Annotated in this window: 51 protein-coding genes and 1 tRNA gene (2 of these 52 cut by a window edge); 24 read left to right on the forward strand and 28 right to left on the reverse strand. The window is 59.2% G+C overall.

Features of this window, described 5'->3' with window-relative positions; genetic code table 11:
- From BUB60_RS12120 to BUB60_RS20660, 3 genes are all read right to left on the reverse strand, one after another.
- Positions 1–1180: the 5' portion of an acyl-CoA reductase gene (locus tag BUB60_RS12120; RefSeq protein ID WP_073079377.1), read on the reverse strand. The gene continues 107 nt to the left of window position 1, outside the view; the window shows 1180 of its 1287 coding nt (coding positions 1–1180); the start codon lies at positions 1178–1180; its stop codon lies off the left edge, out of view.
- On the reverse strand, positions 1177–2310 hold the full coding sequence (locus BUB60_RS12125; RefSeq protein WP_073079380.1) for a LuxE/PaaK family acyltransferase: 1134 nt from the start codon (positions 2308–2310) through the stop codon (positions 1177–1179). Before BUB60_RS12125 ends, BUB60_RS12120 begins: the two co-directional genes overlap by 4 nt.
- Positions 2311–2718: 408 nt before the next feature.
- On the reverse strand, positions 2719–3189 hold the full coding sequence (locus tag BUB60_RS20660) for a hypothetical protein (protein WP_242941200.1): 471 nt from the start codon (positions 3187–3189) through the stop codon (positions 2719–2721).
- Between the two features lie 218 nt (positions 3190–3407).
- On the opposite strand from BUB60_RS20660, the gene BUB60_RS12135 reads away from it, so the two are divergent.
- Together BUB60_RS12135 and BUB60_RS12140 are read left to right on the forward strand one after the other, a co-directional pair.
- On the forward strand, positions 3408–4271 hold the full coding sequence (locus BUB60_RS12135; protein ID WP_073079384.1) for an SPFH domain-containing protein: 864 nt from the start codon (positions 3408–3410) through the stop codon (positions 4269–4271).
- A 121-nt stretch (positions 4272–4392) separates the two neighbouring features.
- Positions 4393–5268 (forward strand): SPFH domain-containing protein, encoded by an 876-nt coding sequence (locus BUB60_RS12140; protein WP_073079386.1) that lies wholly within the window; start codon positions 4393–4395, stop codon positions 5266–5268.
- A gap of 489 nt (positions 5269–5757) precedes the next feature.
- On the opposite strand, the gene BUB60_RS12150 is transcribed toward BUB60_RS12140, so the two are convergent.
- Both BUB60_RS12150 and BUB60_RS12155 read right to left on the reverse strand, forming a co-directional pair.
- Positions 5758–6549, reverse strand: coding sequence for a flavodoxin family protein (locus tag BUB60_RS12150; RefSeq protein ID WP_073079392.1), 792 nt, complete (start codon positions 6547–6549; stop codon positions 5758–5760).
- On the reverse strand, positions 6546–7199 hold the full coding sequence (locus BUB60_RS12155; RefSeq protein WP_073079394.1) for a helix-turn-helix domain-containing protein: 654 nt from the start codon (positions 7197–7199) through the stop codon (positions 6546–6548). Before BUB60_RS12155 ends, BUB60_RS12150 begins: the two co-directional genes overlap by 4 nt.
- A gap of 287 nt (positions 7200–7486) precedes the next feature.
- On the opposite strand from BUB60_RS12155, the gene BUB60_RS12160 reads away from it, so the two are divergent.
- Together BUB60_RS12160 and BUB60_RS12165 are read left to right on the forward strand one after the other, a co-directional pair.
- Positions 7487–8374: a DegV family protein gene (locus BUB60_RS12160; protein ID WP_073079397.1), complete on the forward strand. Its 888-nt coding sequence runs from the start codon at positions 7487–7489 to the stop codon at positions 8372–8374.
- A gap of 38 nt (positions 8375–8412) precedes the next feature.
- Positions 8413–9006: a hypothetical protein gene (locus tag BUB60_RS12165; protein WP_084726450.1), complete on the forward strand. Its 594-nt coding sequence runs from the start codon at positions 8413–8415 to the stop codon at positions 9004–9006.
- A gap of 490 nt (positions 9007–9496) precedes the next feature.
- Here the strand turns inward: BUB60_RS12165 and BUB60_RS12170 are convergent, their stop codons facing one another.
- Both BUB60_RS12170 and BUB60_RS12175 read right to left on the reverse strand, forming a co-directional pair.
- The gene (locus tag BUB60_RS12170; RefSeq protein ID WP_073079401.1) at positions 9497–10201 is read right to left on the reverse strand and encodes a hypothetical protein; all 705 of its coding nucleotides are present in this window, start codon (positions 10199–10201) and stop codon (positions 9497–9499) included.
- A 116-nt stretch (positions 10202–10317) separates the two neighbouring features.
- Positions 10318–10989, reverse strand: a complete 672-nt coding sequence (locus BUB60_RS12175; protein ID WP_073079405.1) for a CDGSH iron-sulfur domain-containing protein — start codon at positions 10987–10989, stop codon at positions 10318–10320.
- Positions 10990–11436: 447 nt separating this feature from the next.
- Between BUB60_RS12175 and BUB60_RS12180 the strand changes: the two genes are divergently transcribed.
- The 5 genes from BUB60_RS12180 (at position 11437) to BUB60_RS12200 (ending at position 18976) form a co-directional block, all read left to right on the forward strand.
- Positions 11437–11979 carry a UBA domain-containing protein gene (locus tag BUB60_RS12180; RefSeq protein WP_073079408.1) on the forward strand — a complete coding sequence of 181 codons (543 nt, stop codon included), beginning with the start codon at positions 11437–11439 and terminating at the stop codon, positions 11977–11979.
- 23 nt (positions 11980–12002) lie between these two features.
- Complete coding sequence (locus BUB60_RS12185; protein WP_073079608.1) at positions 12003–12680, forward strand: response regulator transcription factor; 678 nt, start codon at positions 12003–12005, stop codon at positions 12678–12680.
- Positions 12673–14175 (forward strand): sensor histidine kinase, encoded by a 1503-nt coding sequence (locus BUB60_RS12190; protein ID WP_073079412.1) that lies wholly within the window; start codon positions 12673–12675, stop codon positions 14173–14175. The genes BUB60_RS12185 and BUB60_RS12190 overlap by 8 nt, the downstream gene beginning before the upstream one ends.
- Positions 14176–14458: 283 nt before the next feature.
- Complete coding sequence (locus BUB60_RS12195; RefSeq protein WP_073079415.1) at positions 14459–16549, forward strand: glycosyltransferase family 39 protein; 2091 nt, start codon at positions 14459–14461, stop codon at positions 16547–16549.
- A gap of 525 nt (positions 16550–17074) precedes the next feature.
- Complete coding sequence (locus BUB60_RS12200; RefSeq protein WP_073079418.1) at positions 17075–18976, forward strand: glycosyltransferase family 39 protein; 1902 nt, start codon at positions 17075–17077, stop codon at positions 18974–18976.
- A 37-nt stretch (positions 18977–19013) separates the two neighbouring features.
- Here the strand turns inward: BUB60_RS12200 and BUB60_RS12205 are convergent, their stop codons facing one another.
- The 3 genes from BUB60_RS12205 to BUB60_RS12220 form a co-directional block, all read right to left on the reverse strand.
- A complete protein-coding gene (locus BUB60_RS12205; protein WP_143162340.1) occupies positions 19014–19757 on the reverse strand; it encodes a YwaF family protein in 744 nt (247 codons plus the stop codon).
- Positions 19758–19849: 92 nt separating this feature from the next.
- Entirely contained in the window at positions 19850–21451 is a 1602-nt protein-coding gene (locus BUB60_RS12210; RefSeq protein ID WP_073079424.1) for a trypsin-like peptidase domain-containing protein, read from the reverse strand.
- A gap of 735 nt (positions 21452–22186) precedes the next feature.
- Positions 22187–23335 carry a cysteine desulfurase family protein gene (locus BUB60_RS12220; protein ID WP_242941201.1) on the reverse strand — a complete coding sequence of 383 codons (1149 nt, stop codon included), beginning with the start codon at positions 23333–23335 and terminating at the stop codon, positions 22187–22189.
- A gap of 101 nt (positions 23336–23436) precedes the next feature.
- Between BUB60_RS12220 and mtaB the strand changes: the two genes are divergently transcribed.
- The 6 genes from mtaB (at position 23437) to ymfI (ending at position 29635) form a co-directional block, all read left to right on the forward strand.
- The gene (gene mtaB / locus BUB60_RS12225) at positions 23437–24723 is read left to right on the forward strand and encodes a tRNA (N(6)-L-threonylcarbamoyladenosine(37)-C(2))-methylthiotransferase MtaB (protein WP_073079431.1); all 1287 of its coding nucleotides are present in this window, start codon (positions 23437–23439) and stop codon (positions 24721–24723) included.
- 68 nt (positions 24724–24791) lie between these two features.
- Positions 24792–25880, forward strand: a complete 1089-nt coding sequence (gene serC, locus BUB60_RS12230; RefSeq protein WP_073079433.1) for a 3-phosphoserine/phosphohydroxythreonine transaminase — start codon at positions 24792–24794, stop codon at positions 25878–25880.
- A gap of 15 nt (positions 25881–25895) precedes the next feature.
- Positions 25896–27065: a 3-phosphoglycerate dehydrogenase family protein gene (locus BUB60_RS12235; RefSeq protein WP_073079437.1), complete on the forward strand. Its 1170-nt coding sequence runs from the start codon at positions 25896–25898 to the stop codon at positions 27063–27065.
- Positions 27066–27102: 37 nt separating this feature from the next.
- A complete protein-coding gene (locus BUB60_RS12240) occupies positions 27103–27981 on the forward strand; it encodes a diacylglycerol/lipid kinase family protein (protein WP_073079439.1) in 879 nt (292 codons plus the stop codon).
- A gap of 162 nt (positions 27982–28143) precedes the next feature.
- Entirely contained in the window at positions 28144–28920 is a 777-nt protein-coding gene (locus BUB60_RS12245) for a TIGR00282 family metallophosphoesterase (protein ID WP_073079441.1), read from the forward strand.
- Positions 28921–28933: 13 nt separating this feature from the next.
- Positions 28934–29635: an elongation factor P 5-aminopentanone reductase gene (gene ymfI / locus BUB60_RS12250; RefSeq protein WP_073079443.1), complete on the forward strand. Its 702-nt coding sequence runs from the start codon at positions 28934–28936 to the stop codon at positions 29633–29635.
- A 135-nt stretch (positions 29636–29770) separates the two neighbouring features.
- Here the strand turns inward: ymfI and glmS are convergent, their stop codons facing one another.
- The gene (glmS, locus tag BUB60_RS12255) at positions 29771–31600 is read right to left on the reverse strand and encodes a glutamine--fructose-6-phosphate transaminase (isomerizing) (protein WP_073079445.1); all 1830 of its coding nucleotides are present in this window, start codon (positions 31598–31600) and stop codon (positions 29771–29773) included.
- Between the two features lie 539 nt (positions 31601–32139).
- Here glmS and BUB60_RS12260 point away from each other — a divergent pair.
- On the forward strand, positions 32140–33426 hold the full coding sequence (locus tag BUB60_RS12260; protein WP_073079447.1) for a GDSL-type esterase/lipase family protein: 1287 nt from the start codon (positions 32140–32142) through the stop codon (positions 33424–33426).
- Between the two features lie 75 nt (positions 33427–33501).
- Here the strand turns inward: BUB60_RS12260 and BUB60_RS12265 are convergent, their stop codons facing one another.
- The 7 genes from BUB60_RS12265 to BUB60_RS12290 form a co-directional block, all read right to left on the reverse strand.
- The gene (locus BUB60_RS12265) at positions 33502–34806 is read right to left on the reverse strand and encodes a glycosyltransferase (RefSeq protein WP_073079450.1); all 1305 of its coding nucleotides are present in this window, start codon (positions 34804–34806) and stop codon (positions 33502–33504) included.
- Positions 34807–34923: 117 nt separating this feature from the next.
- Positions 34924–36267: an aspartate aminotransferase family protein gene (locus BUB60_RS12270; protein ID WP_073079452.1), complete on the reverse strand. Its 1344-nt coding sequence runs from the start codon at positions 36265–36267 to the stop codon at positions 34924–34926.
- Between the two features lie 18 nt (positions 36268–36285).
- Entirely contained in the window at positions 36286–37485 is a 1200-nt protein-coding gene (locus BUB60_RS12275) for a DUF819 family protein (RefSeq protein WP_073079455.1), read from the reverse strand.
- 161 nt (positions 37486–37646) lie between these two features.
- Entirely contained in the window at positions 37647–37814 is a 168-nt protein-coding gene (locus tag BUB60_RS12280; RefSeq protein ID WP_073079457.1) for a DUF1540 domain-containing protein, read from the reverse strand.
- 587 nt (positions 37815–38401) lie between these two features.
- Entirely contained in the window at positions 38402–38812 is a 411-nt protein-coding gene (locus BUB60_RS19810) for a hypothetical protein (protein ID WP_143162341.1), read from the reverse strand.
- 367 nt (positions 38813–39179) lie between these two features.
- Positions 39180–39368 (reverse strand): hypothetical protein, encoded by a 189-nt coding sequence (locus BUB60_RS20455; RefSeq protein WP_073079460.1) that lies wholly within the window; start codon positions 39366–39368, stop codon positions 39180–39182.
- A 197-nt stretch (positions 39369–39565) separates the two neighbouring features.
- Positions 39566–39639 (reverse strand) — tRNA-Gly (locus BUB60_RS12290).
- Between the two features lie 292 nt (positions 39640–39931).
- On the opposite strand from BUB60_RS12290, the gene BUB60_RS12295 reads away from it, so the two are divergent.
- The 4 genes from BUB60_RS12295 to BUB60_RS12310 all read left to right on the forward strand — a co-directional run bounded on the left by BUB60_RS12295 (position 39932) and on the right by BUB60_RS12310 (position 44229).
- On the forward strand, positions 39932–41161 hold the full coding sequence (locus BUB60_RS12295) for a D-alanyl-D-alanine carboxypeptidase family protein (RefSeq protein WP_073079464.1): 1230 nt from the start codon (positions 39932–39934) through the stop codon (positions 41159–41161).
- Positions 41162–41260: 99 nt separating this feature from the next.
- Positions 41261–42529 (forward strand): glucose-6-phosphate isomerase, encoded by a 1269-nt coding sequence (locus BUB60_RS12300; RefSeq protein WP_073079466.1) that lies wholly within the window; start codon positions 41261–41263, stop codon positions 42527–42529.
- Between the two features lie 95 nt (positions 42530–42624).
- Positions 42625–43035: a hypothetical protein gene (locus BUB60_RS12305; RefSeq protein WP_073079468.1), complete on the forward strand. Its 411-nt coding sequence runs from the start codon at positions 42625–42627 to the stop codon at positions 43033–43035.
- A 438-nt stretch (positions 43036–43473) separates the two neighbouring features.
- On the forward strand, positions 43474–44229 hold the full coding sequence (locus BUB60_RS12310; protein WP_073079470.1) for an EFR1 family ferrodoxin: 756 nt from the start codon (positions 43474–43476) through the stop codon (positions 44227–44229).
- Between the two features lie 2 nt (positions 44230–44231).
- Here BUB60_RS12310 and BUB60_RS12315 read toward each other — a convergent pair whose 3' ends face one another.
- Positions 44232–45188 carry an alpha/beta hydrolase gene (locus BUB60_RS12315; protein WP_073079472.1) on the reverse strand — a complete coding sequence of 319 codons (957 nt, stop codon included), beginning with the start codon at positions 45186–45188 and terminating at the stop codon, positions 44232–44234.
- Positions 45189–45295: 107 nt separating this feature from the next.
- On the opposite strand from BUB60_RS12315, the gene BUB60_RS12320 reads away from it, so the two are divergent.
- The 4 genes from BUB60_RS12320 to BUB60_RS12335 all read left to right on the forward strand — a co-directional run bounded on the left by BUB60_RS12320 (position 45296) and on the right by BUB60_RS12335 (position 49485).
- Positions 45296–45928 (forward strand): epoxyqueuosine reductase QueH, encoded by a 633-nt coding sequence (locus BUB60_RS12320; protein WP_073079474.1) that lies wholly within the window; start codon positions 45296–45298, stop codon positions 45926–45928.
- A 161-nt stretch (positions 45929–46089) separates the two neighbouring features.
- Positions 46090–46620, forward strand: coding sequence for a QueT transporter family protein (locus BUB60_RS12325; RefSeq protein ID WP_159435404.1), 531 nt, complete (start codon positions 46090–46092; stop codon positions 46618–46620).
- 21 nt (positions 46621–46641) lie between these two features.
- Positions 46642–47511, forward strand: coding sequence for a UTP--glucose-1-phosphate uridylyltransferase GalU (gene galU / locus BUB60_RS12330; RefSeq protein WP_073079476.1), 870 nt, complete (start codon positions 46642–46644; stop codon positions 47509–47511).
- A 705-nt stretch (positions 47512–48216) separates the two neighbouring features.
- Positions 48217–49485 carry an immunoglobulin-like domain-containing protein gene (locus tag BUB60_RS12335; protein WP_073079477.1) on the forward strand — a complete coding sequence of 423 codons (1269 nt, stop codon included), beginning with the start codon at positions 48217–48219 and terminating at the stop codon, positions 49483–49485.
- 51 nt (positions 49486–49536) lie between these two features.
- Here BUB60_RS12335 and BUB60_RS12340 read toward each other — a convergent pair whose 3' ends face one another.
- The 9 genes from BUB60_RS12340 to BUB60_RS12380 form a co-directional block, all read right to left on the reverse strand.
- Positions 49537–50817 carry a substrate-binding domain-containing protein gene (locus tag BUB60_RS12340; RefSeq protein WP_073079478.1) on the reverse strand — a complete coding sequence of 427 codons (1281 nt, stop codon included), beginning with the start codon at positions 50815–50817 and terminating at the stop codon, positions 49537–49539.
- Positions 50818–51020: 203 nt separating this feature from the next.
- Positions 51021–51542 carry a hypothetical protein gene (locus BUB60_RS12345; protein ID WP_073079479.1) on the reverse strand — a complete coding sequence of 174 codons (522 nt, stop codon included), beginning with the start codon at positions 51540–51542 and terminating at the stop codon, positions 51021–51023.
- Between the two features lie 112 nt (positions 51543–51654).
- Positions 51655–52299 (reverse strand): redox-sensing transcriptional repressor Rex, encoded by a 645-nt coding sequence (locus BUB60_RS12350; protein WP_073079480.1) that lies wholly within the window; start codon positions 52297–52299, stop codon positions 51655–51657.
- A 295-nt stretch (positions 52300–52594) separates the two neighbouring features.
- Entirely contained in the window at positions 52595–53362 is a 768-nt protein-coding gene (locus BUB60_RS12355) for an ABC transporter permease (RefSeq protein WP_073079481.1), read from the reverse strand.
- On the reverse strand, positions 53349–54311 hold the full coding sequence (locus BUB60_RS12360; protein ID WP_073079483.1) for an ATP-binding cassette domain-containing protein: 963 nt from the start codon (positions 54309–54311) through the stop codon (positions 53349–53351). The genes BUB60_RS12355 and BUB60_RS12360 overlap by 14 nt, the downstream gene beginning before the upstream one ends.
- A 9-nt stretch (positions 54312–54320) precedes the next feature.
- Complete coding sequence (locus BUB60_RS12365) at positions 54321–55040, reverse strand: pentapeptide repeat-containing protein (RefSeq protein ID WP_073079485.1); 720 nt, start codon at positions 55038–55040, stop codon at positions 54321–54323.
- A 16-nt stretch (positions 55041–55056) separates the two neighbouring features.
- Positions 55057–55386 carry a PadR family transcriptional regulator gene (locus BUB60_RS12370; RefSeq protein ID WP_073079486.1) on the reverse strand — a complete coding sequence of 110 codons (330 nt, stop codon included), beginning with the start codon at positions 55384–55386 and terminating at the stop codon, positions 55057–55059.
- A gap of 181 nt (positions 55387–55567) precedes the next feature.
- A complete protein-coding gene (locus BUB60_RS12375; protein ID WP_073079488.1) occupies positions 55568–56785 on the reverse strand; it encodes a Bcr/CflA family efflux MFS transporter in 1218 nt (405 codons plus the stop codon).
- A 5-nt stretch (positions 56786–56790) separates the two neighbouring features.
- Positions 56791–57671, reverse strand: the 3' portion of a protein-coding gene (locus BUB60_RS12380) for a Bcr/CflA family efflux MFS transporter (protein ID WP_073079491.1). The gene runs 337 nt beyond the window's last position; only the last 881 of its 1218 coding nucleotides appear in the window; the start codon falls outside the window, past its right edge — the gene reads right to left on this strand; the stop codon is at positions 56791–56793.

Consider the following 57671-nt stretch of genomic DNA (forward strand, 5'->3'; position numbering starts at 1 on the left):
CGCCGGCCTTGAACAGCAGCGCCGCCACCGCGTCCCGCTCCGAGTCCGCGCAGACAAGGCCGGCGGTCTGAAGAAAGCTTTTATACGGATGCAGGCGGCGGATGATCGAGCCCCGGGGCAGCCGCTTTACCCAGGCGTTGCCGAACTGTATGGCGGTCTCGAGGCCGTCGTCCTGACAGGCGGTGAGGCTGCAGCGCCCGCCCCGGTAGACCCGGCTGCCGCTGAAAACGCTTTCCAGCTCCGCGCTGTAAAGCTTCAGCGCGGCCTGGGGCTCGAGCCCGACGCCCGGGGCGCCGTGGGCCCGGCCCATGGCGTCCTCAAGCATGGGCAGGAACCTTTCGCAAAAATCGTACACCGCCGCCATGTCGTCCGTGTCGATGAAAATCCCCTGCACGGAGCTGCACAGCAGCTGCCCGGTCACAGCGATGTTTTCGGCCACGCCCTTCAGCGCATCCTCATGGAACCCCTGCACCGTCACATAGGCAAAGCTCACCTTGTGGCCCCACTCGATGAGCCGGACGTTCGGGGGGATCAGCCGGCGCAGCGCCGCCACAGCCTCGGCGCCGCCCCACACCACCACGGCGTCCGCCACGCCGATGAGCTTTTGGATATGAACGATGTCCTTGGACGAATAATCGAAAACGTAAATGTATTCGGCCAGCGTGGGCTCGATTTTGATGAGCTCCAGGAGGAGACGGACGGAGGCCCCGCCCTCTTCCGCCGGCAGCTTCAGAATGTTGATGTTGCCGGTCAGGAGCCCTTCCAGCACGCTGAAGGCCGGCAGGCCGTCGGCGTTGCCGGCGGCGATATGGACAAGGACCCCCAGGGGGTAAAGCCGCTCGGTCACAGCGCCTGTTCCGCCGGGCGGCACAAAGGTTCGGGGCCTGCCCCAGCCCTCGCCCAGCTCGGCGTTCAGCCGGTACCGGAGGCTCTCGGCGCAAAACATCTGCCGGGCCTCGGCAATATATTTTCTGCCCAGGGCCTCGTCGATCCCCAGAGCCTTCATGGCTTCCAGGTAAAACGCCTCGTCCAGATTGCGGACAAGCCTGTCGCAGGCGGAGACGACGCGCTCCGGCGCCAGCACCGGTTTTGCCAGCGTGTCCGCCACGCGGGCCTCGAGGCTTTCCAGAACGGCCTCGCATCCGGCCTCGTCCAGGATTTTGCCGTCAACAAGATTCATGCGCCGGCACCGGCTTTCCGCAGCACGTCCAAAAGCTCCGAGGCGCCGGCCGCGCACGTTTTGAGGTCGGCATATCCCACGCGCCCCAGGACTTCGAAATACGGGGATTTGATCCCGCAGGGGCACTCCGCTCCCCGGTGCAGCACCGCCAGATCGTCGGTGATAACGCTTGTAAAGGGCATGCTCGTGAGCATGGGGGTGATGAGGTTCAAAAGCCCCGGCGCGCCGAAGGGCAGCGGACGCAGCGCCGTATCCCGGATGACGACCCGCGAATAGACGGGGACATGAAAATGATGGTGCGGGCAGTCAAAGTACGGCACGGGGTGCTCCACGGCGCCGAAAAATTCCCGGATTCTGCGCTCTCCCAGACCGAGGACGTCCTCGGCCATGGCGTAAAGGGCGGGCTTGTCGACCCGCTCGGCAAAAAACTGCTTCCAGCCGCCGGCCAGCAGGACGAGGGATTTCGGGTGCAGCCGGAGCCTCAGCCCGGCGCCCGCGAGCTCTTTCAAAAGGAACATGAAATACGCCGGGAAGCCGATAAAACGGACGGGCAGCCCCTGCTTTTCATACCGGCGGAGCGCCCCCACGATGCCGGCGGTATTCAGCACATAGTCGCTGCCGGTGTCCTTCAAAGCGTAGACCCGGTGTACGGCGGGCGCGGAATACGTCACGGCGTAGGCCGTTTTGGCCGCGCCGATTTTGTTGCGTTTGGCGGGCTCGTAGCCGAGCACAACATAATTGGTGGGGCGGGGGGATACGAGACGGTTCGTAAAAAACGTCGCGGCGATCATCCCGGCGCCGCGCCACGCGGAGGACCGGTCAAAGCCGACCTGGCTGACCTTACCGCTGGTGCCGGACGTGGTGGACTTGAGCATCAGGCGCTCCGGGGGAACGGAATAGAGCGGATGGTTTTTTAAAAATAACGTGGGGAGCGGCGGTATTTTATAAATATCGCCGCTTGTTTGGACAGACTCCTCGGAAAAGCCCCGGCTTCTCAGCAGCGCGTCATAATCCCGGCAAAGGCCGCGGTGATGGCGGACGTTTTCCAGGACGGCGTTGAGGAATAAGGCGTCGGTCCTTTCAAGGTCGTATATCTTCCGGCTGAAAAACAGCCTTCCGCCGTAACTCATGCGTATCGCCTCCAAACGGATGAACGGGAAACGCTTCCCTTTGAACCCATAATATTACAGGGAGCGGGAAAGTACAAGAATTTTCGCCCCCCGGGATATTTCCTCCCGGCGGACACGCAAAAACGCGTGCGCTCATATAATGTGGTGAAGCTGTCGGCCTGCCGTGGCGCAGGAGGGCAGCCGATAAGGGCCCCGCCGGATTTCTGCGCGCCGCGGGGCCGAGAGCAAGCTTATCCATTTCATGCCGTCGCGCAGCGGCGGAACAGGTTTTGAGAATGTTTAGTTATACAGTACGGCCGGGAGACACGCTTTTCGGCATCGCCTCGGCCTTCGGTGTCCCGCTGACGGCGATCCTGGCGGTCAACCCGGGTTTGAACGCTTTCAATATCTTCCCTGGACGTGTGATACTCATTCCGGTTCCGAGTTTTCGTCCGCCGGTTTTTCCGATTTTCCCCAGGCCGCCAATTTTCCCCAGACCCCCGTTTTTCCCCGGTCCCGGTCCTCGTCCCGGTCCCGGTCCTCGCCCTGGCCCTGGCCCTGGCCCTGGTCCTGGTCCCGGTCCCGGTCCCGGCCCCGGTCCTGGTCCTGGTCCTGGTCCCGGTCCTGGTCCTGGTCCTCGCCCTGGCCCCGGTCCCGGCCCCGGCCCTGGCCCACGTCCTGGTCCCGGCTTCGGTCCCGGCCCTGGAATTGGTTCCGGAGCGCGGCCCGGTTCCGGCGGCGGTATGGGCGGCCCCGGAGGCGGCTTCGGCCCGCAAAGGTAGGGCCACCGGCTCCCGGCAGCGGACCGGGAGGACTGCCGGAGCTTGGCGCCGGCGATACATGCACATTTCGCGCCGCCCGGCATAGAATAGTCACGGGGATGAGGCCAGTCATTTTCATTCACATACACTGACCAACCTGAATAAGGTCAGCAAGCAGTCTGTTTATTCACGATTTCCCATCGACATGATTACCCTCCTCAGAAATACATTGAACCTCCTGCCGCGCGTCCCGGATGCGGCGGGAGGTCTTTTTGTCGGGCGGCGTAATTTTTCGCCGTCCGGGCATCTATTTCGGCCCGGACAAACATATATTTATCGACAGGAGGGGATTGCGATATGTATGCTGTTTTGGTCATCGGGGCCATCGTCGTCTGCGCCGTCTTTTTTGCGGGCGTCAGGATCATCCGCCCGTCCCGGCGGGGGCTTGTGGAAACCTTCGGGCGCAGCACGCGGTATCTTCAACCGGGGTTCCACTGGATCGTGCCGCTCGTTCAAAAGGCGGTCATCGCGGATTTGTCGGAGCGGATGCTGACACTGGGGCCGCTGCTTGTTATTACAAGCGACAATCTGAGCGCCAACGCCAGCGCCGCGGTCACCGTCCGGCTGAGGGACGGCGCGGAGAGCGTCCGGGCGGCGGTGTACAATGCGGGCAATTATCTGGACCAGACGGCCAGCATGGCGCGGACGGCGCTCCTGGACGTCGTGGGCGGGACGGACCTGAAAAGCCTGGGCTGCTGCCGGAAGTATGTCAGCGAGGAATTTTTTGAGGCGCTCCGCCGGAGCGCGGCGCCGCTGGGCGTGGAAATCGTGCGGGCCGAGGTGACGGAGATCGAGTTTACGGCGGATATCCGCGCCTCGCTGCACAGCACGGTCCTGGCGGCCAATGAAAAAACCGCGGCGGCCGATTTCGCGGCCGCGGCGAAAATGACGGCGGAGGGCATGAAGCGCGCCGACATCATCAAAGCCGAAGGGAAAAAACAGGCGCGGGTGCTGGCCGCGGAGGGCGAGGCCAAGGCCATCCGGCTCATCTGCGAGGCCTCCCGGCATTATGCCGCGGGCAGCGCGCAGCTTTTGAGGATCGTCGAGACGGCGCTGGGGAGCGGCGGGGGCGGCCTGCCGCCGATACCGGAGTACGACAGCGCCTCGGAGGAGCAAACGGACGCGGAACAGACCGCCCGCGCCGGCAATCGCGCCGTGTGAACGGTCTCCGGCGCCATGCCCGCCCTTATTTTCCGACATCTTCATTTGACTTTCGACATAACTGGTATATAGTAGAAGTGTACCCGACGGTATTTATTCTGCAGCGAAAGGATGCGATAAAATGGCATACATCATCATTGCGGTCGTCGTCGTATTGATCTTTCTTTCAGGCATACGCATCGTCCGACCGACCCACCGGGGACTTGTGGAAACGCTCGGCAAATATACGAGCTTTGCATCGCCCGGCTTCCACTGGATCGTGCCCGTTATCCAAAAGCTCTATCAGGTGAATATCACCGAGCAGATGGTCAACGCCGATCCCCAGGTCATCATCACCAACGACAATCTGAACGCCACGGTCGACGCGCAGGTCTACTTCAAGGTGCGGCAGGACGAGGAGAGCGTCAAGGCGTCCATGTACAACGCCGATAATTACTATTACCAGATCGTCAACCTGGCCCGGACGACGCTCCGAAACATCATCGGCACCATGTCGCTCCGTTCGGCCAACAGCGAGCGCGGCGTCATCAACACCGAGCTGCACAAGACGCTTGAGTCGGAGACGAGGAACTGGGGCATCCTGATCACCAGGACGGAGCTCAAGGAGATCGATCCCCCGAAGGACGTCCAGGAGACGATGAACAAGGTCGTCAAGGCCGAAAACGAAAAGATCGCGGCCATCGACTTCGCCACGGCCACCGAGACGGCGGCGGACGGCCAGAAACGGGCCGAGATCAAGAAGGCCGAGGGCGTCAAGCAGGCAAAGATTCTCGCCGCCGAAGGCGAGGCGCAGGCCATAAGACTCGTCAACGAAGCCGCGCAGCAGTACTTCGTCGGCAACGCGCAGCTGCTCCGCGAGCTGCAGGCCGTGGAGACGGCGCTGAAAAACAACGCCAAAATCGTCGTGCCCGCCGATTCCCAGCTTGTCAACCTCGTCGGCGAGCTGTCCGGCATCCTCCCCGTGGAGAAAAAAGCCCCGAGGGAGCCCGGCGCGTAAGGCGAGGAATAATCGGGCGCATGGTATAATATTTACGCTGTATTTGCCTCCGGGCATCTGTCGGCGGGGAAGTGGCGTGATGCTTTTGCAGAGTAGCGCCACTTCTTTTATTTTTTGTTGAGTTCGTCCCGCACCAAATATATCCCTTTTCGTACGACCTCTGAACGGGTGGTATGCAGCCTTTCGGTACAAGCATCCAATACTTCTTTTGCTTCCGCATCTACCCGTAAATAGATTCTCTCGGATAAAGGATTCTGAGATGGTGGACGGCCCATCTTTTTGCCCGACATTGACTCACCTCACTTTTTGTCGGCTCATAAGTATGATACAATTTAGCCGACAAAAAGTCAAGCTTAAATGCAAAAAATGTCTTATAGGACTGCTGCCCCGGAAACCGCATGAATATAAAATAAAACCAGAGACCGTCGAAAAATCGGCGGCCTTTGGCTTATAAGTTAAGTCAATAGATATCGGGTAGTCAATAAAATTTTATTTGAATAATTTTGCCAGCACGGCGCCGGCGGCGCGGGCGGCCGCCGTTTTGACGGGGTTTGCCCGGTGGGGTATGTAAAACGCGCGCTTTTTGTCAAGCCAGCCGTTTTGCTCCCATTGGGCGCGGTCGTAGGTGCCCTTGAATTGCGGTGCCGACCTGTAGATGGATTGCTGCACCCTGAAAATCATCAGCGAATAAAAAGACGGCGTCAGAGCCTTTTTATCGGCGATGGCGCGGGACAATTTCTCCGCCAGCCGGTCGGCGTCCCGGCCGAATTTGTCGGCCGCGTCGGCCTCTGCCATCAGGGCGCCCATCCGGAATTTTCTGTCCCCCGCGATGTGAAAGCCCCAGGACCCGAGCGCGAACTCCAGCGTCCTGGCGGCGCGGCCGGACGACTCGGCGCCGGAGGTCGTCACGATCAGCGCGGTCTTCCCGGCAAAGGCCGGGCGGTGGCAATTGAAGGCCATCCGGTCAATAAAATTTTTCATGCCCGCCGTCACGTCCTCCACGTAGACGGGGGAGGCGAAAATCGCGCCGTCCGCGTCCAGCAGCTTTTTGTACAGCCCGGGCAGGTCGTCCTTCAAGGGGCAGTGCGCCTCGCCCCTGTCGAAGCAGACGCGGCAGCCGCGGCACAGGCTAAGGTTCCTGTCGGCCAGCGCGACGTATTCAAATTCCAGCGGGAAGCCCTCCCGCCGTGACCGACGGCGCAGGCTCTCCTCTATAAGGCGCACGATGCGCTCCGTATTGCCGCCCTTCCGGGCGCTGGACTGCAGCGCGACGATCCTCACGCCCGGCGCCGCCCGTCGCTGCGGCTGAAAAGGTCTCTTCTCATTTTCTTCAGCTGCTTCATGAAAATGAACCAGAGGGCGACAAGCACCTGCAGCACAGCGCCGATGGCGAAGACCAGGTCCACGTTTGTCAGCGGGAAAAGCACATAAATGGTAGCGCAGACGGACCAGATCAGGGCGCTGACGGCCGCGAACCGGAATTTCAGCCCCCACCAGAGGGATGTGAACACCACGCTGATAATGAAGGTGACGGGGATGGCGATGATAAAGCTGTACCAGGCCCAGTCAAGGGTCGGGGCAAAAACCTGCAGCGCCGTATACGTCACGGTGGCCGCGAGCCACGCCAGCCCCACGGACATCAAAAGGATGATGACGCGGTTTTTGTTGAGGTTCACTTCCACGGGCGGCGGCAGCGGCGCGTTTTCGCTGATCAGGTCGTTGACGGAAACATTGAACAGGCCGGCCAGGACCGTCAGCACATAAATGTCGGGCACGCCCTCGGCCCGCTCCCATTTGGAGACGGACTTGTCGGAGTAGGAGATCTGCTCGGCCAACTCCGACTGGGTCATGTTGTGCAATTTTCGATAGTGCGCCATGTTCGCCGCGATGCGCTGCCGGAGAAGCATTTCGTCTGTTTCGAGTTTGCTCATTAGTTCACCTCGCGCCGCTCTACTGCCGGTAGAGCGGCATCTACTTTCCCGATACGTGGGTTATTTTGATAATAGAGTTCGAAATAAGAACAGTAGGTTGGTTTTTGCGCGGCTTTTGGGTATAATTCATTGCGTCATATACGGACGCGTCCCACGCACCCCGGCCACGTGAACCGGGGCGCGAATAATGAACGGTGAATACATAAGCTCGTCTGGCATCCGTGCCCGGTCTTAAGGTCTTATGCGCCTGTCATTTAAATCACTATCAGAAGGTTGGAGGACTTAAATTGACAAACTATAAGATAACGTGCAGCTCCACGGCGGATTTGCCGCGCTCCTATTTCGAGAGCAAAGACATCCCGTATGTCTGTTACCATTTTGAAATGGACGGCAAGCTCTACCCGGACGATCTGGGAAAAACGGTCCCGTTCAAAGAGTTCTATGACCGGATCGACGCCGGCGCGATGCCGGTGACGTCTCAGGTCAACGTGGAGGAGTTCAAGAAATTCTTCGAGCCTGTCCTGGCGGAAGGAATGGACCTGCTGCACATCGAAATGTCTTCGGGCATTTCGGGCACGTTCAACTGCGCCCGCATAGCGCGGGAAGAGCTCATGGAAAAATACCCCGACCGCAAATTTTACCTGGTGGATTCGCTGGGCGCCTCCTCGGGCTTCGGCCTGCTGGTGGACACGGCCTGGGATATGAAAAACAGCGGCCGACCCGCCGAGGAGGTCTACGGCTGGCTCGAGGAGAACAAGCTGAAGCTCCACCACTGGTTTTTCTCGACAGATTTGAAGCATTATAAACGCGGCGGCAGAATTTCCGCCACCTCGGCCGCGCTCGGTACGCTCCTCAATATCTGTCCGCTGATGAATATGAACGATAAGGGCGAGCTGATCCCCAGAGAAAAAATCAGGGGCAAGAAGCACGTGATCCGCGAAATCGTCGAGAAGATGAAGGCGCACGCCCAGAACGGCGCCGCGTATTCCGGCAAATGCTTTGTCTCAAACTCGGCCTGCCCCGAGGACGCGCAGGCCGTGGCGGCGCTGGTGGAGGCCGAATTCAGGCACTTGAGCGGCAAGGTCATGGTCAACGATATCGGCACCGTCGTCGGTTCCCACACGGGGCCGGGGACAGTGGCGCTGTTCTTCTGGGGTGACGAGCGGGTGGATTAGCCGCCTGACAGCGGCTTTGATTGAAACGGAGGATTCATTTGTTTAAGCAGCGTTTGGCAAAATTTATCAGAGTCATCACCGTCGCTCCGGTCATGGCGCTCATGCTTTTGGTCATCCTATATTTTACGAGGGACGGTTTTTTCGGCAACACGCTCAATCTCATACTGGCCATCGTATTTCTCGTCGTCCTGCCGATACTGGCATATCCGCTCCAGCCGCTTCTCCCGCATTTCAGGGACAAGGGCCGCGACGGGCAGCGGAGCCTTGCCATGTGGATGGCCAGCCTCGGCTACATCCTCGGCCTTGTGTCGGCGCTCTTTCTGCCGGTCTCCAATTACCTGCTCATCATCTACCTGACGTATCTGATTTCCGGCGTGTCGCTTGTCCTGCTCAACAAGGTGTTTAAAGTCAAGGCCAGCGGGCACGCCTGCGGCGTGGCCGGCCCGATTTTCTCGCTCATCTATTTCCTCGGCCCCTGGGTTCTGCTGGGCCTGCTGCTCCTGGCGGCGGTATTCTGGGCCAGTCTCAACATGAACAGGCACGACAAATCGGAGCTGCTCATCGGGTCGACGGTACCAACGTACGCGTTCCTGCTGGCGTTTCTGATCGTGCTGGGCTACCGCGGGCTCTGATACGGCGGCAGATTAGGAATATTTTATCACTCCCGGTCCGCCGTTGTCGAGCGTTTATTGTGTCCCAGTTATGAATAAAGAGTGAATTTTAAAGAGCTGCCCGCACCGGAAGAGCGTTGCGGGCAGCTTGAACTTAACACGACGTATGGCAGATTTAACATATTGTTAACAATAAAACTGTTGTATTTGCCGACAGACGAGCGTATACTAAGCGTAGTGAATAAGGAAAGGAGGCGTTATATTGTTGATAAACAATCATGAAGACATCGACGACATGATCTTCAAGGATGAAGAATACACCACAAGCGACAGATAAGCTGGATGGATCCCAGGGTGAAATTCCCTGGTATTTTTTTACCCTTTTTTATGATAACTGCCTCGCAATAGTCTGGGGGCAGTGAAAAGCGGAAGGCTGCCGCGGGAAGGTCGGGCGTTTATGGGCCCGTATCTTCAGCGGCAGCCTTCCGCTGCGCCCGGCGGTTATGTAAGGTTACGCAGCCGCGGACGTCTGCGGGGCCGCGTCTGTGCCCGCGCTATCCGGCTGGGGCGTGTCCAGGCCGCCGGTCTGATCGCCGGCCTGGCCATCCGGCCGCTGCCCGCCGCCGAAGTTTTCAACGACGATGGCTTCCGCCGCGTCGCCGTCCATGGTGACGCGCAGGATATCCCCGGCCTTGATGTCGGCAATGGTCCCGGCGGTGCCGCTGCCGCCGCTGCCGACGGTGATAGCCGTGTCGGACGACACGGTGATCGTCCTCGTCTCGCCAGTCGGCGTCAGGCCGAACCCGCCGCCCGGGCCGCCGGACTGGTCACGGTTCCCGCCGGCACTGCCGCCGGAAGGCCGCGCGGCGCCCGGATCGGCGGAGCCGCCGGGAACGCCGGACGGGGCGCCGGACACCGGAGCCGGCGTTTCCGCCGATCCGGGCGCCGAGGGTGTTCCGCCGCCGTTCGGGGCGGTGTCGCCGCCTTGCGGGGCATTTTGCTCCAGCAGCTCCAGGGTGATCGTGTCACTGCTCACCGCCGTGACCCTGCCCGTCAGCTCCGTGCCGGCGGCGCCCGCCGTATCCGCGGTGCCGGAGGGCGACGGAGAGGGCGGCGTACTCGACTCCGGTGCGGCGGTCGTTCCGCCGCCGGCACAGCCGGCCAGCGCCGCGAGCATCGCGCCGGAAAACACAAGTGCCGCAATCTTCTTGTACATAATGTATCCCCTTCCTGTATCCATAACTGGATAACGGGACCATTATTGAAAACAAATGTTGCGGTAACTTGAAAATTTTTTAAATAAACATTGAACAGACTGTAAACTTTAATCTGTCATTTTCTGTCTCTATACCCAATATCCACATGGGAGGCGTCGCAGAACGGCTTGTTCCGGGACGCGCCGCACCGGCAGAGGACGACCCTGTTCTGCGCCTCATACGCAAAGCCCTTGGCCGATTCGATGGGGATGCCGCCCTTGACGAAAAGGCCGCCGCTGACGTCCCGGTCGGGGTCCTGCAGCACGTCGATGGCCGGGTCATACGCCGGCTCGTAAGCCTTGCCCGACTTCGACACGGCCCGGAGGCGGCCGGCGGGGCACTCGCTGGCGGCGATCACCGCCTCGCGCCTGTTGGCGGGATTGCCGGATTTCTCCACGAGCTCCCAGGCGTCGCCCCTGTCCCTGTGGCAGAACCGCGCGAAAGCGCAGCGCCCGTCGTCGTACATATCGAGGTCCGGCCCCCGGAGCAGCTCCGCCCGGTCGGTAAACGGCGCGTTGTCCGCCGTCTCCTCACCGGTAAAGCCGGCGGCCGTATGCGCGCCGTCGCAGAAGGGCGGATTTTTTGACCTGCCGCAGCGGCACAGCGCGTACGTCTCTCCCTGTGAGAGGTCCCGGCCCTCCTTATAGACATACTTTTTGCCGTCCGGCTCGATGATCTTCTCCGACAGCGGCACCCCGCCTGTCACCAGATACGGCCCCTTGGGCACGATTTTGATTTTTACTTTCATAGAAGTATCCCTCTTTACAGTGGATTGACACTTCGATCATATAACATCGCCGCCCAAATGGCAATATCCCGTAACGCGGCTGGATTGATGCTTATACAACATACGTCGCGTCATATGACATATCCCTGACCCGTAGGGGCCGCCGCCCTCGGCGGCCCGCACGCGGTGCTTATCGGAGGGATGGGCCGCCGAGGACGGCGGCCCCTACGTATAGGAAATCACAAAATGACCGAACGCGTAGGGCGGGACGACCCGGCCCGCCGTCGTTCCGTGCCGCGCGCTTCCGCCGGCCTCGGCTCCGTGTTGACATGAATACAGGCGGGCTGTAGAATTAAAATAACGAAAGCGCATTTTAATCTGCTTTTAATTCTCCTCACATTGTACTTTAAGCGTTCTCTGTTACGATGGGACCATCCAAAGAGAACGACTGAAGGAGGAATAAATACCATGGCAACTTTGGAACAGGTGGAAAAACTCCGCGAAAAGGCAAACGTCAGCTTCGAAGAGGCGAAGGCCGCCCTTGAAGCCTGCAACGACGACCTGCTTGACGCGATCATCTATCTCGAGAAACAGGGCAGGGTGAATGCTCCGGTCAACGGCGGCTACTACAGCAGCTGCGGCACGGGGGAGGAACAGCATTACGAAGGCGGCGCCGGCGATTACAAGCCGGGCGGCGGCGGAACGTTCAAGAACGCGATGAGCAAGCTGGGGCGCTTTCTTTTAAAAGTGTTCCATATCGGCAACGCGAATTTCCTGGAGGCCAGCAGACACGGCGAGATACTCTTTGCCTGCCCGGTAACGGCGGTGGTGCTGCTGCTGATCTTCTTCTTCTGGGTTGTGGTGCCGCTGTTTATCCTGAGCCTGTTCTTCGGCTTCAGGTACCATTTCACCGGCGAGGAGCTGGGGCGGGAGTCCGTCAACAAGGTCATGGACGACGCGTCCAGCACGGTAGAGGACATCAAGAGGGATTTCTCCGGCGGGAACAAGTAACATGAGATAAAGCGGGGATGACGATGGGCGCACGGATACTGCTGATCGAGGACGAGGAAAAGCTGGCGCGCTTTGTGGAGCTGGAGCTCACCTACGAGGGCTACGCCGTCACAAAGGCCTTAAACGGGAGGGCGGGGAGCGAGCTGGCCCAGAGCGGGCGGTTCGACCTCATCCTCTTGGATATCATGCTGCCGGAAATGAGCGGCATGGAGGTCCTGCGCCGCCTCCGGCGCACCTCGTCCGTCCCCGTCATCATGCTGACGGCGCGGGACGGCGTCACCGACAAGGTGGCCGGGCTCGACCTGGGCGCCGACGACTATGTGACAAAGCCCTTTGCCATCGAGGAGCTGCTGGCGCGCATCCGCGCCGCCCTGCGCAAAAACGCCCCCGCCGCCGAAAGCGAGGTGCTGACGGCGCAGAACGTGACGCTGGACGTCAAGCGGCACACCGTCTCCGTAGAGGGTCAGGACGTGGACCTCACAAAGCGGGAATTCGACCTTTTGCACTATCTCCTGAAAAACAAGGGCATCGTCGTAACGCGCGAGGCGCTGATGGAAAACGTGTGGGACTTCGATTTCGACGGCGGGACAAACACCGTCGACGTCTATATCCGCTTTCTGCGCGGCAAGCTCGACGAGGCTTTCAACATCAAGCTCATCCACACCGTGCGCGGCGTGGGTTATGTGATTAAGGATGAATGATATCAACAACACGAAGACCACGCAGGAGCCGCCGGCAAAATTCCGCAATTCCATCGCGCGCAAGCTGAGCTCCAGAATGGTGCTCCGGCTGTTCGGCATTTTTATATCGCTGGACATCCTCCTGGGCCTCATCACCGGCGCGTGCCTTATCGCATACAGCGAGGAGAAGGCGGCCCGGGCGGCGTCGCTTTTGTCGGTGGCGGAAGCGCCCCCGCCGCCGTCGCCGGACTGGCTGAGCCTGTCGGGTGTCAGTATCGATGCCTCCGACGTCGTGACGCCGGGGAATAACGTCTCCATGCCGTTTTATTACCTCCTGCCGGATGCGACCCGGGACGCGAAAAGAAGTATCGAGACCCATGACGGGCGCGGCCTGCGGTTTCAGGATTCGATAGAGGACGTGGACTACGTCGTCTATTATAAGAGCGGTACGGCGGAGTACAGAATATCCGTCTCCCTCCGGTCGGTTCTGCACATCGTCTATATCGGCGCTGCCGTACTGCTCGGGTACGAGCTGCTGGTTCTTTTGGGGCGCATCCGCAAGGACCGGCGGATGGTGCGGGCGACGCTGGACCCCATCACGGAGCTCACCCGCGCGGCTCAGGACTTAAACGCTGTCTCCCGGCAGCTGGACCCGGCCATGATGGCGGCGCTGGCCGGCAAGCTGGAGGGCATCAACGCCGCCCGGCTGGACACGCGCATCCAGGTCGACGACACGCAGGCGGAGCTGAAAAGCCTCGCCCGCGCCATCAACGGCATGCTGGACAGGATCAATGAATCCTACAGGGCCCAGGTCCGCTTTGTCTCGGACGCCTCCCACGAGCTCCGCACGCCGATCTCCGTCATCCAGGGGTACGCCAATCTCCTGGACCGCTGGGGCAAAAACGACGAGAAAGCGCTGCAGGAGTCCATCACCGCCATCAAGGAAGAGGCCTCGGGCATGAAGGACCTGGTGGAGCAGCTTTTGTTCCTGGCCCGGGGCGACAACAACACCATCATGCTCCAGCCCGAGACGTTCAGTCTCAGGGAGCTGGCTGAGGAGGTCGCCGCCGAAACGAAAATGATCGACCCGGCGCACGATTACGCCACGGAGCTGAAGGACGCCGCCGTCACCGCCGATAGGTCGCTCATCAAGCAGGCGCTGCGTATTCTTGTGGACAACGCCATTAAGTACACCGACGCCGGCGAAAAAATCACCATCCTGACCGACGACGACGGCGCGACGGCAAAGCTCGGCGTGCGGGACAACGGCATCGGCATCAGCCCGGACAATGTCCCGCGCATTTTCGACCGGTTCTACAGGGCCGACGAGTCCCGGGCCAGGGCCACCGGCGGCGCCGGACTCGGCCTGTCGATCGCGAGCTGGATCACGTCCCGCCACGGCGGCTACCTGGAGGTTCTGAGCCGCGAGGGCCTCGGCACGAAAATCACGATCTCCCTGCCCAAAGGGGAACCCGCCGCCATGCCGCCGGCCGCCGGCCCGGAGAGCGACGGCTGAAGTTTCAGAATAAAATCCCTGAGACCATACCGGTTTCAGGGATTATTTTTTTCTTATTAAAAACACTTCGCAAGCTTTTACCTGAGATGTTTGTTAAATCTTGGAACAAAGGAGTTGATTCTTCAAATTTAAAGTTCCTTTAAGCTGCGGCTGCTATGATGGCGGGGATGACTGAAGTAATTTATACGATTTTGTCACAGTTTGTTCACCATGCGGCATCGCCGCGCGCTTATAATTCGACTGTGATAAAATGTCATCGATATTATATCGGGAGACTTTCGCCATGAACCGGCTCAGAAAACATTACGACAAGCTCATACTTTTCCTGATCCTTCTGCTGACGGCGTATCTGGCCGGGTATAAGATCTGGACCCTGGGAGACGCCAACGCGTATTATACGGCGGCTGTGACGAGCATGCTCAAAAGCTGGCACAACTTCTTTTTCGCGTCCCTGGACCCGGGCGGCTTCATCACGGTGGACAAGCCCGCCGCCGGCTTCTGGCTGCAGTGCCTGTCGGCGCGCATCTTCGGCGTGCACGGCTGGAGCGTGGTTTTGCCGGAGGTCGTCTGCTCCGTCGTGTCGGTGGCCGTTTTGTTCCATATCGTCAAAAGGAGCTTCGGCAAGGCGGCGGGGCTGCTGGCGGCGCTCTTTCTGGCGCTGACGCCGATTTTCATCGCGGCCACGCGGTCGAACAACGTGGACGCGTCCCTTGTCATGGTGTGCCTGCTCGCGCTGTGGGCGGTCGTCGCCGCCGCCGAACGGGGCAGCCTGAAGCACCTGCTTCTCGCCGTGTCGCTCATCGGGCTTGGGTTCAATATCAAGATGCTGCAGGCGTATTTTTACGCCCCGGCGCTCTATCTCGTCTACTTCTTTACGGCGAAGACCGGCATGAAAAAGCGCGTGGGCCACCTGCTTATCGCCACGGCTGTCCTGATCGCCGTGTCGCTGTCGTGGTGCGTGGCCGTCGACCTCACGCTGGCGTCGGCGCGGCCTTACGTGGGGAGCAGCACGACGAATTCGGCGCTGGAGCTGGCCATTGGCTACAACGGCATCGCGCGGGTTCTCGGGGCGAATATGTCGCTTGATGCCGGCGGCGCCGCGAGCGCGGTGCTCGGCGGGAATTCCGGCATTCCCAACGAGGGCGGCGCGGCGGGCGTTTTGCGGCTGTTCAACGGGGAGATGGCCGGCCAGATCAGCTGGCTGCTGATCCTCGCTGTTTTCGGCCTCGCCATGCTCGTTTTGCGGGCGCTGTCTAAAAAGGAGACGGATAAAAAAGCCGCCCTGCGGCAGCTCCTCCTGTGGCTGGGCCTGTTCGCGCCGATGTACGCGTTTTTCAGCATTTCGGGCCATTTTCACCGGTATTACCTCATCATGTTCGCGCCCTGCCTGGCCGCGCTGTCCGCCATCGCCGTGTGCGAGCTGGTCAAGCGCTTCCGGAGAGACGAGGAGACGGGGCGGCCCCGCTGGCAGAATCTCCTGCTCCCGGCAGCCATTGTGCTGACGGCCGGGTCTCAGGTGTATTATCTGACGAACCATTACCCGGCGTACTCAAAAACGCTGGTGGTTATCATCGCTATCGGCACGGCCCTTTTCCTCGCCGGGCTTGTCGCGGCGAAGCTTTTGAAAAGAGAGCGGGGGCTGCTTGTAAAGCTCGCCGTGGCCGCCGGCCTGCTCGGCCTGCTGGCGGCGCCGGCCTTCTGGGCTTACGGCCCGATCCTGTACGGCACAAGCGCGGCGATACCGTATGCCGGGCCGCTGGACGCTTATGGCACGGGCGCCGATATGCGCGGCGGCGGGGACGGCTTCGGCGCGCCGGGAGACGGTCAGGGCCAAAACCGGGGCGGCGATGACCGGTCCGGCGGCACTGACGGCGGCGCCGCTCCCGAGCGGCCGGAGGCCGCCCCGGACGATGCGCTGGATTTCCGCGATGAGGGCTCGGACGGCTCGGCAGACGGCGGGCAGGGGAGCCGCTTTGGCAGTATCCCGTCAAATGTGCTGAGCGCCATGAGCAGGGGCGGCTTTATGGGGGCCATACCGGACGACGCCGTCAGCTATATGCTGGCCCATGACAGCGGCGCGCGCTTCCTCGTCGCCGTGCCGAACGCGGGCGCGGCGGAGCCGCTCATCATCGACTACGGCGTCGGCGTCATGGCGCTAGGCGGCTTCCGGGGCTCGGACAACGCCATCAGCCTGGAGGATTTCATCGCCCTGGTGCACTGGGGTGAGCTCCAGTATTACTGGGCGGGCGGCAACGCTTACAGCGATATATCGCAGTGGGTCGAGCAAAACGGCGCCAAGGTCGATGCCTCCGCGTGGGGCGGCAGCGCCGGGAACGGCGTGCTCTATGACCTCTCGTCCCTGAAAACGGACTGAAGCGGCGGCAGCAACCCCACCCTGCGGCGATACCAAAGCAGTGCGATTACTGAAAAGTGTCACTACTGAAAAGTGTCATTACTAAATAGTGTCATTTCCGACTAAATAGTGTCATTCCCGCGCAGGCGGGAATCCACGTTCCCCTGTACGAGGGCCTGGATTCCCGCCTGCGCGGGAATGACATGGGAGAAAGCGGGAATGACATAGCGGGTATAGGCGGAATAGCATATAGTGTGTGCAGCGGAATAGCGTAGTGTGTGCAGGCAGCGCTCCGCCGCTCATACAAGAAAGGCGCGTCTGGGAAGCCGCGCCCCACGCAGCGCTGCAGCCGCAGTCGTAGCCGGGACGACCCGGCCCGCCGTCGATCCGGCCGCCGCCTTCGGCGGCCCTTTTGTATTATTCGACAAAAAGGCGCGGCATTTTTACGGCATATTATAAAAATCCGCCGCAGAAGAGCGAGAATGTTGTTTTATTTTGCAGGCTGCTGTAGTAATATGTCCCTAAAAATGTGGGGAGATGGCGCGATTGCCCGTTCAGCTCAAAGCGCACCGCGGAAAACTGCTTCTGCTTCTGATCCTGCTGCTCACGGCGTACCTGACACTGTATAAGGTGTGGACGGAGGGCCTCGGGAACGCGTACTACACAGCCGCCGTCAAAAGCATGCTGACGAGCTGGCACAACTTCTTTTTCGTCTCTTTTGACAAGGGCGGGTACATTTCTGTGGACAAGCCGCCGCTGGGGTTGTGGCTGCAGTGCCTGTTCGCGCTCATCTTCGGCGTCCATGGGTGGAGCGTGATTCTGCCGGAGGCGCTGTGCGCCATCGGCTCGGTGGCCGTTCTCTATTGTATCGTCAAAAGGAGCTGGGGCGAGACCTGCGCCCTTCTGGCGTCGTTCTTCATGGCCCTGACGCCGATTTTCATCGCGGTCAGCCGGACAAACAACCTGGACGCGCCGCTGGTGCTCGTCTGCCTGCTGGCGCTTTGGGCGCTGCTGAAGGCGGCGGAACGGGGGAGCCCGGGGCTTCTCGTCCTGTCAATGGCGCTCATTGGTCTCGGCTTTAATATCAAAATGCTGCAGGCTTACATGTTCCTGCCGGCCATCTATCTCGTCTATTTCTTCACGGCGGAAATAAAGTATTCACGGCGCGTTGCCCATCTCCTGATAGCCACGGCAGCCCTGCTGGCGGTCAGCCTGTCCTGGTGTGTTGCTGTGGACCTGACGCCGGCGGCGGGCCGGCCGTTTGTCGGCAGCAGCAGCACCAACTCGACGCTGGAGCTGGCCATCGGCTACAACGGCATCCTGCGGGCGCTGCCCGTCTCGAGGGAGACGATGGCCGGCATCTCCGGCGCCATCAGCCAGGTGCCCAACGAGGGCGGACCGGCCGGCCTCCTCAGGTTTTTCAACCGTGAAATGGCGGGCCAGGCCAGCTGGTGCCTGCCGCTTTCGGCTTTTGGCCTCCTGGCGCTTTTTATGAAGGTGTTCCAGAAGGACAAAACAGAGAGAAAGCGGAGCCTGCCTCAGCTGCTCCTCTGGGGCGGTATCTTTGTCCCGATGTATGTCTATTTCTCCATTTCCGGCCATATCCACCGGTATTATCTCATCATGCTCGTCCCGTGCCTGGCCGCGCTGTGCGCCATTGCCGTCACCGAGCTGGCGCGGCGCTTCAAAAGGGCTGCGGCGGGGAAAAACAGCTGGCAGAATATCCTGCTGCCGTTGGCGTTTGCCATCACGGCAGCCGTGCAGGTCTATATGCTGAAAACGTACGCAATACGGTTCTCCAAGGTCTTGGTGCCGGTCATCCTCGCCACCGCCGGCGCGGCTGTTCTCCTGCTTGTGACCGTTAAGCTTTTGAAAAAGGACAATCGGATTCTTGTTGGCGCGGGCCTTGCCCTCGGCGTTCTCGGCATCCTCGCCGCGCCGGCGTACTGGGCGTACACGCCCATCCAATACGGCACCAACGTGATCGCGCCCTTTGCCGGCCCGCCGGCCATTTCAAAGCCCGCGGAGGACCCGCAAAACGACATCAGCGCGTATTCCTGGGGCAGAAAATGGTTTGAGGGCGCGGACCTCTCCGGGGAGCTCATCTCAAAGGAGCTGGCCACCTACGTCAAGACGCACGACAACGGCGCCCGCTATCTCATCGCCGTGCCGAACATTATGTTCGCCGCGCCTCTGGTGCTGGACGACATGTCCGTGATGGCGCTGGGCGGCTTTATCGGCACGGATAAATCCATCAGCCTTGAAAGCTTCGGGAAGCTCGCCGAAAGCGGCGGCCTCCAATATTACCTCGTCATGCCGGCAGAGTCCGGCGACATCACCCGCTGGGTCATGGCACACGGCAGAAAGGTCGACCCCGCATCGTATTCGAAGACGCCGAAGATGGAGTTCTTGGCGCTGTACGACCTGTCGGGCGTGAGGACAAAATAACGGCGAGTGCCTGAAAGGCTGCCGCAAAATAGCCATGTCATCCTGAGCGAGCGCGGTGTTCCGGTGCGGTCCAGGGGAGATAGAGGACCGTCCAGATAAGCAGCAGCAGAAATAGCTCTGGCAGCACATAGCCGGGGTTGCCGAACCAGCTTTCGAACACAGCCAGAGCCGTGTCCCGCGGCACATAGGCCAGAAACATGTAGTTGCTCCCCAGAAAGGTGTTCGCCGTCACGGCTATGGCGATAAACAGCACGAAGAGCGGCGACACCTGTAAAAGCCGCCGGTAATCGGGCCGGACGCCGTCGCCCCAGACGAGGAGCACGGGGATCAGGATCAAAAGCGCGTGCATCAGCGCCATTTTGAGGTAGCCGTAGGTCAGAAAGGGGTAGTACCAGCCCGGCGTCACAACGGCGGCAAAGGCGGCGGGCATGCTCAGCGCGTAGGAAAACTCCCGGAGCAGGGCGGCGCGTTTGGCGTAAACGGCGGCGAATTCCAGAAAGACGGAGATATCGCACAGCTGCAACGGCAGGGAATACTGCACGGTGAACGCGCCCGTCAGCGCCTGCCAGAGCCAGGATGACGCCTCGCACAGGAGCATGACCAGCGCAAGGCCCTTTTTGATCCGTACCCTTACGGCCGCCGTTCTCAGGCGGTAGATGCAGACGATGGCCGGCATGAGGAGCAGGACTGTTAAAACCCACGCGATATGCGCCGGGCTGAAATTGGCGGTATACAGGCTTTGCGGTATGGCGGAGCCATCGCTCCAGAAATACGGCAGCATCGTCAAGGCACCTCGCCGGACAGAATAAGGCAAAAAAACGCCCCGGGATCATGATGCGCTGATCCCGGGGCGTTTAAACGTCAAAGGGCCGGTCAATAGATGGCGACGACGCGGCAGTCCACGCCGTCCAGCACGTCCGCGCCGAAGTGGACGGACATGTCGTAGAAGGGATTATAGTAGACGTCGACCGTGTGGCCGCTGTCGTTTTTGTAGGAGCTCTGCCAGCTAAAGCCGTTCTTGTTTAAAAGGCCGACATAGCCGTTGACGGCCGTGTCCTCGCCCACGGTGATATCGCTCAGCCTGTAGTAATAGGTCTTCACGCCCGTCGTCTGGTCCAGCGACGTGCGGTAGAGGGGCGTGCCGGCGAACACGCCGTAATCGGGGACGGGGAAGTAGCTCCTGTAGTACAGGGTCGAGGCCGAATTCTTGGCCACGATGGTGATGAGCGGGACGCTGCCCGTCTTTGACAGGCCGCTTAAATCGTTGATCGGTACGGCAAAATTGAGCGTTTGCCCGTTGAGTACGGTGAGGCACGCGATACCGACGACCTGCCCCTTCGCGTTGAGAATCGGGCCGCCGCCGCTGCCCATCGAAATCGGGGCGGAGAACTGGATGAAGCTGGAGTCGTTGAGGTCCTGCCGGGCGTTGGAAACAACGCCGTCCGAGATGGTATTGAGAAGGCCGAAGGGGCTGCCGATAGCGTAGACATGCGCACCGACCTGCAGCTGGTCCGAATCGGCCACGCTCAGATACGGAAAGCCGGTGCCGTCGATCTGGAGCACGGCGATATCCTTTACCTTATCATAGCCGCAGATGCCCTTCACCGGATACTGCGTACCGTCGGCGGTGGTGATAATGGCGTTGGCGGCGCCGTCGATGACATGATAGTTGGTGACGGCCAGCCCGTCCCGCGAGATGAAGAAGCCGCTGCCGATCCCGATCAGGACGCCCTCGGAATCATACCGCTCCAGATAGAACACGGCGGGCGCGCACTTGCTGTAGATATCGGCGCCGGAGAGCGGCACGGGCAGTGTGAGACTTTTCCTGAAGCCCTTGTCCGCGGCTCTGGCCGCGATGGCGGCGGCCTCGGCCCGGCTCAGCGGGGCGTCCGGCCGGAAGGTGCCGAAGCTGTCGCACCCCGTCAGGACGCCGGCTCTGTAGAGCGTGTAAACGCTCTGGCCGAAGCTGTCGGATGCCGACACGTCGGGAATGGCGCCGTCCTCGATCTGCCCCAGGGACGCGAAGGACTCGCCCGGCAGGGCCCTGGCGATCATGCCGGCGAATTCGGCCCGGGTGACGGCCTTTGAATAGTCGGCGGGGGCCGAAGCAATAATGCCGTTTTTCACGGCGTAATCCACGTATGTAGCGTACCAGGGCGCGCCCTCTTTAAAATCCGCCCTGCCGGTATAGTAAACGCTGTTTAGGCAGTCCGCGATTTTGATCGCCTCGGCCACCGTCAGGGTGCCGCTGGGGATAAAAGCGCCGGAGGCCGCGCCGTTCATCAGTCCGTATTCGTAGGAGGCCTGCACATCCATGGCATACCACGCCGCGCCGTCAACATCCGTGAACCGGCCGGTGGAATAGGCGCGCTGGACCTTGAAGTTGTCAAGGCTTCCGGCGGCCGCCTGCGCCGGAATTGCCGCCGCGAACGCCAGGATGAGGGTGAGCGTGAGCGCAATGAACCGCTTTTTCATGAAGAGCCTCCGGTATGTAATAAAGACGGGGCGGCACGCCCCGGCGAATTTCGTTGTTGATTCTTTCAACATTATAAGACGGAATCTTTTCCAAATCAATACGAATATCATATTTCTTCCGGAAAAATTACCAAATAATTCCGTAAAATGCGTGGATGTTCGACATATGCCGCACTGGTATAAAATATGAAGAATTATTCAAGCATTGGCTTGCGGCGCCGGAACGCCGGGATAAAAAATCGAATCTTGAATCGGCGCTTAGATTAGCGCAGCATAACAGCATGATCTGGTACTAACATGCCGGGCGCGTTATCGCAGGGCGGACCTCGGCACACCGTCGCTTCTCGCCGCGCCGACAGGAAAGGCGCATCTGGGAAGCTGCGCCCTGTAGGGGCGATTATCAATCGCCCGTCCCCTTCGTCGTCTGTGCGGGTAGCGCAGAGGCAACGGCAGAGCCCTTGCCCCAGCTGAAGAGGGTAAAGCCTCGCAGAGTTTGCCGCCGGAGTGGCAAATAAATTCAAAATCGTCACGCAGGAGGACATGTGCCTCCGGAGTGACACTTCTCATGCGGGGCGCTGCTGAGCGCGCTGCATGCATAAAGCCCCACGGGTTTTATCGACAGTCTGAGGCAACGGCAGAGCCCTTGCCCTACAGAGACGCTAATATTTATCGTCCGGGTAGGGCGGGATGTAAACGCTGGCAAGCTGCCCGCCCGCCGTATTTCGCGGTGTGACGCTACTTCAGCACCTTGTACAGCTTCTCCGTGGCCTCGCGGAGCTTATCGACGAAGTACGCCGCCTCGTCCTGGGTGGAGTAGCGGGAGAAGCTGACGCGGAGGGCGCCGTCGATGATATCGTTCGGCATTTTCATGGCCTCCAGGACGTGGCTGCGGGCGCCGCGCTTGCAGGCGGAGCTTTTGGCGACAAAGATGTCCGCGGCCTCCAGAAAATTCATGAGCACCTCGCTTTTATAGCCGGGCAGGGACAGGCTGAGGATATACGGTGAATCGCCGGCGGACAGGATAACCGCTCCCGGCAGCTTTTCGCGCAGGAGGGCGGCGGTGAAGTCGTACAGCGCGCGGGCATGAGCGGCGTTTTCCGCCTTTTCAAGGGTGGCCAGACGCGCTGCCTCGCCGAAGCCGACGATAGAAGGGAGCGCTTCCGTGCCGGAGCGCTTCTCTTTTTCCTGCCCGCCGCCAACAATAAGCGGCGGCAGCCTGACGCCCTTTTTCACAAAGAGCGCGCCCGCGCCCTTGGGGCCGTGGATTTTGTGGGCGCTGACGGTAACGAGGTCGGCGCCCAGGGATTTGACCGTGAAAGGCACCTTCATAAAGCCCTGGACGGCGTCCGTGTGCAGCAGCGCGGGCAGGCCGCAGCGCTTGATTTCCCGGGCCATCTCCGGGATGGGATTTATAGCGCCGGTCTCGTTGTTGACGAGCATGACGGAGACGAGCGCCGTGTCCTCCCGGAGCGCGGCGGCAAAATCGTCAAGGGAGATGCGGCCGGCCTTGTCCGGCGTGAGCCGGGTCACGTCCCAGCCGCGGCTTTCCAAAAGGGACGCCGGCTTCCGGACGGCGTCGTGCTCGATGAGCGTGGTAATAATATGTTTGCCGCGCCGGGCGTTCAGCTCCGCGCCGCCGAGGACGGCCCAGTTGTCCGCCTCCGTGCCGCCGGAGGTGAAATAGGCCTCCTCGGCGTCGGCCCCCAGCGCGCCGGCGACGCTTTTGCGCGCCTCGTCCAGGGCGGCCCTCGCCCGCCGCCCCATGGCATGGGGCGACGACGGGTTGCCGTAATTGTCGCTCATCATCCGGACCATCGCGTCCCGGGCCTCGTCCCGCACGCGGGTCGTGGCGGCGTTGTCAAAGTAGACGGTAATTGGAATCAATCTCCTTGTGATCGTACTTGCATGAGTTGTCACTTGCGTTAAAACAGCCGTTACTGTATTATATACTTCACATAAAAGCAAGACAAGAGGAGGCGGCATCGGTGCGGTTTTGCTCGGAGACACTCGGGTGCAAGGTCAATCAATACGAGACGCAGGCGCTTGAGACGATCCTGTTATCAAGGGGCCATGCCGCCGCGCAGCCCGGGGAGGGCTGCGATACCGTCATTATCAACACCTGCGCCGTCACGGCGGAGAGCGGACGGAAGTCGCGCCAGGCGGTGCGGCGGCTCCATAAGCTCGAGCCGGGGGCGGTGATCGCCGTCTGCGGCTGCTTTTCGCAGGTGAGCCCGGAGGAGGCGTCCGCGCTGGGGGCCGACCTCGTGGCCGGCAGCGGCGACAGGCATGCCTTTGCCGATGCGCTGGAGCGCCTTGTGCGCGAGCGGACGGCGGTGCGCCTGATCGACGACCCGGCACGCCGCCGCGTCTTCGAGGAGCTGCCGGCCGGCAGCGTCGCGGGGCGCACGCGGGCCATGCTGAAAATCCAGGACGGCTGCCAGAACTTTTGCGCCTACTGCATCATCCCCTACGCGCGCGGGCCGGTCCGGTCGCTGCCCCTGGAACGCGCCGCCGCCGAGGCCGCGCGGCTGAACGCGGAAGGCTACGGCGAGATCGTCGTGACGGGGATCGAAATTTCCTCCTACGGGAAGGACCTGGAGGGCGGCGTCACGCTCATTGACGCCCTGGAGGCCGTCGGCGCGGCGGCACCGGCTGCGCGGCTGCGCCTGGGCTCCCTGGAGCCCAGGACGATCACGGAAGAATTCGCCGCGCGCCTCAAAGGGCTCCCCAACCTCTGCGATCATTTTCATCTGTCGCTTCAAAGCGGGTGCGACGCGACGCTCAAACGGATGAAACGGCGATATACGACCGATGGGTTTTACGAGGCCGTCTGCCTGCTGCGGCGGTATTTCCCGGGCTGCGGGATCACGGCGGACCTCATCGTGGGGTTCCCCGGAGAAACGGAAGAGGAGTTTGAAGCAACGCTGGCGTTCATCAAAAAATGCGCCTTTTCCGCGATGCACGTTTTCCCGTACTCCGTCCGGCCGGGGACGCCCGCCGCCGTCATGGACGGGCAGGTGGACAAGCAGGTCAAGCACGCGCGGGCGCGGCGGGCCTCGGCGGCGGCGCGGGCGATGTCCCGCGCGTTTGCGGAAAGCTGCGTCGGCACGACGCTGGACGTGCTGTTTGAGCGGGAGGAAGACGGCGTCTGCTGCGGGCACGCGGGCAACTATCTCGAGGTGGGCGTCAGCGGAGCGGCGCTTCGGAACCAGCGGCTGAAGGTTTATATAAATTGTGAAAAAAACGGCAATCTTTTCGGAGAAATCGTATAATCCATGATTTGACACACTCTTTTAACTATATTATAATTATGGAATCTTCAAAAAAGGCTGGTGCTAAGATGTTCAACGAGAGAATCTACAATTTTTCTGCAGGCCCGTCGATGCTGCCGCTGCCCGTTCTCGAGCAGGCTGCCGCCGAAATGACAAATTACCGCGGGAGCGGCATGTCGGTCATGGAGATGAGCCACCGAAGTAAAGCGTACCTGTCGATTTTTGAAGAGACGAAAGCGGATTTTAAAAGGCTCCTGGCCGTTCCGGACACCCATGAGATCCTTTTTATGCAGGGCGGAGCGACACTTCAGTTCGCTGCTGTACCGATGAATCTGATCGGGACGACGGGCAAGGCCGATTACGCCAACAGCGGCAACTTTGCCAATCTCGCCGCCAAGGAAGCCAAAAAGTACGGCGAGGTGCGCATCGCCGCAAGCTCCGAGGATAAAAACCACACCTATATTCCCGCCCAGTCGGCGCTCAAAATATCGCCCGACGCGGCGTACTTCCACTACTGCGCCAACAACACCATCGAGGGGACGGAGTGGAAATACATCCCCGCGACCGGCGGCGTCCCCCTCGCGTGCGACATGTCGTCCAACATCATGTCCAAGCCCGTGGACGTGTCCAAATACGGCGTCATCTACGCCGGCGTGCAGAAGAATATGGCCCCGGCCGGCATGGCCGTCGTCATCCTGGACAAAAAGCTGGCGGGCAAGGAGCTGGCGTATACGCCGAAGCTCATGAGCTATCAGGTCCTGCTGGACTCGGATTCCATGCACAACACTCCGCCGTGCTATACGATCTACATGCTCGGCCTCGTCCTCAAATGGCTCGACAGGCAGGGCGGCCTTGCCGGCATGGAAAAAATCAAGGCCGAACGGGCGAAAATCCTCTATGACTACCTGGACGGGAGCCCGCTGTTCAAGGGCTGCGCCTCACCCGAGGCACGCAGCGACATGAACGTGACCTTCCGGACCGGCAATGAGGAGCTGGACGCGAAGTTTGCCAAGGAAGCCGCCGCGGCCGGCTTTGAAAACCTCAAGGGCCACCGCAACGTCGGCGGCATGCGCGCCTCCATCTACAACGCGATGCCGACGGAGGGCGTTGTCAAGCTCGTGGAGTTTATGAAAAACTTTGAATTAAAAAACAAATAAGGGCAGGCTATAGATATGTACAAGGTCAAAACGCTCAACAGCATAGCACCCGTCGGTCTGGACAACCTGGAAAAGACCAAATATATCGTCTCCGACGAGATCGACGCCCCGGACGCGGTTCTGGTCCGGTCGGCCAATATGCTCAAATATGAGTTCAACCCCGAGCTTTTATGCATCGCCCGCGCCGGCGCGGGGACGAACAACATCCCCGTCGACCAGTGCGGCGAGCAGGGTATCGTCGTGTTCAACACACCCGGCGCCAACGCCGGGGCCGTCAAGGAGCTCGTGCTGTGTGCCCTTTTGCTGTCATCGCGCGATATCATCGGCGGTATCGACTGGGTCCGGACCATCGCCGAAAAAGGCGACGAGATTGGGGCACTCGTGGAAAAGGGCAAGGCGGCGTTCGTCGGCCCGGAGCTGTTCGGCAAGACGCTGGGCGTCATCGGCCTGGGCGCCGTCGGCGCGAAGATCGCCCACGACGCGGTGGCGCTGGGCATGACGGTGTACGGCTACGACCCGTACCTCTCCGTGGAGGCGGCGTGGCGCATCTCGTCCAACGTCATCCACGCCAAGGATATCGAGACGATCTATAAAAACTGCGACTATATCACGATCCACGTGCCCTATCTGGAGTCGACGCACCACCTGATCGACGGCTGCGCCATGGCCATGATGAAGAGCGGCGTCCGCATCATCAATCTGGCGCGGGCGGAGCTCGTGTGCGACGACGATATCGTCGAGGCGATCGAGTCCGGCAAGGTGGCCTGCTATGTCACCGACTTCCCCAACGCCAAGACGGCCAGATCGCCCAAGGTCATCGCCATCCCGCACCTGGGCGCGTCCACGCCGGAGAGCGAGGACAACTGCGCGGTCATGGCGGCCATGGAGATCGTGGACTATCTTGAAAACGGCAACATCACAAATTCCGTCAACATGCCGTCGGCGGTGCTGCCGAGGACAAACGACCCGCGCATCTGCGTCATCCATAAGAACATCCCGGACATGATCGCAAAGATCACCAGCGCCGTTTCGTCGCTGGGCATCAACATCGAGAACATGGTCAACGCCAGCACCAAGGGCCGCATGCAGGCCTATACGATCATCGATGTGCAGGCGCTGGCGCCCGGGCTGGAGGAGAAGATCAAGGCTGTCGAGGGCGTGATCCGCGTTCGGTCGATCTGCTGAAACCGACACCCCTGACAGAAGGAGCTGGTGATCCACTATGAAAAAGCTTATGCTGATCGTCAACCCATATTCAGGCAGGGGCCTTTCAAAAAACGCGCTCGGCGTCATCGTCTCGCTTTTTTGCGACGAGGGCTACGCCGTCACGGTTTATACGACCCGGTGCGGCGAGCCGGAGAACCTGGCGCGGGAAAACGGCGGGAATTACGACATGGTCGTCTGTGTCGGCGGGGACGGCACCGTGAGCGGCGTCGTCAACGGCCTCATGCAGATACTGTCGCCGCCGCCGTTCAGCTTTATCCCCACCGGCACGTCCAATGACATGGCGTCGACGCTGGCCTTGTCCAGGGACCCCGCCACGGCCGTCAGGTCCGTCATTAACGGACAACCCGTCCCCCTGGACATCGGCTGCCTGGGAGACAAATACTTTACGTATATCGCCGCCTTCGGCGCGTTTACGGGCGTCTCGTACTCCACACCCCAGAGCGCCAAGCGCGCGCTGGGGCATCTGGCGTACGTCATCGGCGGGCTCGCCAGCATGTCGGCGATCAAGCCGCAGCACACCGTGATCACGTACGACGGCGGCACGCTGGAGGGAGACTACATCTTCGGCGGCGTGACAAACTCCACGAAGATCGCCGGCTTTGTCCGGCTGGACTGCCGGGAGGTCGATTTGGGCGACGGGCTTTTCGAGGTCATCCTCGTTAAAAACCCGGTCAACACCGTGGAGCTGGGGACGATCATTTCCAGCATCCTCAACCAGACCTACCACAGCGAAAACGTCCAGCTGCTGCACACGAGAAAGATCAGATTCACCTTTGACGAGGACGTGGTGTGGACAAGGGACGGGGAGTTCGGCGGCGCGCACCGCGAGCTGGAGATCGAAAACCGCCGCCACGCGCTGCGCATCATCGTATAATATTAGCAGCGGTTCACGGCATTGACGTGAGCCGCTCATTTTCGATTTGATACCATAGTGGAAATCGTCAGTAGGACAAGGGCTCTGCCCTTGCCTCCGTTCCTCGCATATGCAGGGGCGATATCAATCACTACCCCACACAAGCAAACTCAGGAGGCTTATATGACCGTCAATATACTCGCCGTCGGCGACGTCAACGGCAGCGTGGGGCTGGAGCTTTTGTCCAAAAAGCTCCGCGCTGTCAAAAAACAAAAAAACATCGCCTTTACGGTGGTCAACGGTGAGAACGCTTCTGTTTTCGGCCTCACCGCCAGCCAGGCCGACGCCATGTTCGAGGCCGGCGCCGATGTTGTCACGCTGGGCAACCACACCTGGGACAAGCGTGAGATGCTTGGGTACCTGGAGGAAAACAGGTATATTCTCCGCCCGGCCAACTTCGCGCCCCAGAACCCGGGGCGCGGCTGGGGCGTCTTCGACACCGCCTTCGGCGACGTGTGCGTTATCAACCTGATCGGCCGCTGCCATATGGATTTCGCGCCGGACAACCCGTTTTTCGAGGCGGACCGGATTTTAAAGCAGTCGGCGGCCAAGGTGACACTGGTGGACATGCACGCCGAGGCGACGAGCGAAAAGCAGGCGCTGGGCTTTTATCTGGACGGCCGGGTGTCCGCCGTCTGGGGCACGCACACCCACGTCCAGACGTCGGACGCCGCCGTCCTGCCGAAGGGGACGGGCTTTATCACGGACCTGGGCATGACGGGCCCCGTGTCCTCCGTCATCGGCATCCGGCCGGAGCAGTCCATCTCCAAGTTCCTGGGCAACCCGCCCCAGCGGTACGAGTCGGCCGGCGGGCAGGCCAAGCTGGAGGGCGCCGTATTTGAAATCGACACGGAGACCGGCCGGTGCCTCGGCGCCGAGCCGCTCCGATTCATGGAATAGGGGGCACGCCACGGTGAAAACAGCGCTTGTAACGGGCGCCTCCCGGGGCATCGGCGCCGCCTGCGTCCGCTCTCTGGCCGCCGACGGATACGACGTCACCGTCAATTATCTGAAATCGGAAGATGCGGCGTTACATCTGGCCAGGGAGCTCGGCGGCGCCGCCGTCCGGGCGGACGTGTCCGACAGCGCGCAGGTGAGGCGCCTGTTTGAGGAGATCGCGCCGCCCGACGTCCTCGTCTGCAGCGCCGGCGCGTCGCTTATAAAGCTGCTGACCGATACCTCGGAGGCGGAGTGGCGGCAGCTGCTGGAACTCAACCTCGGCGGCGTCATCAACTGCTGCCAGGCGGCCATTCCCTCCATGGTGCGGAAAAAGTCCGGGCGCATCATCGTCGTCTCCTCCGTCTGGGGTGTCGTCGGGGCCTCATGTGAGGCGGTCTATTCGGCGTCCAAGGCGGCGCTCATCGGGCTGGTAAAGTCGCTGGCCAAGGAGCTGGGGCCCAGCGGTATCACCGTCAACTGCGTGGCGCCCGGCGTGATCGAGACCGACATGAACGCGGCGCTGGACGAGGCCACGCGCTTATCGCTCATCGACGCCACGCCCCTTGGATATATCGGCGCGCCGGAAGACGTGGCCGCCCTCGTCCGCTTCCTGGCGTCCGACGGCGCGCGCTTCATCACCGGCCAGGTTATCGGCGTAGACGGCGGCTTTTCATAAAAATCAAAGTGGCATAAGAACGGCGAGCAAACACAGTTCGCCCGTTGATCTTATGATGAAAATACGCATTAGGCCAGAACAATGGCCACATAAAAAGGCCGTCCGAAACTGATCGGACGGCCTTTTGGCGCCGGTTTACTCCACCGTGACTGATTTTGCCAGGTTGCGCGGCTTGTCGACGTCGTTGCCGCGCGCCACGGCAATGTGGTAGGCCAGCAGCTGCAGCGGTACCGCGGCCACGACCGGCGCCAGCAGGGCGGGCACCGCCGGGAGCCTGAGCGTCGCGTCGGCAGCCGTGTCGACGGCGGGCGCGCCCTCGGCCGCGATGGCCAGAACATAGGCGCCCCGGGCTTTGACCTCCCTGATGTTGCTGACCATCTTTTCATAAAGCGTCTCCTGCGTCAGCAGCGCCAGGACGACGGTGCCCTTTTCGATGAGGGCGATGGGGCCGTGCTTCAGCTCGCCGGCGGGATAGGCCTCGGAATGGATATAGCTGAGCTCCTTGAGCTTCAGAGAACCCTCGAGCGCCACGGCGTAATCGAGGCCGCGCCCCAGAAAGAAGAGGTCCCTGACCTGCGCGTGCTCCCCGGCAAACAGCCGGAGCGGCTCGGAGAGCTTCAACGCTTCTTCGATGCGCGCCGGCAGGCCCAGCATCTGCTGCTTGAACTCTTCGATTTCCGGCATGGACATCGTCTCTCTGAGGGCCGCAAGCTGCAGCGCGACCTCATAGAGCGCGATCAGCTGCGCGGTGTAGGCCTTTGTGGAGGCCACGGCGATTTCCGGTCCGGCCCTGGTATAGAGCACGTCGTGGGATTCCCGCGCCACGCTGCTGCCGATGACGTTGACAATGCTCAGGATTCTGGCGCCCTTCTTTCTGGCCTCCTTGAGCGACATCAGCGTGTCGAGCGTTTCACCGGACTGGCAGACCACGAGCAGCAGCGTCCTGTCGTCGACAAGAGGACAATTGTAGCGGAACTCCGAGGCAACTTTGACGTCAACGGGCAGGCCCGCCAGATTTTCGATGACGTACTGCCCCACAAGCCCGGCATGGTAGGCCGTGCCGCAGGCCACGATGCAAATCCTGCCGATGCGCGCCAGGTCCTCCCGCGTCAGTGAAATCCGGTCCAGGGTGACGCCCGCCGCTTCCTCCGAAACGCGCCCCGTCATCGTATTGCGGACCGCGCCGGGCTGCTCGTGGATCTCCTTGAGCATGAAATGCGCATAGTTTCCTTTTTCCGCCGCCGCCGCGTCCCAGTCGACCTTCAGCAGTTTCTTCTCCAGCGCGTTGCCGGCGAGGTCATAAAACCTCACGGAATCCTTCCTGATGACCGCCAGCTCGTTTTCGTCCAGCAGGTAAATATCTCTCGTGTGCTCCAAAATCGCCGGGATGTCCGAGGCGGCGAAGTTCTCTCCCTGGCCGACGCCCACGATCAGCGGGTTTTCCTTCCGCACACACACTATTTTATCCGGCTCTTTTCCGCTGACGACGGCAAACGCATAGGAGCCCCGGATCTTTCCGAGGACCTTTCTTACAGCCTCCGCGAGGTCCCCCTCGTAAAAATGGTCGATATAATGGGCGAGCACCTCGGTGTCCGTTTCGGAGCGGAATTCATACCCCAGCGCCGTCAGCTCGTTTTTGATCTGCTGGTAATTTTCGATGATGCCGTTGTGCACCACGGCGATGTCGCCCGTGCCGCCCGCGTGGGGATGGGCGTTTTGGTCGGAGGGCTCGCCGTGGGTGGCCCAGCGCGTGTGGCCGATGCCCAGCGTGCCGCTGAGGGGCGCCTCGTTTAGGCGCTGCTCCAGCACGGAGAGCCGGCCTTTATATTTCCTGATGTCGATGGCGCCCCCGCCGCAAACGGCGACGCCGGCGGAGTCATACCCTCTGTACTCCAGCTTCTTCAAACCGTCCACCAAAATCGGGACGGCATTTTGATTGCCGATATATCCAACGATACCGCACATAAACGAATCTCCTTGACAAAATAAATTCGTTTAAGAACCGATTTTTGCGCAAAAAAAGCACACCAGGTTTCAAAACCGCTGGTATGCATGTCAAACCCAAGGCCCAATCAGGTTTATTTTGTCCCGTCAATTGCTTGAGGATTTGTAAAACCTGTAATGCTGATGGACCGCAGCACGGGGCACCCGCCGAATACTTCGATAAACCCCGCCCTCGTCAACTCCGCGCTCTGCGTGAAGTCTGGCGCTTCTAAATTTTAATGCCGGACATGTTCTCACCGCCTTTCGGCCGGATTTAAGCCGATTTCTCCTCCTTTCAGTCAGCTGTATGAATTCTTTTGCGCACTTTTCTGATTCTTATACACTATCAGTATATTATGCCGGCCTCAAATTGTCAAGGAATGGACGACAAGGCGGGGCAAAAACGGGCGGTCTCATGAAAGACTTCATAAGGCCGCTTCTGTGCGTCGGTTGACGCTCAAGCCAAATAAGTGCTAAACTGCAAAAAGATGTAAAGCAACGCGGAAAGGAAATGAGTACTTATGAAAAGAACGGCAAAATCCATAGTATTCCTTGTCCTGGCGCTGGCACTGCCCGCGCTGGCGTGCACGCCGGGGCTGGCGGCCGGCGCACCGGGGACGATCAATTATGTGGCTTTCGGAGACTCCGTCTCCGCGGGTGTTCGCGGCGGCGTCGGCGCGCCGGGCTCGGAGCCCGGCTCCGACAAGGGCTATACGGACGATATTGCGGGGCTTTTAAAAGACGCGGGCGTGCTGGGCGGCTTTAACGAGGATTACTGTCTCTCGGGAGAGACAGCAAAGGGCCTGGCGCAGAAAACCGAAGCGCTGAGAGACGCGTCGTCCCCGGGGGCCGCGCTCGTCCGGAATGCCGATATTATCACGGTAGACGTCGGCGCGAACGACCTGCTGGGGCCGCTCTACGCCTATGCCGGGACCTTGAAGAGCGTGACCGATTATGATCTGGACAAAGCCGCGCAGATTTTGAAGCAGATGATCGATGAGCTTTATGGCGCGACGGGCGCGGGAATCCAGGCCGATTACGAGACGATCCTGCGGAACATGCTGGCCGCAAACGACGGCGTGAGGATTTTCGTCATGGGTTACTACAACCCGCTTCCGGTGGCGTCGGCGCTCGCGGGCGTGGACCTGGACGAGCCGACGGCGTATCTCAATACGCTGATACAAACGGCGATAGCCGGCGTGCAGGCCGATTATCCCGGCGCGTCCATCTCCTATGTTCCGACGTTTGACGCGATGGCGGCCGCCCCGGACAGCCTTGTGGCGACGGATATCCATCCGACGGAGTCCGGCTACACGGTCATCGCCGGCGAGTTCTGGAAGCAGCTGAAGCCCCTGGCCGACGGCTGTCAGGTGAGCGCGGCCGTCTCGCCCTCGCGCTTTATCGTGAACGGGCAGACGCTGCCGTTTGGGGCTTATATCATCGACGACAGCAACTATATCAAGCTCCGGGACGCGGCCATGGCCTTAAACGGCACGCCAAAGCAGATCGGCGTCTCCTGGGACGGCGCGACGGACACCGTGACCGTCACCTCGGGCGCGGCGTACGCGCCCGTCGGCGGGGAGTTGGCGCCGATTCAGTGCGGCATGCCCGCCAAGGCGCTTCTCAGCAAGTCCGCCGTCGTGATGGACGGCAACGCGCTGCGCCTGACGGTTTATAATATCGGCGGCAATAACTATATCAGGCTGCGCGAGCTGGCCGCGGCCCTCGATATCGGCGTCTCCTGGGACGGCGGCACAAATACCGTGACGCTCGATGCGGCAAAAGGCGGCATCCTGCCGGCGGCATGAAGGCAATAAAAACGGCTCCCTCTGGCGAGGGAGCCTCAAACTGTCGGCAAAGCCCGAAGGGCTTTATCGACAGCCTTATTTGATTCTGAGCCTTTTGTGCACGCCGGAGGACCTGTGCTTGTTCCGGTAGACCTTCAGCTTTGTCAGGCCGAGCTCAATATCGTCGGCGAGCTTAAAGAGCTTGCCGGCCTGGAAGTCGCCGTGCTCCGGCTGCGACGATTTATAGTCTTTGATGACCTGCGGATAGCGCGCCGTGGCCCGCCCGACGGCGTCCTCCCAGGAAAGGTAGATTTCCTCCATGGCGGTCTTGCCCATGACCCTGGCGGCCGCCTGATCGTGGGCGACGCGCAGCACGGCGTCGGCGAGGGCGTCGGCGTTTTCGTCGATCAGGATGCCGTGGCGCCCGTCCGTGATGCCTTCGGCCGCGCAGCTGCCGCGCACCAGCACGCTGGCCAGCCCGCAAGCGGCGGCCTCCCGCACGACGATGCCGTTGGTGTCAAAGGTGGAGGGGAAGAGAAACATATCCGCGCGCGAAAAGAAGGCCCGCAGCTTTTTCCGGTCCTTGACGATGCCCGTAAAGACGCACTCCTTCGTCAGGCCGAGGGCGTTGGCGCAGATTTTGATTTCCTCAAAGTCCGCGCCGCTCCCGACAAAGACCATCCGGAACCGCGCCCCGCGCAGCTTGGCCCGAAAGAGGCCGTCCAGGGTGAGGCGGATATTTTTATACCACATCATGCGCCCCACGTACAAAAACGTCGGGACGCCGTCCTCAAGCCCGTATTCCGCGCAGATTTCGGCGATCTCTTCGGGCGCGGCCTGCCCCCGCGGCAGGTCCACGCCGTTTTCCATAACGCGGTAACCGCCCGTGTAGCCGAGGCTCTTCAGATTTTCTCCCGCGCCCTCGCTGACGACCCAGACCTCGTCGCAGGCCTCGATATTGGAGACGATGAATTTGATGGCGGCCGCTTGTATAAACCCGAGCTCCACGGCGTTTTTGATGTCAATGTCGTATTTGGTGTGGTACGTGAGCACGATGGGCGCGTTGACGGCCGAGCGGAGCGCCCGGGCGAACATCGTGGACACAAACGGGCAGTGCGTGTGGATGAGGTCGATATCGCTTTTCATCAGCTCCCGGAGCGTCGCCGGCCAATAGGGGATGCCTGTGCGGTAGCCGATGGATTTTGTGGTGTTGATGCTCGGATAACGGACGACGCGGTAAGGATAGTCGTCCGTCACGCCGGGATAGTGCGGCACGGCCACAATGGCGTTGCCGGAGTTCTTTTGTATATTTTCCGCATAATTCAAAACGCAGTTGGCCACGCCGTCAATGACGGGCGGAAACGACTCGTTGAGAAGACAGATATTGAGTTTATCGTCCATACTGACCGATGCCCCTGCAGTATAAAATTTCCATTGTCCCATTATTAAGTATGATAGCACGCCGGCGGCGATTATACAAGGTGCCGGCGTTATTTCCCGCCTCCGGCGGCGCGCTGCTTATTGCTTTTTCTGCAGCGCCGCTTTGAGGGCCGCCTCAAAGATGGCGAGGGCCTCGTCGGCCTCCCCGGCCGTCATGATGAACGGCGGCTTGATTTTCAGGACGTTCAGGCGGTATCCCGCCTCGCCCAGAAGGAGGCCCATGGCCTGGGCGGCGTGCTTTACTGTCTGGGCCAGGACCATATCGGGCGCTTTTGTCGCCGGGTCCTCCACAAACTCTATGCCGATGTGCAGCCCGGCCTGCCGGACGTCGCCGATGCAGGGATACGCTTTCTTCAGGGCCTCGAGCCGCGCCGCGAAATGCGCGCCGAGGACGCTGACATGCTCCAGGAGCCGGTCGCGCTCGACGATGTCCAGCTGCTTGAGCGCCGCCACCTGGGCCACGCCGTTGTTGGAGAAGGTGTGGATATCCTCGCCCAGCGGGCCAAAGCCCTCCAGCCTGTCGTGGATGATGATGGCGGCAATGGGGAAGCCGGCGCCCAGCGATTTGCCGATGCAGATGATGTCCGGCTCGACCTCGTATTTAGTGGCGGCGAAATAATCCCCGATTCTGCAAAACGTCTGCAGCTCGTCGAAGATCAGCAGGCAGCCGAATTCGTCGCAGAGCTGCCGGAGGCCCTGCAGATAGCGTCTGGGCAGCGGAATCTGCCCGCCGCTGGCCTGGAGCGGCTCGACGATGATGCCCGCCACCGGGCCGCAGACGCCGGCCCGAAGCGTCTCCGCGGCGGCCTTCAGGCAGTAGTCGACGCAGCCCTCGGGGTCGGACGAGCCGGCCCAGCGGTACACGTACGGGTTGGGAACGCGGATAAACAGATCGTTGATGATGCCGGAAAAGCTGTTGAAGCCGGTAAAGATGCCGGCGGCTTTCGTGGAGATCCAGGAGGCCGCGCCGGTGGTCAGCGACGTGCCGTGGTATCCGTCCTGCAGGCACACGAATTTGCGCGCGCCCTTCACGTTTTTGGCCGCGATCTTCATGGCCGCCTCAATGGCGGCGCTGCCGCCGACCGTAAACAGGACGCGGTTTAAGTTGGCGGGCGCCAGGTCCGCCAGGCGCTTGGCCAGGGCGTAGCGGGGCAGGCTGTCGCTGTTTTGGTTCAGATGCCCCAGCTCGCCCATCTGCTCGTAGACCGCCTGACGGATTTCCTCGTTGGCGTGCCCGAGAAAAAGCGCCCAGCCCTGAGAGGTGCAGTCGATATAGCTCTTGCCCTCCAGGTCGTAAAGCCGGACGCCGCGGCCCTTGGAAAAGCAGATGCCGTGCTGGCCGCTGCCCAGCATCGAATACTTGTTATATTCTTCAAGGTCGCCTTGTTTGATCGATTTGATTTTATCCAGTGTGCTGTCCATGAAGCCTGTCCTTTCGCGTTATGTAAATAAGCCGAGCAAATTCCCGACGCCGATGCCGGCGTAATTGCCGATGACGAGCCCTAATATGCCGCAGAGGATGCCCGGCAGAATGACCTCGTCGTTGCGCAGCGCCTTGGCCACGGGGATGATGAACGGCGGGCCGAAGATGCCGGCGCAGGAGGTGATGGTCATGGTGTCGCTGTCGATTTTCCCGAGCCTTGCCATGAGCAGGTGGAGCGCCACTGTGCCGTACTGGATCACGAGTTCCATCGCCAGCAGGACCAGGACCTGGCCGATAGCGGAAACGTCAAAGGAGAGGCCCATCACCACCGCGAACATCAAAATGAAATAGAGCCCGGTGCTGTAGGAGCCGGGAGCGCTTCGTATTTTTTTGACAAAGGAGAGGGCGATGCCGCCCGTCGTCACCACCAGCATGATCACAACGGTATATTCGCTCAGCTTGGCAAGCCCGGTGTTCCCGTATTTGCTGGGGAGCAGCAGGCACAGCCCCGCCCCGACGGCAAAGCATAAAAGAGTCAGCCCGACGAGCCCCGCCCGGCTCAAAAACGCACTGAAGGGCCGGATGCTTTGCTTCCTGCCGCTGAATTCCTCCGTATAGCGCTGCGTTTCCGCCGCCATATCCGAGCTTTTGGCAATGCCGACGGGCTTATATTTCGGCAGCAGCTTTCTGGTCAGCCAGGGCATCAGGGACAGGAGCAGCAGAAAATAGGTCCCGCCGCCGATCATGTCGGCGGTCTGGAGCAAAAGTATCTGGCTGTTGGACGCGCTCAGCGATTTGCCGATGGCGATCATGTTGGGCGTGCCGCCCACGTAGGATCCCACCAGCATCGCGCTGATGTTCTGGGCCTCGGGGACGATGCTTTTAAACAGGAAAAACGCCGCGGCAGCCACGGCGACCGCCGCCACGCAGTTCATCGCGAAGGAGGTGAGCATGGGCCTTGCGAGCTTTTTCAAGGCGGGCAGGTCCGCCGAAAAGAGAATGAGCGGCATGGCGATACACACCAGCACCGACGAAAAATCGGCGGCGAGCGATATGTTGGCGCCCCCGGCCTTGAAGGCAAAGCTCAGCAGCAGCCCGATGAAATAGCACAGAAATACCGAACCCAGCGTATTCAAAAAAGGCACCTTATCGGCGGCCAGAATGATCAGCCGGGGCAGGAACAGGATGGTTAAAAACAAGATCACCGTGACAAGCATTATCCCAATATCCTCTGTTTGATTATTTTTGCTATTGTATCATATCCCGCTGCCGTTTCAAAGCTCGAAAAGGCTAAGATTTGGTTAAAAATCCGCGCACCCCCCCGCCGGAGGATAAAAAATTGATCCCCCGCGAAAACGGGAGATCAAGAGATGGCCGATTATGTTGCTGACTGGCTTTTAAACGTATCGCACTGTGTTCCGGCGTTCGTCTCGACGACATTGTCGCCCATGGGATTGATCACGAGGTTGCTGGCCTGGCAGAGGTTCGATTTGTTGTACTGGCAATCTTCCACGCCGCATTTTACCGCTCTTTTAGAAGTCTCCATGCATTTCACCTCCTTCACCTCTAGCTTTGCCCAAAGACTGGGAAATATACCACGGACAAGGGATGATCGCCGCATGCAATCAGAGGCAAGCGGGCGTTCCGCATTGGAGCAATAGTGGAAAAAAGATTATCCCCGCCCATAACAAGTACGGGCGGGGCGATAACCAAGCTTGATTTAGTATTACCAGCGACGCCCGCAGCGTCTGCAAAACCCATTAAAGAGCCGACACCCGCAGCATGGGCAAAAGAAGAAACCCCTCAAAAACCTCATGATGTCCCTCCTGATTTTGAAAATAGGATATGTCTACGGGATAGGATATGCCATGCACCAGCAAAGTGTGACAGGCCACGGCGGGCGCAGACAAGCGTGATTGGAGGTTGATGCGATGCAGGTATTCCCGAGAGAGACAAGTAAGTACATAGAAATGAAACTTGAAGCCTATTTCCAACACGTAGTCATCTCAACCTGCGGGATGTCAAATTACTCTTACTAAAAATAGCCAGGTCTACCGCGTAGGTAAACCTGGCTATTTTACTTCTTAGGCACAGAAATAAACAATACGTGCAACCGTTACACTTTGAGTATCCTCAAGACTGCGAAATGTAAACTCTATAATTATCGATCGTAAAAGGATTGATGTTCTGTAATGTCACGGTTAGCTGTAATGACAAACCTGCTGCATTATTTGCCGTCGTATTGTATTGATCGCCCGGACTAATACCACTTACTGGTGAAATTGTCGCCGTTTGATTTGTTGTCGGATCATATATGGTGAGTGTATATTTCAGGTTGCTCGTACTTGTAGACTGGTTGTATACAGTTACGGATAAATTTTTACCATTTGATGGAACGCAATTATATGTATATACAGCGGTGTTAGGATAGGTAAGCGATCCACTTTGATCAAGTCCGCCAGCAGCAGAAGCTGAAAACATGCAAATAGCGGTAACAACAAAGAGTACCAAGGCGGAAGTCGACAAACGAGCCAGCTTTTTCATAACATAATCTCCTTTGTAATTTGATGTTTGTTATATTAATAGAACTAATGAACCAATGGACTCACCCCTTTCATGCTTTCAGATATATATGACAAGCGAGCATGAGATTTGCAACAAAAAATGGAAGGTTTTGTGCATTATGTGGTGTATCCTTTTTAATTTACTAAAAGTCACTTTTGCATACTTTATTACTTCAAGACAACATGAAGCATGGGAAAGGTGACAGATAGGTGGACGAACAAAAAAGTCCAGGACTGACAAATACGAATTTCGGTGTTATCATGATAGCGTGAATAAACATAAGAGTTGAAAATGTTGATCAGTAATGACCTCACAAAAGGCCGGGGGTCAACGCCTCCGGCCTCTTTTATTCCTCTCTTCTAAACCACGTCACGTCATTGACCCACCCGTACTCAATCACAGCATTACCTTCGTAGTGCCGGTATCCATCCTTCTTGATACGTTCAACTTCGAGTTCGGCCAATCGCTGTGTTTTAACTGGGTATTCATATGTCGTACCCGACGTCACGATGACGCGGATAATGTAAGTGGTCATATCCCTCACCCGAGGGTAGTATGCCCAGGGGCAAACAAAATGAGCGGCAACAAGATTAAACGCTGACTTGTATCTTGACCTGTACGTTTTAAATTTTTTGCCCTTTTTACGCCTCAAGTAAGCCTGCAATTCTACCGGCCAATAAAATAAGAAAGCCTCAAAATACTGTAATTACAGCACTTTTGAGGCTTCGATTTTGGAGCAGGATACGGGAATCGAACCCGCGTGTTCAGCTTGGGAAGCTGACATTCTACCATTGAACTAATCCTGCGAGGGTAAGCACTATTTTAACACAACTTTTCCTAAATGCAAGCGAAAAATTCCCACCCGCCCGCCCAGCAGAGGTATGGGGCTTCGCCCCTGCTGCCCCTTCAGAGGCTCCGCCTCTGCGACCCAGACGGAACGGAGCCTATGACTTGGCGCGCTCGATTTGACGCGCCGACTCCGGCGCGACTCGCTGGCGCTGGAAGCTTCCCTCTGGACGCGGGAGACTTGCTGTGCGGCCAGGTTATATTTGTCCCGAAAAAATCATATCCCTGTAGTACCAAGGAGGGGATTTGACTATGAAAAAAATGATCTCGATCATCCTCGTTTTTGTGCTTGTTTTTGCCTTTGTCATGCCGGTTGCCGCCGAGGACTCCGTACCGGTGTTTCTCGCCGAGGACGACAACGAGGCCGTCGACGCCTCCGTCTTCCAGGAGGAGACGCCCGTTGCCAACGTCTCTGACCTGAATATCTCCGCGCCCTCTGCGATTTTGTTGGAAAAAGAGACCGGCAGGGTCATTTATGAGAAAAACGCCGACGAAAAGCTGGAGCCGGCCAGCGTCACGAAGGTCATGACGATACTGCTCATCGTCGAGGCCATCGAGGCCGGGAAGATCACCCTGGACGACATGGTGACGACGAGCGCCTACGCCGCGTCCATGGGCGGCTCGCAGATATTCCTGGAGGAAGGCGAGCAGATGAGCGTGAGGGATATGCTCAAATCGATCGTCGTCGCGTCCGCCAACGACTGCGCGGTGGCGATGGCGGAGTATCTCTCCGGCTCGGAGTCCGTCTTTGTGGCCAAGATGAACGAGCGCGCCAAGCAGCTGGGGATGACGAACACGAACTTTACCAACTGCACGGGGCTGCTTGACGATACGACCCACGTGACGACCGCCCGCGATATCGCTACAATGTCCAGGGAGCTGATCAAGCACGACATGATCAAGCAATTCACGAAAATCTGGATGGACAGCGTGCGCAACGGCGAATTCGGCCTGAACAACACCAACAAGCTCATCTATTATTATCCGGGCGCCACGGGCCTGAAAACGGGCTTCACCAGCCGCTCGAAGTACTGCCTGTCCGCGACGGCCGAACGGGACGGGGTGGAGTACATCGCCGTCATCCTGCACGCCGAGACGTCCGCCAACAGGTTTGAGAGCGCCAAGACGCTTTTAAGCTACGCCTTCGCCAACTATTCCCTCATTTCGGCGTATCCGGACAGCGCCCTGCTGCCGGTCCGCGTCAATTTGGGAAAGGTGCCGTATGTCCAGCCCGTGATCCAGGGCATCGACAAGATCCTGGTCGACAAGGAGACGGCGTCCACGGTGACGAAAGAGGTGCAGGTCATCGACAAGGTGCCGGCGCCCGTCAAGGCGGGCGATAAGCTCGGCGCGCTCGTTGTGAAAAGCGGCGACAACGTTCTGGGCGAATATCCGATCGTTGCCGGCGACAGCGTCGGCAAGCTCGGCTGGGGCAATATCTTCGGACAATTTTTGCAGATGTTGTTTACCGGAGGGTTGTAAAAAATCGGCGATTGGGATAAAATAACTCTAAGGAAGATAGAGGCGTTTGCAGTGCGCTGCGGGCGCTGGAGATAAAAAATCAGCCGGAGGACGACGCGGATGATCAAAACCGACCTGACTGGCGCCCTGAGCTTTATTGATGAGAAGGAACTGCCCGGGGCGGAGGACAAGAAAGCGCTGACGGACCTGCTGGACGGGAAAATCGGGCGCGGCGGGGCCGGCTGGCTGCGCCTGCCCGAGGACTATTCCGACGCCGTGTCCGCGGCGATCAGGAGCGCCGCGTATCAGATCGCGGACAATTCGGAAGTCCTCGTCGTCATCGGCATCGGCGGCTCGTACCTCGGGGCGCGCGCCGCGCTCGACCTGCTGAGGACGCCTTATTACAACCAAATAAAAAAGAGGACGCCGGACATCTATTTCGCCGGCAATAACCTGTCCGGAGAATATCTGGAACAGGTTATCGCTTTAATCGGCGGCCGTAATTTTTCAGTCAACTACGTGTCAAAGTCCGGCGCGACGATGGAGCCGTCGGCGGCGTTCCGGGTGTTTAAAAATCTGCTGGATTCGAAATACGGTGCCGAGGGCGCCAGAAAGCGCATTTACACCACGACCGACGGCGAGAAGGGCAAGCTGCGGCAACTCACCGACCGCAAGGGGTACACCTCCTTCGCGATACCGGACGACATCGGCGGCCGTTACAGCGTGCTGACGGCCGTGGGGCTGCTGCCGGCCGCCGTGGCGGGTATCGATATCGACGAGCTCATGTCCGGCGCCCGCGACATTATGAATAAGGATAAGGACGACGTGCTGCAGTACGCGTCCGCCAGACAGGCTTTGTACAGACAGGGGAAAAAGATCGAAATCCTCGGCTGCTTCGAGCCGTCTTTTCGTTCCATGGGCGAATGGTGGAAGCAGCTGTTCGGCGAGAGCGAGGGGAAGGACGGCCGCGGCATCTTCCCGGTGTATACCGAGTTTACCACGGACCTGCATTCCCTGGGGCAGTATATCCAGAGCGGCGAGAGGTCGCTCTTTGAGACGTTCGTCTCAATAGAGAAGACGTCCGCCGCAATCCGCGTCCCAAAAGACGGGGAGCTGGAGGACGGGCTTGAAACGCTCGCCGGGCGGGAGCTGCAGGAGCTCAACCGCGCCGCGTTTGCAGCGACAAAGGCCGCGCACAACGACGGCGGCGTGCCTGTGATCCAGCTGGACGTCCCGCAGCTGTCGCCGTATTACTTCGGCGCCCTGGTGCAGTTTTTCGAGCTGTCGTGCGCCGTGTCGGCGCTGATCTCAAAAGTCAACCCCTTTGACCAGCCCGGCGTTGAGGCGTATAAAAAGAACATGTATGCCATTCTCGGGCTTCAGAAATAACGAAGCTCTGACGGAATTTATGCAAAATTCATATTTTGTTAGTTGATACCGCGGGTAAAAACTGATAAAATGAAAAAAAGCGAAAGAGGTGTTTTATGGTTAAGGTCATCATGGGCTTAAAGGGCTCCGGTAAGACAAAGCAGCTTATTGATCTCGTCCACGCGGCAGTCAATCAGGAAAACGGTGAGGTTGTCTGCATTGAAAAGGGACAAAAGCTGACCTATGACATTCCGCACGCTGTCCGGCTGATCGAAGCGTCTAATTACGGCTTTGACAGCTATGATTTTCTGAAAGGGTTCATCAGCGGCCTGCACGCGGAAAACTACGACATCACCCATATATTCATCGACAGCCTCTTGAAAATTATTGACCAGCAGATCGACAGCAGGGCCGAGGATTTCGTCGAATGGTGCGAGTCCTTCTCCGAACGGGAGAACATCAAGTTCACCATCACCATCAGCGCCGACGCCTCGCTGGCAACGGAAGGTATCAGAAAGTATTTTTAAGTACCCGCCCACCCGGCCCGGGAGAGGGATAGGGGCTGCGCCCCTATGACCCCCGTTGCTGGGGCTTCGCCCTATACCCCGGTTTCGTTTTTGCAGAGGCGCTGCCAATGGGGACGCGCGGCACGGAGAATGTCCGCAGCATCTATAATCACGCTGCAAAAAGCGCCATGGCTTGCCCATGGCGCTTTTTATGCGCGCCTGTGGTTAAGCGGCAAGGGCAGCGCCCTTGCCTCCGTCCCCATCTTTCTCCGCATATTGGCGCACGGCGGCCGTTATTGCGCACGCACATAACGGGGTATGGGGCGGAGCCCCAGCAACGGGGGCCATAGGGGCGCAGCCCCTATACCTCTATCGGGTGGGCGGGTGGGTATTGCGCCGCGCCGTGGGAACTGTGGTATAATATGGATGATTTCAAAATCGGCTGAAAAGAGGGGTCCTATGATTTTATGCTTCAGCGGTACCGGCAACAGCCTTTACGCAGCCAGGCGCATCGGCCAAATCGCCGACGACCGGGTCGTTTCGGCGAACGTGCTTATCAAAAAGGGCGGCGGCGCGGCGTTCGATTCTGAAAAGCCGCTGGTGTTTGTCTGCCCCACGTACGCCTGGAGGATACCGCGCGTCTTCGAGAGCTTCATCAGGGAAACCCGGTTTTCCGGCAGCAAAAAAGCGTATTTTGTCCTGACCTGCGGCAGCGAAACCGGCGCCGCGGCGGCGTACGCGGCGCGGCTGTGCGCGGATATGGGCTTTGAGCTTATGGGGCTCATATCCGTCGTTATGCCTGAAAACTATATCGCCCTGTATGACGCTCCGGATAAGCAGGCGGCGCGGGTCATCATACAAAAGGCCGGGCCCGTCATCGAGGCCGCGGCGAATTGCGTCAGGGAAGGGCGGCCGCTGCTGCGGGAGCAAGCGACCCTCGGCGGAAAGCTGCTGAGCGCGGCGGTAAATCCCGTGTTTTACAGGTTCGTCGTCAAGGCGAAGGGCTTTCACACGACGGACGCCTGCACCGCCTGCGGGAAATGCGCCGGCCTGTGCCCGATGAACAACATCCGGCTTGAATCGGGAAAGCCGGTGTGGGGCAGCCGGTGCACACATTGCATGGCGTGTATCTGCCTCTGCCCGGCGGAGGCCGTCGAGTATAAAAAAAGCTCGCAGGGAAAGCCGAGATACCATTGCGCGGAAGAGCGGGTATAGCGTCACCCGTCCTTTTTTGAGCTGCCCTGCATCCTGTCGCCGATCCACCGGAGGATATCCGCGTAGACCTCCGGCCTGTTTGTCTCGTTTAAAACCTCGTGGCGGGCGCCCTTGTAGAGCGCCATAGCGACGTCCCGGACGCCGGCCTCCTTAAAGAGCCTGTACACCTTTTCCACGCCCGCGCCATAGTCGCCCACCGGGTCCTGGTCGCCGGAGATCAAAAGGACCGGCAGGTCCTTGCGCATTTTATCCACATTGGATTTCTTGCCTACAAATTTGATGCCGCCCAGCATATCGCTGAAAATGCCCACGGTGGGGACGAAGCCGCAGGCCTCGTCGGCGATGAATTTATCGACGATGTCCTGATCCCGGGACAGCCAGTCGCAGGGTGTCCGCAGCGGCTTGATGCGCCGGTTGTACGCGCCGAAGCACAGCAGGTTGAGCCGGGGGCTTTGCTTTCTGCCGCCATAAAGTCTTTTCTCAATGCCGGCGAGCGCAAGCCCGAGATTTAAAAGGGCGTCCGTCTGCTGGCCTGTCCCGCTGATGATGCAGCCGGACAGCCCGTCCCGGTATTTGATGAGCATCGTCCTGGTCAGAAAGCTGCCCATCGAGTGGCCCAGCAGGAAATACGGCAGGCCAGGGTACTCCGCCCGGGTTTTCTCAAACAGTTTGTGCATATCGTCGACGGCGGCGTCCCAGCCGCTTTTGTCGGCGAAAAACCCCCGGTCCTCGTCCCGACCGGCCGACCGGCCGTGGCCCAGGTGGCTGTTGCCGACGACGGCGAACCCGTTGTCCGCCATAAAGCGGCCGAATTCGTCGTACCGGCCGATGTGCTCGGCGATGCCGTGGGCAATCTGCAAAACGGCTTTGACGTCCCCGCCGTCGGGCAGCCACCGGCAGACGTGCAGCTTGCTTTTCTGATCTGTGGAATCCAGAGTGAATTCCGTGAGAGTGGACATGGAAAATCGTCTCCCCGTATGATATACTGTCGGCTGCGTGGGCAGCATAGGACCATCATATTTTACTTTTTTTGTTAAGTCAATGGTTTCAGGATCGGAGGTGTGGCATGGCGGTCAATTATCAGCGCATGCTGGACGAGACGCTGCGCGGGGTGGCGTTGTCGGGCGCGGCGCCGCAGCTCCTGCTGCACAGCTGCTGCGGGCCGTGCAGCAGCTATGTGCTCGAATACCTGTCCCGCTTTTTTGACATCACCGTTTTGTATTATAATCCAAATATTTATCCCGAAAGCGAGTTTTTAAAACGCGCCGCCGTCCAGGCCGCGCTGGTGTCCGCCATGGACTTTCCAAATCCGGTGCGCCTGAGCGTCGCGGACTATCGCCCGGAGGAATTTGACGCGGCGGCCGCCGGGCTGGCGGGGGAGCCCGAAGGCGGCGGGCGCTGCCGCAAATGCTTCGCCCTGCGGCTGGAGGAGACGGCCCGGCGCGCAAAGGCGGGCGGGTTCGACTATTTCACCACGACGCTCTCCGTCAGCCCGCACAAGAACGCCGCGGCGCTCAACGAAATCGGCGGGGAACTTGCGGACAAATACGGCGTCAAATACCTGTATGCCGATTTCAAGAAGAAAAACGGCTATAAGCGCTCCATCGAGCTGTCCGCGCAGTACGGCCTATACCGGCAGAATTACTGTGGCTGCCGATATTCGCTGGCCGCTGCCCGGCCTGGCGGCGAGGCCCCTTGACGGGCTGCCAGATAATTTACAATTCATTCTTGTTTTTGTAACCCAAGCTGATATAATGTTCTGCACGCGGATATTGCGCACACGCACCCGCAGGCGCGCAAAGCTGCAAAAAGCTTGTTATACTGCAAAAATGTTTGAAATTACGGCAGATGGGGAAAATCATGACAATCAGGAAAATTGCTTTCGCGGGGGTCATTGCCGCCGTTTACGCAGTACTGACGATGGTGCTCGCGCCGATCAGCTACGGGCCGATTCAGTTCAGGCTCTCGGAGGTGCTCTGCATCCTGCCGTTCTTTTTCCCGTTTTCGGCGTGGGGACTGTTTATCGGCTGCGTTGTCGCAAATCTGCTGAGCGCCTACGGTCTTCTCGACATCGTGTTCGGCTCGCTGGCAACGCTGCTGGCCGCGCTGTGCACCATGTATATCGGGCGCCTCAGCAAAGAGCACGCGGCGGTCAAGGCGCTGGCCTGTCTGCCGCCGGTGGTTATCAACGGCCTCGTTATCGGCGCGCTGATCGCTTATGAAACAACAGCCGCGCCCGGGGCATTCTGGCCGGCGTTTATCGCCAGCGGCCTGCAGGTCGGATTCGGGGAGCTCGTGATCCTGTATGTGCTGGGGCTGCCGGCCCTTATTTTGCTGCCCCGGTCCAGCTTTTTCAGAACATTGACGGCGCTGTACGCGCAGAACAGATAAGAACAATTTGGGGGAAATAAGATGAAAGTCAGAAAAGCCGTTATTCCGGCGGCGGGGCTCGGCACCCGCATGTTGCCCGCCACAAAGACCGTGCCGAAGGAAATGCTGCCGATGGTCGACAAGCCCGTCATCCAGTACATAATCGAGGAGGCGGTGGCGTCGGGCATCGAGGATATCCTGATCGTCACGAACCGCGCCAAATCGGCGATGGACGACTACTTCGATTACCATCCCGAGCTGGAGGAAAGGCTTTTAAAGAACAATAAGACAAAAGAGGCCGAGGCCGTCCGGATGTCGGCGGACCTGGCGAATATTTTCTACGTGCGCCAGAAGGAGACAAAAGGGCTCGGCCACGCCATCTGGCGCGCCAAGCGCTTCGTCGGAGAAGAGCCTTTTGCCGTGCTGCTGGGCGACGATATCATGATGGCCAAAACGCCGGTGATGAAGCAGCTCATCGCCGCGGCGGAAAAATACGGCGCCAGCGCCGTCGGCACGCAGGCGGTGGCCGACGAGGCGATTTCAAAATACTCCTCGCTGAAGGTGTCACCGCTGGAGGAGCGCATCTTCCGCGTGACCGACATGAACGAAAAGCCGACGCTGGAAGAGAAGTTTTCAAACTACGCCATCCTCGGGCGCTACGTCCTGACGCCGGACATCTTCGATATCCTGGAGTGCACGCCGCCCGGCTACGGCGGGGAGATACAGCTTACCGACGGCCTGAAAATGCTCTGCAAGCAGTCGCCGATGGTGGCCGTCGACTTTGAGGGCCGCCGCTACGACACCGGCAACCTGAAGGGCTTCCTCGAAGCGACCATCGACTACGCCCTGGAGAGCGATGAAATCGGCCCCTGGCTGAAGGAATTTATCATCGACAAAGCAAAAAACCTGTAACTCACAGGCAAAAACAAGAAGTGGGATATATTGAACTTGTGTTCAATATATCCCACTTCTTTAAATTATAGCGGCAAACAATAATAAATATCAAGGAATCCAGGCTTCCCCCGGAGGAAGCTGTCGGCGCAGCCGACTGATGAGGGAGCCCCGTAACGCCTTGTTTGTCGGAGGCGATAAGCGCCGCCTCCTCCTTTGGAATCCCCCGCGCCCGCAGGATCGCCGCATGGATTGTCAGTCTTCGTAGGGGCGAACGGTGTTCGCCCGCTCCTGTTGGCGCGGCGGAGCCCCGAGACAGAGGGACAGGGAAACGTGGATTCCCGCCTTCGCGGGAATGACAATGCTTGGGGGTCCTACGAAAAAACAAAAGGATATGCCGTGGGGACGACCATTGGTCGTCCGCTCTTGTCGGCACGGCGGGGGCTAAAACGGCGGATACATCGCCCCGTCCTTCCCCGGCTCCCTCAGACGAGGGAGCTGTCGCCCGCAGGCGACTGAAGGAGGGAACTCTGTCGGCGCCGCACCGTACAAGAGCGGCGGGAGCAAGCCCCCGCCCTACGTTACGGTAATTCAACGGCATTTCCGTCGCCGGGACGACCCGGCCCGCCGCCGGTCTTTATGCCGGGCAGCAGGCCGCTTCCCGGCAATCATATTGAAACTTTCCGGCGCTGGGGACGTCAAAAGGACAATGGGAGGTGACCGGATGTGAAAAGAATCATTGCCTTGATATGCTGCGCGGCCCTGGCCGGTGCGCTGGCGGGCTGCGGCGGCGGGGCGGGGAACGGGACGCAGGCGCCCTCGCCGCGCGGCGGGCTGAAGCCGTCCGAGTATCAGGATTCGGACTTTGATACCTCGGGGGATATTATTATAAAAACGGAATACGAGGTCTACGGCAGCGATGTGCCGGAGATTTCCTATACGATCGCCAACAACACGGCGGCGGAGCTGACCTACGGCGTGGAATACGCCGTCGAGGTCAGTAAGGACGGCACGTGGTATCAGGTGCCGTTCCCGGAGAACATGGCGTGGATCATGATCGGAGTCATCCTGAAGCCCCACGCCGTGAATTCGGGCAGCTTTAAGCTTTCTGACCTGGATTACCGGTTTGCCGACGGCAGCTACAGGCTCATCAAAAAAATCGGCGATAAACGGTACTTTGCCGAATTCCGCATCGGCCCGTCCGCGATCACGGCGGAGACGCCCTTTGGGTATCAGCCTCTTGAGAAGCTGCCGGAGGATTATTCGAGCGAAGCGGCGGCGGCAAACGGAGACGTCGTTTTCTCCCTCAAAGGAACCTGGAATACCGAAAAGCTGGCGGCGTTCGTCGATAAAGCCGCCCTGGGCATGCCGGCAATGCTCCGGCTGGTGCGGTTTACCATCGAGGGCGACCCGATCATCCTGGACTGTGTTTACAATGAAAATCACAGCGGTTACTATCTGTTCAAACATGATAACAGCCGCGATAAGTTTGGCGCGGACCCCGGCATCACGCAGACGATTTACAGCTATCTCATTACGGACGGCGCCGGCCTCTATCTCAGCAACTGCGCCGGCTGGGAGATGACAAAAATCTATATCGGGGCGGCGACGGCCCGGATTCCCTGGCCGTCGGATGCCGCGGATATTTCCGGGCCGGTCCAAGCCGTTGAAAGGATGACGGAAAAGCGCCTTGGGGGGAACCTGGCGCGATACAAGGTTTATTCGCCCGGCGGCGGCAAGTCGGTTTCGCTGAGCGAGGAAAAGCTATCCTACGGTTACGAGCGCCCGGGCCGCGGAGAGATACAATCCCTGGCCAATCCGGACGGCAGCGTCACGCAGATCAGGGATATCGTCTGGCTTGACGATGCTTCCTTCGTCCTGATCTGCGATACGAGCAGCAATTTAAAGTACTTCAGCGCTGTTGGCGCCGCCGGGAAGTCGGGCTTTGGAACGGATTATAAAATCACAAACGGCGTATTTGAGATCGTCAAATGACCGCCGCCGTAAAGGCAGCGCAATCCTTCCCAGCCGCCCGCCCATTACCGGTCACGCGGCGGGGGCACTATACGCGGCGGGAACCTCCAGGCGCATGGGGTAAGAGGTCCCGTCCCAGGTGTAATCGGTCATCTTTATTCCGGTGTACAGGTCGCAGTAGGCCATAAAGGACTGGTAATTTTCCTTGGTGATGATTTCGGACGGGAGCATGAGGGAGGCGTATTTCTCGCCGGCGGAATGATTGATCCACGCGGGCCACAGCGTTTCAGGCGTGGCCTGGCCGGACAGCATCGCGTAAAGGCCGTTGAAGATCGGCTCGGCGTAGACCGTTTCCGCCGTGTAGAGCGCGGCTTTCCAGCAGCTGTCCTGCCCCTCGTCCCACTGGGTGATGAGGCCGTCGCCGCCCATGACGATCTCCACGGCGTTATCCTGCTTGCCGGCCGCTTCAAAGGCCCGGGCGCCGCCCATGGCGAAGTCGTCCAGCAGCGCGCCGACAAGCCAGTATTTGATGTCGGGGTGCGCGGTGATAACGGGGCCGGTGATATTGTAGCCGGTGTCGGCGTTCAGCGCGGCACTGCTCTGAGACGCGGCGTCGCTGATAAAAAAGTTTTTCTCATTGCCGGGAAAAGCCTTGTCCCAGACCTCCTTTTCTCCGGCCACGCGGACGTGCAGCGGGGGAGAGGTGGACATATCCAGGGCCAAAAAGCCGATCTCCGCCGGCTGGGCGTCGGGCCAGGTCTTCTTTTGGTAGTCGATGAGCCACTGCGCCATGATCCTGCCGTCGTCCTGAAAATCAAAGCCGACGCTGGGCTGGATCAGCTTCCCGTCGGCGTCGCGCGGCGGCCCCATAACGGGCATCCACGGCAGCTTGATATCGTTCATAAGATCGCCGATGCGGGGATAGATGGTGATGTCCGGGTCGGTCAGGAAGCCGTCATAGCCCTGGTCGGCATATGTCTGGATGGTCGTGATGTAAAGGTCGTTGTCGCCGTTGGCGCACCAGAAGCTGTACTCGACGTTCTCCTTATCCGCCCACTTCTGAAACGCCTTGCTGAAGGAATCGAAAAGCAGACTGGTCTGCTGCGTCATGTACGCGACCTTGTATCTGGGGTTTTTTGAGTAATCCATCTCCGGATCATAGAAGCCGGGCTCCCACGCCGGCTCGGAGATCTGCGGGGAAGCGTCCGCGGCGGACGGGCTCGCGCCGGCCCCGGGCGAAGGTGCTGCGGGGGCCCCGGAGGGGGAAGCGTTTGTTGTGCCGGGGCTGCTGCCGCAAGCTGCCAGCGACAGCGCCAGGAGGACGGCGACGAGGATTGCTGCTGCCTTTTTCATTTTTCCACTCCTTCTGATAGAATCATATCGTCATGACAAGCTGCCATTTCGACTCAAAGCCGGCGGGAACTCTGTGGCCCGGTAACGCGCGTATAAACAGAGGGGTGCCCGACATCCTATGATGCCGGACACCCGTTTATGACACTGCGCGGCGTTGAATTCAGATAAGAGCGGACTTTTCGCCGGCCGGAACAGCGGCGGCGTCATTCAAATTTATCGTATGGTCCTGCCGGGATCGTACCGGATAATCCGATGATCCTTGGCCAGCGGCCGGTCTCGCTGACGATAAAGCCCATCAGCATCCCCATGTGCGTGTGCAGGTGCCTGTGCTGCGCCAGGATCAGCGTGAATTTCGTGTACTCGCAGCCCTCGGGACATTCCAGAAGGCCGCTGTCGCGGAGCGTTCCCAGATAAGAGATTATTTTGGATTTTACGGCGGCGTAATAATCGGCGAGGTCCTTCCGCGACAAGGATTTTGTGGGCGGGATGTCGAGATCGTTCAGGTTTTCCTCGTGAAACGGCGGCTCGGTGAAACTTTTGTCCCGGGGATTGATGAGATACAAATCCAGCGAGTGCAGCATGTGGTAGACATGTTTCCACACAGGCACGCCGTAGTATGGCCTGTCCCAGCAATCGTCCGGGACGCAGTCAATGACGTTGCCGGCCTCCCATAAAGCCCGCGCCGTCTGGTCACGGATGATATCACAATATGTTGCCTGTTCCAAAATCAGCCCGCCTTTCCGGTTTTAGTCCGGTGGAAAATGCGTAAAACAACGGGGCGGTTTTCCGCCCCGTAAGTTCGTATAAACGATAAGTGATTTGCCCGTAAAATGCATGCTATTTTTTGGTTTCATGCATTTCCTTCATATAATAGCCAAGCGTCATCAGACTGTCGCTCAGGTGGATGTTCTCCACGGCGACGTCGTCCGGCACGGCGAGCTTGACGGAGGTAAAATTCCAGATGCCCTTGATGCCGAGCCCGATGACAAGATCCGCCACCTCCTTGGCGTAGGTGCGCGGGACGGTGATCACGGCGATGTCGACCTTGTTCTGGCTGACGAATTCCGTGATCCTGTTGACATGCATGATTTCAACATCGCGGATATTCTCCCCGATGAGGTGCGGATTGATATCAAAAACGCCGACGACGGTATAACCGTCCTTCTCGAATGCCGAATGTCTTGCAAGCGCCTGGCCGAGATGCCCGGCCCCGATAATAATCATCGAACGCGGGATGTCCAGTCCTAAAATGGCGCCTATCTCCTGACGGAGCTGATCCACATCGTAGCCATAGCCCTGGAGGCCAAAGCTGCCGAAATTAAAGAAATCCTGCCGGACCTGCGATGAGGTGATCCCCATCTTTTTGCCAAGGTCGGTTGAGGAGACCCTGCTGATGCCCATCTGGTGCAGATTCGTGAGAAAACGGTAGTAGATCGGAAGGCGTTTGATGACAATATCAGGTATCTTTTTTCCTTGTTCCATATCAAACTCCCCAATGACTTTACATTGAAATAACATATCACAAAAATAGTCGTTTTGTCAAATGCTTCGCGCGGAAATCGGCGGGCGCCGCCGGAAACCGCTTTTATATTTAGAAAATATCACAAAGACGATACGCTGTAAAGCAATTCTCCAGACCGTTAAGGCGGTTTGGGGCTTTTTCCCGAAAAGGAGAGGCCGGCTGTCAAAGCCGGCCTCTCCTTTTTGGTGGTTGTGTGTGTGTGGTGCTATGCCTAAGACGCTACAGATTTTAAAAGGTTCCATGGGTGCGATAACATTATCTGATTTTGTGCTTATAGATCCGCATTGAGGCGATATAGCAGGCAAGCAGGATGCCGGCACACCAGAGAACGGCGGCGAGCGCGCTGTTACCGGCGGGCTGATTCAAAAGAAGAGCGCGGACGGTTTCGACAATAGATGTAAACGGCTGATTCTCGGCCACGGCCCGGATGACGCCGGGCATCGTCCCGGTCGGGGCGAAGGCAGGGCTTATAAAGATCAGGAGCAGCAGAAAATAGCTGAAGACGCTGGCGCCTTCGGCGCTTTTTGCCAGCAGCCCGAACAGGACGGCGACCCATGTCAAGGTCAGGGTGCAGAGCAGAAGAAAGCCGATCACCAAGAGCCAGCCGACGATGCCGGCATCTGATCGAAAGCCGATCAGAAAGGCAAAAAGCATGACCAGCACGGTTGAAACGGCGTTGAACACCACAGCCGACAGGACGTGCCCGCCCAAAATTGAGGACTTCGCGATCGGCATGGAATGAAAGCGGTCGAAAATGCCGGCGGTAACATCGTTATTCAGCCGGAACGCCGCGTAGGCCACGCCGCTGGCAATGGTCATCAGGATAATGCCGGGGACGACATAATTCGTATAGCTGATGCCGCCTGTATTCATCGCCCCGCCGAAGACATAGACGGTCAGCAGCATCATCACGACAGGCATGGCGACGACCGTGATGATCGTATCGATGCTGCGCAGGTTATGGCGCATCATCCGGCCGCTTAAGACGGCCGTGTCGCTGAGGAAGTTTTTAAAAGTTGACATGGCGCTCGGCTCCTTTCTCTGGGGGGCCGCCGACAATCATCAGGAAGACATCCTCCAGCGTCGGCTGTTTTTGGGTCAGCTCTGAGACGGAGACCCCCGCGTTTTTAAGGCGGTTCAGGATATCGGTGAGATGCGCGATGCTTCCGTCTGTTTCAACGGAGAGGACCTGATTGCCCTCGTCAAAATGCAGCTTGAATTCCTGCAGGAGCGCTCGGGCCTCTAAAAGATGCCGTTCCTCGAGGATTTTGAGCTCGATATGGCCCGGCGGCAGGAGCTTTTTCAGCTCGGCCGGGGTGCCGGCGGCGACGATTTCTCCTTTGTTGAGTATCGCGAGCTGATCGGCCAGCTGCTCCGCCTCGTCAAGATACTGCGTCGTCAGGAACACGGTGGTCCCGGCGCGGGTCAGTTCCTTGATTATTTTCCACATGTTGAGGCGGCTTTGCGGGTCGAGACCGGTCGTCGGCTCGTCAAGAAAGAGCACGGCGGGGGCGCCGACGAGGCTCATCGCCAGGTCAAGGCGCCGGCGCATTCCGCCGGAGTAAGAGGAGACGCGCCGGTCGGCGGCGCCTGACAGCTCGAACCGCGCCAGCAGCTCCTCCGCTTTTTTGCCGGCGTCCTTCAAATGCCGCAGCTTGCCGATCATCCGAAGATTTTCCCGCCCGGTCAAAGCGCCGTCGACGGCGGCAAACTGGCCCGTCAGGCTGATTTCCCGGCGCACCTGCGCCGGCTGCTTCAGCACATCGTAGCCGCACAGGCTGGCTGTCCCTCCGTCCGGCGTTAAAAGTGTTGTCAGGATTTTGATTGCGGTTGTTTTGCCCGCGCCGTTGGGGCCGAGGAGGGCAAAGACGGTGCCCTTCGGCACGTTAAAGCTGATGCCTCTCAGCACCTGAACATTTTTGTAGGACTTTTCAAGCCCGCGAACAGTGATGGCGTCCTGAGTCATCGTCATGGCGGCCTCCTATATCACCGTGACCCCGGCGAGGTTGGCCCGGCTGCCTTTTAAAACCGCGTACGTCAGCTTATCCATGGTTGCCCCGTCAAAGACCGCTTTTTTGAAATCGGCGTGTTTGATGAATACATTTCTGAAGACGGCGTTTTTAAAGGATGTCCCTATGAATGAGGAGCAATTAAAAATCGTTCCGTCAAACGTGAGGTTATCCAGGCAGACGCCGGACAGGTCGGAATGACTGAAATCGGTTCCGTTCAGCAGGCAATTTATGAAGCTTGCGCCTTTCAGGGCGCACATGCTCAGCTTTGCCCCGGAAAGATCGGAGCCGTCGAAAATGACGTCGCTCAGGTCACTGGCTCTGAATGAGCTGTTCCTCAGGTCGGAGCCGCTGAAATCGGAGCCTCGCATATCACTTTCATTGAACTTGCCGTCGTGGACGGTGACACCTTTCAGGTCTGAATTTCTAAGATCGGTCTGCGAAAAGTCCCGCTGGGACATTTGCTTCACCGTTTTCGTTTTTTCCGCGATGCTTTCGATAATCTCGGAGACATTGCCCACCGAGGCAATGGTCTGGTGATAAGCCGTCTCCTCGTCGCAGCCCTGACTGCGCAATTCGCTGTATTTTTCCTGCAGGTCCGTCATCAGCTCTTCTCTTAGCTCCTTGACGGAATCCGTATCCTCATAAGGGGAGAACACCTGCTCCAGATATTTGTTTATTTTATCGTTCATGGCGCTCAACCTTTCATTAAAGTAATTTGTCGAGAATACGCTTGGCGTATTCCCAGTTGTTTTTGTTGTCAAAATAGGTCTTTTTGCCTTTATCGGTGATCGTGTAATATCTTCTCCTGCCACCCTGACTTCCGTCCCCCCAATAAGAAGATATACACCCGTCGTTCTCCAGCCGCTTGAGACTTGAGTACATTGTCGCTTCCTTCAGCTCGTATTCGTTTTCCGAGTTTTGGTGAATCAGCTTCAATATATCGTAGCCGTACTTGTCTCCGGCCAGGAGCAGCTTTAAAATCATCGTGTCCGTATGGCCGCGGAGCAAATCCGAGGTCATTTTGTTTTCCTCCATGGGTCCACCTCCATGATTGCAATATACATCATATTACTATGACTGTCAATGTATTATTTTAGATTTAGTAATATGAGAGACAAAAAGAAAAGACTCTTCGCCTGACGGCTCGGAACGACAGGCTTTGCCGTTCCGAGGGGCCTTGGCCCCGAAGAATCTTTGTGCATTTAAAATTTTCGCGTTATCCCCTTAAATCTCTCATAAACGGCCGGCTCGTGAAAAACAGCCATGCCGCGCCGCAGAGGAGGTTCATCAGGACAAAGAGCGCGCCGATGACGACGACGAGATTGCCCAGGTTCAGCGAGGTGATGAGCATGCCGATGCTGCCTGTCAGGGTGAAAATGGCATTGATCAGCGAGGAGACCGAACCGGTATCGCCCTGCTGCTGCGTCATCAGAAGAAAGCGGCTGGGCGGACCCACAAAGCTGCCCATGACGGTGGCGGGCATCATGGTGAGCGCGAAGGCGTAAGGATTCAGCCGGCCAACGCAAATGACGAGGATGCCCGCGGCGACGCTCACGGCGAAGCAGGCGTTGATCAGGGAAAAACGGCTGAACCGCGACGAGAGCCGCACATACAAAAAGGGCCCCAGGATCATCGTGACCGAGTTGAACGCAAAGAAATAGCTGTACATTTGGCTGGACTGGCCGAAATAATCCTCGTAGATATAGGCCGACGATGTGACGAACGCGAGAAACGTGATGCCGGAGGTGGCGAATATCAGCAGGAGCACGGTGAATCGCTTGTTTTTCAGGACGACGCCGAGACGCCCCAGCGTCCTGAAGATATTGCCGGTGATCCTGTCGCGTATCGTTTCGGTATAGAGGAGCGCCAGGATGGTGACGACGACGCCCAGGATCGTCTGCGCGTAAAAGGTGCCCCGCCAGTCCGTGAACCGGAGGATCTGGCCGCCCAGCATGGGGGCGATGACGGGACAGACGACAAAGATGGTCTGCACCACGGCCAGTGTTTTTTCCAGGCGCGGCCCTTCGTAAACATCCTTCAGGATGGCCGCCGAGGTGGCCGACGCCGCGCCGGCGCAGGTGGCCTGCAAAACGCGGAAAACGATGAGCATATAGACCGAATCGGATACGGCGCAGAGGACGCCGGCGGCCGTATAGCCCAGAAGGCCCGAGAGCAGTATGGGCTTGCGGCCGTATTTATCGCTGAAAGGCCCCCACACCAGCATTGACAGGCTGTAAAAGACGAGAAAGAGTATGATGGTCATATTCGTCAGAACTGAGGAGACGTGAAAATACTCCGTCATGGAGGGCAGGGCCGGGAGGTAGAGGTCTGTTGAGAGCGGGGCAAAGGCGCTGAGGAGCACGACGAAAATAATGAGGCCCTTGCCGCCGAGGTATTTTTGCGAAAGCTCCGGTTTTTCCGGACTGTTATCCATGCCGGTCACCCCCTTAAATCTCTCAGAAGCGGCCGGCTCGTAAAGAACAGCCACGCCGCGCCGCAGACAAGACCCATGACAACGTTGAGCACGCCGATGACGACGACGAGGTTGCCGAAGTTCAGCGACGTTACGGTCATGCCGACGCTGCCAGCGATGGAGCCCACGGCATTGATGAGAGACGAGGCCGAGCCGGTGTCGCCCGTTTGCTGCGAGAGCATCAGGAAACGGCTCGGCGGAGCGATGAAGCTCCCCATGATCGTCGTCGGCAGCAGCGTCAGCGCGAACAGCCACGGGTTCAGCTGGCCGACCGTGGACAGAAGGACGCCGGCGGCGGCCGTCACGATAAAGCTCAGGTTGACCAGGGCAAAGCGGGAAAAGTGCGACGACAGCCGGATATACAGGATCGGCCCGACAAACATCATCGCCGCGTTGAAGGAGAAGAAGTAGCTGTACACCTGGCCCGACAGGCCGAAGAAATCCTGGTATATGTAGGACGACGCGGAGATGTAGGCCATGAACGTGGCGCCGATCAGGGAAAAAATCAGCAGCAGCGCCGTAAACCGCTTGTTCCGCAGGACGACGAAAAGGCGCCCCATCGTTGTGAAAATGCCGCCCGTGCTGCGCTCCTGAATCGTCTCGGTGAACAGGAACGTCATCAAAACAATGATGGCGCCAAGGATCGCCTGCACGTAAAAGGCGCCGCGCCAGTCTGTGATTTTCAGCAGCAGCGCCCCCAGCATCGGCGCCACGACGGGAACGATGACGGAAATGGACTGAATGGCGGCGATCCTCTTTTCCAGCGTTTGGCCCTCGTATACATCCTTGACGACGGCGGTGGCCGTGGCCGAAGCGGCGGCGGCGCCGATGGCCTGCAGGATGCGGG

It is taken from the genome of Sporobacter termitidis DSM 10068 (genome assembly GCF_900130065.1).
Taxonomy (GTDB): Bacteria; Bacillota; Clostridia; order Oscillospirales; family Oscillospiraceae; genus Sporobacter; species Sporobacter termitidis.

Bases quoted from the DNA above. Each gene is read 5' to 3' on its own strand.
- BUB60_RS20660 (WP_242941200.1), bottom strand. From the start codon at position 3,189: ATGAAAATGACTGGCCTCATCCCCGTGACTATTCTATGCCGGGCGGCG.
- BUB60_RS12190 (WP_073079412.1), top strand. From the start codon at position 12,673: ATGAATGATATCAACAACACGAAGACCACGCAGGAGCCGCCGGCAAAA.
- BUB60_RS12170 (WP_073079401.1), bottom strand. From the start codon at position 10,201: ATGTACAAGAAGATTGCGGCACTTGTGTTTTCCGGCGCGATGCTCGCG.
- BUB60_RS12280 (WP_073079457.1), bottom strand. From the start codon at position 37,814: ATGGAGACTTCTAAAAGAGCGGTAAAATGCGGCGTGGAAGATTGCCAG.
- BUB60_RS12350 (WP_073079480.1), bottom strand. From the start codon at position 52,299: ATGGAACAAGGAAAAAAGATACCTGATATTGTCATCAAACGCCTTCCG.
- BUB60_RS12155 (WP_073079394.1), bottom strand. From the start codon at position 7,199: ATGAGCAAACTCGAAACAGACGAAATGCTTCTCCGGCAGCGCATCGCG.
- BUB60_RS12375 (WP_073079488.1), bottom strand. From the start codon at position 56,785: ATGGATAACAGTCCGGAAAAACCGGAGCTTTCGCAAAAATACCTCGGC.
- BUB60_RS12240 (WP_073079439.1), top strand. From the start codon at position 27,103: ATGAAAAAGCTTATGCTGATCGTCAACCCATATTCAGGCAGGGGCCTT.
- serC (WP_073079433.1), top strand. From the start codon at position 24,792: ATGTTCAACGAGAGAATCTACAATTTTTCTGCAGGCCCGTCGATGCTG.
- BUB60_RS12320 (WP_073079474.1), top strand. From the start codon at position 45,296: ATGGCGGTCAATTATCAGCGCATGCTGGACGAGACGCTGCGCGGGGTG.
- BUB60_RS12325 (WP_159435404.1), top strand. From the start codon at position 46,090: ATGACAATCAGGAAAATTGCTTTCGCGGGGGTCATTGCCGCCGTTTAC.
- BUB60_RS12140 (WP_073079386.1), top strand. From the start codon at position 4,393: ATGGCATACATCATCATTGCGGTCGTCGTCGTATTGATCTTTCTTTCA.
- BUB60_RS12235 (WP_073079437.1), top strand. From the start codon at position 25,896: ATGTACAAGGTCAAAACGCTCAACAGCATAGCACCCGTCGGTCTGGAC.
- BUB60_RS12260 (WP_073079447.1), top strand. From the start codon at position 32,140: ATGAAAAGAACGGCAAAATCCATAGTATTCCTTGTCCTGGCGCTGGCA.
- BUB60_RS12270 (WP_073079452.1), bottom strand. From the start codon at position 36,267: ATGGACAGCACACTGGATAAAATCAAATCGATCAAACAAGGCGACCTT.
- BUB60_RS12135 (WP_073079384.1), top strand. From the start codon at position 3,408: ATGTATGCTGTTTTGGTCATCGGGGCCATCGTCGTCTGCGCCGTCTTT.
- BUB60_RS12275 (WP_073079455.1), bottom strand. From the start codon at position 37,485: ATGCTTGTCACGGTGATCTTGTTTTTAACCATCCTGTTCCTGCCCCGG.
- BUB60_RS12205 (WP_143162340.1), bottom strand. From the start codon at position 19,757: ATGCTGCCGTATTTCTGGAGCGATGGCTCCGCCATACCGCAAAGCCTG.
- BUB60_RS19810 (WP_143162341.1), bottom strand. From the start codon at position 38,812: ATGAAAAAGCTGGCTCGTTTGTCGACTTCCGCCTTGGTACTCTTTGTT.
- BUB60_RS20455 (WP_073079460.1), bottom strand. From the start codon at position 39,368: ATGACCACTTACATTATCCGCGTCATCGTGACGTCGGGTACGACATAT.
- BUB60_RS12125 (WP_073079380.1), bottom strand. From the start codon at position 2,310: ATGAGTTACGGCGGAAGGCTGTTTTTCAGCCGGAAGATATACGACCTT.
- BUB60_RS12305 (WP_073079468.1), top strand. From the start codon at position 42,625: ATGGTTAAGGTCATCATGGGCTTAAAGGGCTCCGGTAAGACAAAGCAG.
- BUB60_RS12300 (WP_073079466.1), top strand. From the start codon at position 41,261: ATGATCAAAACCGACCTGACTGGCGCCCTGAGCTTTATTGATGAGAAG.
- BUB60_RS12365 (WP_073079485.1), bottom strand. From the start codon at position 55,040: ATGAACGATAAAATAAACAAATATCTGGAGCAGGTGTTCTCCCCTTAT.
- BUB60_RS12340 (WP_073079478.1), bottom strand. From the start codon at position 50,817: ATGAAAAAGGCAGCAGCAATCCTCGTCGCCGTCCTCCTGGCGCTGTCG.
- BUB60_RS12210 (WP_073079424.1), bottom strand. From the start codon at position 21,451: ATGAAAAAGCGGTTCATTGCGCTCACGCTCACCCTCATCCTGGCGTTC.
- glmS (WP_073079445.1), bottom strand. From the start codon at position 31,600: ATGTGCGGTATCGTTGGATATATCGGCAATCAAAATGCCGTCCCGATT.
- BUB60_RS12355 (WP_073079481.1), bottom strand. From the start codon at position 53,362: ATGTCAACTTTTAAAAACTTCCTCAGCGACACGGCCGTCTTAAGCGGC.
- BUB60_RS12360 (WP_073079483.1), bottom strand. From the start codon at position 54,311: ATGACGATGACTCAGGACGCCATCACTGTTCGCGGGCTTGAAAAGTCC.
- BUB60_RS12180 (WP_073079408.1), top strand. From the start codon at position 11,437: ATGGCAACTTTGGAACAGGTGGAAAAACTCCGCGAAAAGGCAAACGTC.
- BUB60_RS12315 (WP_073079472.1), bottom strand. From the start codon at position 45,188: ATGTCCACTCTCACGGAATTCACTCTGGATTCCACAGATCAGAAAAGC.
- BUB60_RS12195 (WP_073079415.1), top strand. From the start codon at position 14,459: ATGAACCGGCTCAGAAAACATTACGACAAGCTCATACTTTTCCTGATC.
- BUB60_RS12370 (WP_073079486.1), bottom strand. From the start codon at position 55,386: ATGGAGGAAAACAAAATGACCTCGGATTTGCTCCGCGGCCATACGGAC.
- galU (WP_073079476.1), top strand. From the start codon at position 46,642: ATGAAAGTCAGAAAAGCCGTTATTCCGGCGGCGGGGCTCGGCACCCGC.
- BUB60_RS12265 (WP_073079450.1), bottom strand. From the start codon at position 34,806: ATGGACGATAAACTCAATATCTGTCTTCTCAACGAGTCGTTTCCGCCC.
- BUB60_RS12175 (WP_073079405.1), bottom strand. From the start codon at position 10,989: ATGAAAGTAAAAATCAAAATCGTGCCCAAGGGGCCGTATCTGGTGACA.
- BUB60_RS12185 (WP_073079608.1), top strand. From the start codon at position 12,003: ATGGGCGCACGGATACTGCTGATCGAGGACGAGGAAAAGCTGGCGCGC.
- BUB60_RS12310 (WP_073079470.1), top strand. From the start codon at position 43,474: ATGATTTTATGCTTCAGCGGTACCGGCAACAGCCTTTACGCAGCCAGG.
- BUB60_RS12245 (WP_073079441.1), top strand. From the start codon at position 28,144: ATGACCGTCAATATACTCGCCGTCGGCGACGTCAACGGCAGCGTGGGG.
- BUB60_RS12295 (WP_073079464.1), top strand. From the start codon at position 39,932: ATGAAAAAAATGATCTCGATCATCCTCGTTTTTGTGCTTGTTTTTGCC.